The organism is Longirhabdus pacifica (assembly GCF_004115085.1).
Lineage (GTDB): Bacteria > Bacillota > Bacilli > Paenibacillales > DSM-105158 > Longirhabdus > Longirhabdus pacifica.
This window is the reverse complement of sequence record NZ_QXJP01000024.1, coordinates 1-57,147: the sequence shown is the minus strand read 5'-3', so window position 1 is coordinate 57,147 and position 57,147 is coordinate 1. Positions and strand designations below refer to the sequence as shown.

At 38.8% G+C, this 57,147-nt stretch carries 73 protein-coding genes and 2 other annotated features (1 of these 75 only partly in view); of the genes, 70 read left to right on the top strand and 3 right to left on the bottom strand.

The genetic code is table 11. The features are described 5' to 3' along the window. The 4 genes from clpC to pssA all read left to right on the top strand — a co-directional run. On the top strand, positions 1-1,157 hold the final stretch of the coding sequence (gene clpC / locus D1Z92_RS14860; RefSeq protein ID WP_128896464.1) for an ATP-dependent protease ATP-binding subunit ClpC. It extends 1,288 nt beyond the left edge of the window; the window shows 1,157 of its 2,445 coding nt (coding positions 1,289-2,445); the start codon falls outside the window, past its left edge; its stop codon occupies positions 1,155-1,157. Between the two features lie 245 nt (positions 1,158-1,402). Continuing rightward, entirely contained in the window at positions 1,403-2,710 is a 1,308-nt protein-coding gene (gene radA, locus D1Z92_RS14855; RefSeq protein ID WP_240666765.1) for a DNA repair protein RadA, read from the top strand. Positions 2,711-2,740: 30 nt separating this feature from the next. Next, positions 2,741-3,817: a DNA integrity scanning diadenylate cyclase DisA gene (gene disA / locus D1Z92_RS14850; protein WP_128896462.1), complete on the top strand. Its 1,077-nt coding sequence runs from the start codon at positions 2,741-2,743 to the stop codon at positions 3,815-3,817. A gap of 389 nt (positions 3,818-4,206) precedes the next feature. Further along, complete coding sequence (gene pssA / locus D1Z92_RS14840; protein WP_128896461.1) at positions 4,207-4,872, top strand: CDP-diacylglycerol--serine O-phosphatidyltransferase; 666 nt, start codon at positions 4,207-4,209, stop codon at positions 4,870-4,872. A 126-nt stretch (positions 4,873-4,998) separates the two neighbouring features. On the opposite strand, the gene D1Z92_RS14835 is transcribed toward pssA, so the two are convergent. After that, positions 4,999-5,394, bottom strand: coding sequence for a DUF1573 domain-containing protein (locus D1Z92_RS14835; RefSeq protein ID WP_128896460.1), 396 nt, complete (start codon positions 5,392-5,394; stop codon positions 4,999-5,001). 249 nt (positions 5,395-5,643) lie between these two features. On the opposite strand from D1Z92_RS14835, the gene D1Z92_RS14830 reads away from it, so the two are divergent. The 64 genes from D1Z92_RS14830 (at position 5,644) to salA (ending at position 53,870) form a co-directional block, all read left to right on the top strand. Continuing rightward, entirely contained in the window at positions 5,644-6,696 is a 1,053-nt protein-coding gene (locus D1Z92_RS14830; protein ID WP_240666763.1) for a PIN/TRAM domain-containing protein, read from the top strand. Positions 6,697-6,755: 59 nt separating this feature from the next. After that, positions 6,756-7,457, top strand: a complete 702-nt coding sequence (gene ispD / locus D1Z92_RS14825) for a 2-C-methyl-D-erythritol 4-phosphate cytidylyltransferase (RefSeq protein WP_128896459.1) — start codon at positions 6,756-6,758, stop codon at positions 7,455-7,457. After that, complete coding sequence (gene ispF, locus D1Z92_RS14820) at positions 7,454-7,936, top strand: 2-C-methyl-D-erythritol 2,4-cyclodiphosphate synthase (protein WP_128896458.1); 483 nt, start codon at positions 7,454-7,456, stop codon at positions 7,934-7,936. Before ispD ends, ispF begins: the two co-directional genes overlap by 4 nt. A 43-nt stretch (positions 7,937-7,979) precedes the next feature. Then, a complete protein-coding gene (gltX, locus tag D1Z92_RS14815; protein ID WP_128896457.1) occupies positions 7,980-9,440 on the top strand; it encodes a glutamate--tRNA ligase in 1,461 nt (486 codons plus the stop codon). Between the two features lie 68 nt (positions 9,441-9,508). Next, positions 9,509-9,757: a binding site (T-box leader), on the top strand. Positions 9,758-9,812: 55 nt separating this feature from the next. After that, positions 9,813-10,466: a serine O-acetyltransferase gene (gene cysE, locus D1Z92_RS14810; protein ID WP_128896456.1), complete on the top strand. Its 654-nt coding sequence runs from the start codon at positions 9,813-9,815 to the stop codon at positions 10,464-10,466. Between the two features lie 14 nt (positions 10,467-10,480). Then, the gene (gene cysS, locus D1Z92_RS14805; protein ID WP_128896455.1) at positions 10,481-11,890 is read left to right on the top strand and encodes a cysteine--tRNA ligase; all 1,410 of its coding nucleotides are present in this window, start codon (positions 10,481-10,483) and stop codon (positions 11,888-11,890) included. Beyond that, positions 11,887-12,309, top strand: a complete 423-nt coding sequence (locus D1Z92_RS14800) for a Mini-ribonuclease 3 (RefSeq protein WP_128896454.1) — start codon at positions 11,887-11,889, stop codon at positions 12,307-12,309. Before cysS ends, D1Z92_RS14800 begins: the two co-directional genes overlap by 4 nt. Continuing rightward, on the top strand, positions 12,306-13,049 hold the full coding sequence (rlmB, locus tag D1Z92_RS14795) for a 23S rRNA (guanosine(2251)-2'-O)-methyltransferase RlmB (RefSeq protein WP_128896453.1): 744 nt from the start codon (positions 12,306-12,308) through the stop codon (positions 13,047-13,049). Before D1Z92_RS14800 ends, rlmB begins: the two co-directional genes overlap by 4 nt. Continuing rightward, positions 13,050-13,574, top strand: a complete 525-nt coding sequence (locus tag D1Z92_RS14790) for an NYN domain-containing protein (RefSeq protein ID WP_128896452.1) — start codon at positions 13,050-13,052, stop codon at positions 13,572-13,574. Positions 13,575-13,726: 152 nt separating this feature from the next. Continuing rightward, positions 13,727-14,377 (top strand): RNA polymerase sporulation sigma factor SigH, encoded by a 651-nt coding sequence (gene sigH, locus D1Z92_RS14785; RefSeq protein WP_128896451.1) that lies wholly within the window; start codon positions 13,727-13,729, stop codon positions 14,375-14,377. A 304-nt stretch (positions 14,378-14,681) separates the two neighbouring features. Continuing rightward, on the top strand, positions 14,682-14,831 hold the full coding sequence (gene rpmG / locus D1Z92_RS14780; RefSeq protein ID WP_128896450.1) for a 50S ribosomal protein L33: 150 nt from the start codon (positions 14,682-14,684) through the stop codon (positions 14,829-14,831). A gap of 18 nt (positions 14,832-14,849) precedes the next feature. Further along, positions 14,850-15,059 carry a preprotein translocase subunit SecE gene (secE, locus tag D1Z92_RS14775; protein ID WP_128896449.1) on the top strand — a complete coding sequence of 70 codons (210 nt, stop codon included), beginning with the start codon at positions 14,850-14,852 and terminating at the stop codon, positions 15,057-15,059. 27 nt (positions 15,060-15,086) lie between these two features. After that, the gene (gene nusG / locus D1Z92_RS14770; RefSeq protein ID WP_128896448.1) at positions 15,087-15,620 is read left to right on the top strand and encodes a transcription termination/antitermination protein NusG; all 534 of its coding nucleotides are present in this window, start codon (positions 15,087-15,089) and stop codon (positions 15,618-15,620) included. Positions 15,621-15,721: 101 nt separating this feature from the next. After that, positions 15,722-16,147 (top strand): 50S ribosomal protein L11, encoded by a 426-nt coding sequence (gene rplK, locus D1Z92_RS14765; protein WP_128896447.1) that lies wholly within the window; start codon positions 15,722-15,724, stop codon positions 16,145-16,147. Positions 16,148-16,207: 60 nt separating this feature from the next. Next, on the top strand, positions 16,208-16,888 hold the full coding sequence (gene rplA / locus D1Z92_RS14760; protein ID WP_128896446.1) for a 50S ribosomal protein L1: 681 nt from the start codon (positions 16,208-16,210) through the stop codon (positions 16,886-16,888). A 59-nt stretch (positions 16,889-16,947) separates the two neighbouring features. Beyond that, positions 16,948-17,093: a sequence feature (ribosomal protein L10 leader region), on the top strand. 31 nt (positions 17,094-17,124) lie between these two features. Beyond that, positions 17,125-17,634: a 50S ribosomal protein L10 gene (gene rplJ, locus D1Z92_RS14755; protein ID WP_128896445.1), complete on the top strand. Its 510-nt coding sequence runs from the start codon at positions 17,125-17,127 to the stop codon at positions 17,632-17,634. A gap of 43 nt (positions 17,635-17,677) precedes the next feature. Further along, entirely contained in the window at positions 17,678-18,043 is a 366-nt protein-coding gene (gene rplL, locus D1Z92_RS14750) for a 50S ribosomal protein L7/L12 (RefSeq protein WP_128896444.1), read from the top strand. 83 nt (positions 18,044-18,126) lie between these two features. Next, on the top strand, positions 18,127-18,720 hold the full coding sequence (locus tag D1Z92_RS14745) for a class I SAM-dependent methyltransferase (protein ID WP_240666762.1): 594 nt from the start codon (positions 18,127-18,129) through the stop codon (positions 18,718-18,720). Between the two features lie 459 nt (positions 18,721-19,179). Continuing rightward, positions 19,180-22,755 (top strand): DNA-directed RNA polymerase subunit beta, encoded by a 3,576-nt coding sequence (gene rpoB, locus D1Z92_RS14740; RefSeq protein WP_128896442.1) that lies wholly within the window; start codon positions 19,180-19,182, stop codon positions 22,753-22,755. A 45-nt stretch (positions 22,756-22,800) separates the two neighbouring features. Beyond that, complete coding sequence (gene rpoC, locus D1Z92_RS14735) at positions 22,801-26,421, top strand: DNA-directed RNA polymerase subunit beta' (RefSeq protein WP_128896441.1); 3,621 nt, start codon at positions 22,801-22,803, stop codon at positions 26,419-26,421. Between the two features lie 168 nt (positions 26,422-26,589). Then, positions 26,590-26,838: a ribosomal L7Ae/L30e/S12e/Gadd45 family protein gene (locus D1Z92_RS14730; protein ID WP_128896440.1), complete on the top strand. Its 249-nt coding sequence runs from the start codon at positions 26,590-26,592 to the stop codon at positions 26,836-26,838. Between the two features lie 123 nt (positions 26,839-26,961). Then, on the top strand, positions 26,962-27,381 hold the full coding sequence (rpsL, locus tag D1Z92_RS14725; protein ID WP_128896439.1) for a 30S ribosomal protein S12: 420 nt from the start codon (positions 26,962-26,964) through the stop codon (positions 27,379-27,381). An 83-nt stretch (positions 27,382-27,464) separates the two neighbouring features. Continuing rightward, positions 27,465-27,935: a 30S ribosomal protein S7 gene (gene rpsG, locus D1Z92_RS14720; RefSeq protein WP_128896438.1), complete on the top strand. Its 471-nt coding sequence runs from the start codon at positions 27,465-27,467 to the stop codon at positions 27,933-27,935. A gap of 59 nt (positions 27,936-27,994) precedes the next feature. Next, positions 27,995-30,073 carry an elongation factor G gene (gene fusA, locus D1Z92_RS14715; RefSeq protein ID WP_128896437.1) on the top strand — a complete coding sequence of 693 codons (2,079 nt, stop codon included), beginning with the start codon at positions 27,995-27,997 and terminating at the stop codon, positions 30,071-30,073. 40 nt (positions 30,074-30,113) lie between these two features. Next, positions 30,114-31,304, top strand: a complete 1,191-nt coding sequence (gene tuf, locus D1Z92_RS14710; protein WP_128896436.1) for an elongation factor Tu — start codon at positions 30,114-30,116, stop codon at positions 31,302-31,304. A gap of 244 nt (positions 31,305-31,548) precedes the next feature. Then, a complete protein-coding gene (locus D1Z92_RS14705; RefSeq protein WP_128896435.1) occupies positions 31,549-31,752 on the top strand; it encodes a hypothetical protein in 204 nt (67 codons plus the stop codon). Positions 31,753-32,112: 360 nt separating this feature from the next. Continuing rightward, complete coding sequence (gene rpsJ / locus D1Z92_RS14700) at positions 32,113-32,421, top strand: 30S ribosomal protein S10 (protein ID WP_128896434.1); 309 nt, start codon at positions 32,113-32,115, stop codon at positions 32,419-32,421. A 28-nt stretch (positions 32,422-32,449) separates the two neighbouring features. After that, complete coding sequence (rplC, locus tag D1Z92_RS14695; protein WP_128896433.1) at positions 32,450-33,070, top strand: 50S ribosomal protein L3; 621 nt, start codon at positions 32,450-32,452, stop codon at positions 33,068-33,070. A 20-nt stretch (positions 33,071-33,090) separates the two neighbouring features. Beyond that, positions 33,091-33,714: a 50S ribosomal protein L4 gene (rplD, locus tag D1Z92_RS14690; RefSeq protein ID WP_128896432.1), complete on the top strand. Its 624-nt coding sequence runs from the start codon at positions 33,091-33,093 to the stop codon at positions 33,712-33,714. Next, a complete protein-coding gene (rplW, locus tag D1Z92_RS14685; protein ID WP_128896431.1) occupies positions 33,714-34,004 on the top strand; it encodes a 50S ribosomal protein L23 in 291 nt (96 codons plus the stop codon). The genes rplD and rplW overlap by 1 nt, the downstream gene beginning before the upstream one ends. Before the next feature lie 30 nt (positions 34,005-34,034). Next, positions 34,035-34,865, top strand: coding sequence for a 50S ribosomal protein L2 (gene rplB, locus D1Z92_RS14680; RefSeq protein ID WP_128896430.1), 831 nt, complete (start codon positions 34,035-34,037; stop codon positions 34,863-34,865). A 32-nt stretch (positions 34,866-34,897) separates the two neighbouring features. Continuing rightward, positions 34,898-35,173, top strand: coding sequence for a 30S ribosomal protein S19 (gene rpsS / locus D1Z92_RS14675; RefSeq protein WP_128896429.1), 276 nt, complete (start codon positions 34,898-34,900; stop codon positions 35,171-35,173). Positions 35,174-35,261: 88 nt separating this feature from the next. Beyond that, positions 35,262-35,642 (top strand): 50S ribosomal protein L22, encoded by a 381-nt coding sequence (gene rplV / locus D1Z92_RS14670; protein ID WP_128896469.1) that lies wholly within the window; start codon positions 35,262-35,264, stop codon positions 35,640-35,642. Between the two features lie 13 nt (positions 35,643-35,655). Beyond that, entirely contained in the window at positions 35,656-36,318 is a 663-nt protein-coding gene (gene rpsC / locus D1Z92_RS14665; protein ID WP_128896428.1) for a 30S ribosomal protein S3, read from the top strand. A gap of 3 nt (positions 36,319-36,321) precedes the next feature. Next, positions 36,322-36,759, top strand: coding sequence for a 50S ribosomal protein L16 (rplP, locus tag D1Z92_RS14660; RefSeq protein WP_128896427.1), 438 nt, complete (start codon positions 36,322-36,324; stop codon positions 36,757-36,759). Further along, a complete protein-coding gene (rpmC, locus tag D1Z92_RS14655) occupies positions 36,746-36,949 on the top strand; it encodes a 50S ribosomal protein L29 (RefSeq protein ID WP_128896426.1) in 204 nt (67 codons plus the stop codon). The genes rplP and rpmC overlap by 14 nt, the downstream gene beginning before the upstream one ends. Positions 36,950-36,995: 46 nt before the next feature. Further along, complete coding sequence (gene rpsQ / locus D1Z92_RS14650) at positions 36,996-37,259, top strand: 30S ribosomal protein S17 (protein WP_128896425.1); 264 nt, start codon at positions 36,996-36,998, stop codon at positions 37,257-37,259. A 36-nt stretch (positions 37,260-37,295) separates the two neighbouring features. Continuing rightward, on the top strand, positions 37,296-37,664 hold the full coding sequence (gene rplN, locus D1Z92_RS14645; RefSeq protein ID WP_128896424.1) for a 50S ribosomal protein L14: 369 nt from the start codon (positions 37,296-37,298) through the stop codon (positions 37,662-37,664). A gap of 42 nt (positions 37,665-37,706) precedes the next feature. Next, positions 37,707-38,057 (top strand): 50S ribosomal protein L24, encoded by a 351-nt coding sequence (rplX, locus tag D1Z92_RS14640; protein ID WP_128896423.1) that lies wholly within the window; start codon positions 37,707-37,709, stop codon positions 38,055-38,057. A 32-nt stretch (positions 38,058-38,089) separates the two neighbouring features. Then, positions 38,090-38,632, top strand: a complete 543-nt coding sequence (gene rplE / locus D1Z92_RS14635; protein WP_128896422.1) for a 50S ribosomal protein L5 — start codon at positions 38,090-38,092, stop codon at positions 38,630-38,632. A 20-nt stretch (positions 38,633-38,652) separates the two neighbouring features. Further along, a complete protein-coding gene (locus D1Z92_RS14630; protein ID WP_128896421.1) occupies positions 38,653-38,838 on the top strand; it encodes a type Z 30S ribosomal protein S14 in 186 nt (61 codons plus the stop codon). A 28-nt stretch (positions 38,839-38,866) separates the two neighbouring features. Further along, positions 38,867-39,265, top strand: coding sequence for a 30S ribosomal protein S8 (gene rpsH, locus D1Z92_RS14625; RefSeq protein WP_128896420.1), 399 nt, complete (start codon positions 38,867-38,869; stop codon positions 39,263-39,265). Positions 39,266-39,295: 30 nt separating this feature from the next. Then, positions 39,296-39,832 (top strand): 50S ribosomal protein L6, encoded by a 537-nt coding sequence (gene rplF, locus D1Z92_RS14620; protein WP_128896419.1) that lies wholly within the window; start codon positions 39,296-39,298, stop codon positions 39,830-39,832. Between the two features lie 43 nt (positions 39,833-39,875). Then, positions 39,876-40,241: a 50S ribosomal protein L18 gene (gene rplR, locus D1Z92_RS14615; protein WP_128896418.1), complete on the top strand. Its 366-nt coding sequence runs from the start codon at positions 39,876-39,878 to the stop codon at positions 40,239-40,241. A 27-nt stretch (positions 40,242-40,268) separates the two neighbouring features. Then, positions 40,269-40,766, top strand: a complete 498-nt coding sequence (gene rpsE / locus D1Z92_RS14610) for a 30S ribosomal protein S5 (protein ID WP_128896417.1) — start codon at positions 40,269-40,271, stop codon at positions 40,764-40,766. Between the two features lie 12 nt (positions 40,767-40,778). Beyond that, positions 40,779-40,961 carry a 50S ribosomal protein L30 gene (gene rpmD / locus D1Z92_RS14605; RefSeq protein WP_128896416.1) on the top strand — a complete coding sequence of 61 codons (183 nt, stop codon included), beginning with the start codon at positions 40,779-40,781 and terminating at the stop codon, positions 40,959-40,961. A gap of 57 nt (positions 40,962-41,018) precedes the next feature. Beyond that, on the top strand, positions 41,019-41,459 hold the full coding sequence (gene rplO, locus D1Z92_RS14600; RefSeq protein ID WP_128896415.1) for a 50S ribosomal protein L15: 441 nt from the start codon (positions 41,019-41,021) through the stop codon (positions 41,457-41,459). Next, complete coding sequence (gene secY / locus D1Z92_RS14595) at positions 41,459-42,763, top strand: preprotein translocase subunit SecY (protein WP_128896414.1); 1,305 nt, start codon at positions 41,459-41,461, stop codon at positions 42,761-42,763. Before rplO ends, secY begins: the two co-directional genes overlap by 1 nt. A gap of 96 nt (positions 42,764-42,859) precedes the next feature. Further along, positions 42,860-43,513 carry an adenylate kinase gene (locus D1Z92_RS14590; protein ID WP_128896413.1) on the top strand — a complete coding sequence of 218 codons (654 nt, stop codon included), beginning with the start codon at positions 42,860-42,862 and terminating at the stop codon, positions 43,511-43,513. After that, entirely contained in the window at positions 43,510-44,256 is a 747-nt protein-coding gene (map, locus tag D1Z92_RS14585; protein WP_128896412.1) for a type I methionyl aminopeptidase, read from the top strand. The genes D1Z92_RS14590 and map overlap by 4 nt, the downstream gene beginning before the upstream one ends. A gap of 18 nt (positions 44,257-44,274) precedes the next feature. Then, complete coding sequence (locus D1Z92_RS14580) at positions 44,275-44,580, top strand: KOW domain-containing RNA-binding protein (protein WP_128896411.1); 306 nt, start codon at positions 44,275-44,277, stop codon at positions 44,578-44,580. 2 nt (positions 44,581-44,582) lie between these two features. Beyond that, complete coding sequence (gene infA / locus D1Z92_RS14575; protein WP_128896410.1) at positions 44,583-44,798, top strand: translation initiation factor IF-1; 216 nt, start codon at positions 44,583-44,585, stop codon at positions 44,796-44,798. Between the two features lie 44 nt (positions 44,799-44,842). After that, on the top strand, positions 44,843-44,956 hold the full coding sequence (rpmJ, locus tag D1Z92_RS14570; protein WP_003333770.1) for a 50S ribosomal protein L36: 114 nt from the start codon (positions 44,843-44,845) through the stop codon (positions 44,954-44,956). A gap of 16 nt (positions 44,957-44,972) precedes the next feature. Further along, on the top strand, positions 44,973-45,341 hold the full coding sequence (gene rpsM, locus D1Z92_RS14565) for a 30S ribosomal protein S13 (RefSeq protein WP_128896409.1): 369 nt from the start codon (positions 44,973-44,975) through the stop codon (positions 45,339-45,341). Positions 45,342-45,360: 19 nt separating this feature from the next. Then, the gene (gene rpsK / locus D1Z92_RS14560) at positions 45,361-45,756 is read left to right on the top strand and encodes a 30S ribosomal protein S11 (RefSeq protein WP_128896408.1); all 396 of its coding nucleotides are present in this window, start codon (positions 45,361-45,363) and stop codon (positions 45,754-45,756) included. Between the two features lie 131 nt (positions 45,757-45,887). Continuing rightward, a complete protein-coding gene (locus D1Z92_RS14555; RefSeq protein ID WP_128896407.1) occupies positions 45,888-46,832 on the top strand; it encodes a DNA-directed RNA polymerase subunit alpha in 945 nt (314 codons plus the stop codon). Positions 46,833-46,870: 38 nt separating this feature from the next. Next, positions 46,871-47,239 (top strand): 50S ribosomal protein L17, encoded by a 369-nt coding sequence (rplQ, locus tag D1Z92_RS14550; protein WP_128896406.1) that lies wholly within the window; start codon positions 46,871-46,873, stop codon positions 47,237-47,239. A 95-nt stretch (positions 47,240-47,334) separates the two neighbouring features. After that, positions 47,335-48,159: a tRNA pseudouridine(38-40) synthase TruA gene (gene truA, locus D1Z92_RS14545; RefSeq protein ID WP_240666761.1), complete on the top strand. Its 825-nt coding sequence runs from the start codon at positions 47,335-47,337 to the stop codon at positions 48,157-48,159. 178 nt (positions 48,160-48,337) lie between these two features. Then, positions 48,338-48,775 (top strand): 50S ribosomal protein L13, encoded by a 438-nt coding sequence (rplM, locus tag D1Z92_RS14540; RefSeq protein WP_128896405.1) that lies wholly within the window; start codon positions 48,338-48,340, stop codon positions 48,773-48,775. A gap of 20 nt (positions 48,776-48,795) precedes the next feature. Further along, positions 48,796-49,194 (top strand): 30S ribosomal protein S9, encoded by a 399-nt coding sequence (gene rpsI, locus D1Z92_RS14535; RefSeq protein WP_128896404.1) that lies wholly within the window; start codon positions 48,796-48,798, stop codon positions 49,192-49,194. Positions 49,195-49,989: 795 nt separating this feature from the next. Next, the gene (locus D1Z92_RS14530) at positions 49,990-50,682 is read left to right on the top strand and encodes a phosphoadenylyl-sulfate reductase (RefSeq protein WP_128896403.1); all 693 of its coding nucleotides are present in this window, start codon (positions 49,990-49,992) and stop codon (positions 50,680-50,682) included. An 87-nt stretch (positions 50,683-50,769) separates the two neighbouring features. Continuing rightward, positions 50,770-51,933, top strand: coding sequence for a sulfate adenylyltransferase (gene sat, locus D1Z92_RS14525; RefSeq protein WP_206099763.1), 1,164 nt, complete (start codon positions 50,770-50,772; stop codon positions 51,931-51,933). A 72-nt stretch (positions 51,934-52,005) separates the two neighbouring features. Then, positions 52,006-52,752, top strand: coding sequence for an N-acetylmuramoyl-L-alanine amidase CwlD (cwlD, locus tag D1Z92_RS14520; protein ID WP_128896401.1), 747 nt, complete (start codon positions 52,006-52,008; stop codon positions 52,750-52,752). A gap of 47 nt (positions 52,753-52,799) precedes the next feature. Further along, a complete protein-coding gene (salA, locus tag D1Z92_RS14515; RefSeq protein ID WP_128896400.1) occupies positions 52,800-53,870 on the top strand; it encodes an iron-sulfur carrier protein/transcriptional regulator SalA in 1,071 nt (356 codons plus the stop codon). Positions 53,871-53,997: 127 nt separating this feature from the next. Here the strand turns inward: salA and gerD are convergent, their stop codons facing one another. Beyond that, complete coding sequence (gene gerD, locus D1Z92_RS14510; RefSeq protein WP_128896399.1) at positions 53,998-54,633, bottom strand: spore germination lipoprotein GerD; 636 nt, start codon at positions 54,631-54,633, stop codon at positions 53,998-54,000. 420 nt (positions 54,634-55,053) lie between these two features. Here gerD and D1Z92_RS14505 point away from each other — a divergent pair, with 420 nt between their 5' ends. Continuing rightward, positions 55,054-55,656, top strand: coding sequence for a KinB-signaling pathway activation protein (locus D1Z92_RS14505; protein WP_164931639.1), 603 nt, complete (start codon positions 55,054-55,056; stop codon positions 55,654-55,656). 191 nt (positions 55,657-55,847) lie between these two features. On the opposite strand, the gene pdaB is transcribed toward D1Z92_RS14505, so the two are convergent. Beyond that, positions 55,848-56,615: a polysaccharide deacetylase family sporulation protein PdaB gene (gene pdaB, locus D1Z92_RS14500; protein WP_128896397.1), complete on the bottom strand. Its 768-nt coding sequence runs from the start codon at positions 56,613-56,615 to the stop codon at positions 55,848-55,850. 158 nt (positions 56,616-56,773) lie between these two features. Here pdaB and D1Z92_RS14495 point away from each other — a divergent pair, with 158 nt between their 5' ends. After that, the gene (locus tag D1Z92_RS14495) at positions 56,774-56,995 is read left to right on the top strand and encodes a hypothetical protein (RefSeq protein WP_128896396.1); all 222 of its coding nucleotides are present in this window, start codon (positions 56,774-56,776) and stop codon (positions 56,993-56,995) included. The last annotated feature ends 152 nt before the right edge of the window (positions 56,996-57,147 follow it).

Genomic DNA, 57,147 nt, shown 5'->3' with positions numbered 1-57,147 from the left:
CCGTACAAAGTCAGGAATTTGAAAAAGCAGCTTCATTTCGAGATGACGAACAACGAATCAAAGAAGAAGTAGAGCAAACGAAGAAAAAATGGAAAGAGCAACAAGGAAGAGCAGATTCTGAAGTGACACCAGATGATATCGCAGATATCGTTTCTAACTGGACGGGAATACCAGTGAAGAAACTAGCAGAGGAAGAAACAGAAAGACTGCTGAAAATGGAATCTATCTTGCATGAGCGTGTCATTGGGCAAGATGAAGCAGTAACGGCGGTAAGTCGTGCTATACGTAGAGCTAGAGCAGGATTGAAAGATCCGAAGCGTCCAATTGGCTCCTTCATTTTCCTTGGACCAACTGGAGTGGGGAAAACGGAATTAGCTAGAGCGCTTGCAGAGTCCTTGTTCGGGGATGAAAATTCCGTGATTCGAATTGATATGTCAGAGTATATGGAAAAGCATGCAACATCTAGACTTGTGGGTGCTCCTCCAGGATACGTGGGATTTGATGAAGGAGGACAATTAACGGAAAAAGTTCGTAGAAAACCATACTCTGTTATCCTTTTAGACGAAATAGAGAAAGCACATCCTGAAGTATTCAATATCTTATTACAAGTACTGGAGGATGGAAGATTAACGGACTCCAAAGGAAGATTAGTTGATTTTAGAAATACTTTAATCGTGATGACGTCCAACGTGGGTGCAGATCTCATTCGCAAAAACTCAACGTTAGGATTCACAGCGAATAATGACGATCAAAGAGACTACAGCAACATGAAATCGAAAGTACTAGAAGAATTAAAGAAAAGCTTCAGACCAGAATTTTTGAATCGATTAGACGAAACGATCGTATTCCACTCCTTAAAAGAAGAAAATATTCAAGAAATCGTATCGTTAATGATCAATGAGCTTAAGAACCGATTGAAAGAATTAGAAGTAGAGTTTGAGCTAACGGATAGCGCATTAAAATATTTGGCTAAAGAAGGTTTTGATCCGACATACGGTGCGAGACCACTTCGCAGGGCGATACAAAAATTTGTCGAAGATCGTCTGAGTGAAGAATTGCTTAAAGGAGCAATAAAAAAAGGAGACAAATTGCTCATTGATGAAAAAGACGGCGAATTGTCCGTGGAGAAAAAAGATCTCGAAAAATCCACATCCTAATATCTCCTCCTTCTCCTTTTATAAATAACAGGTTAGATAAAATCACTCGGTAGGTAAAACTATCGAGTGATTTTAATTTATAAATATATCCATAGGCGTACATCTTTTCAATAAGATCGTTAAATGGTAAACTTTTATTATAAAAAATTATAAAAACATGGATAATGTTAGGATGAACCCATTTGAAATCAAAAGAAAAAACTAAATTTGTCTGTCAAGAATGCGGCTATGAAACACCGAAATGGATGGGGAAATGCCCAGGATGCCATGCATGGAACAGCATGGTCGAACAACGAACACAGAATAAAAAGAATGAAAGATCTAGCTTTTTGCCTTCTCAAAAGCAGGAAGATGTACAAGCTATTACCGATATAAAAAGTAGCGAAAAAGAGCGATTAAAAACAGATATTGGCGAATTTAATCGAGTATTGGGTGGCGGTATCGTTGCTGGATCGTTAGTGTTGGTTGGTGGTGATCCAGGTATAGGTAAGTCCACGCTATTACTGCAAATTTCACAATCTATCGCAAAACAGAACAAAAAAGTGTTGTATGTTTCGGGAGAAGAATCGGCACAGCAAATCAAATTGAGGGCAGACCGATTAAATGTACTTTCCGATCATCTTTATGTTTTGTGTGAGACAGATTTAGAATATATTGTAGAGAAGATAGAAAAATTAAATCCAGAATACTTTATTATCGACTCCATACAAACCGTCTATCACCCCGAAATCACTTCTGCACCGGGCAGCGTTTCTCAAGTGCGTGAATGTACAAGTATGTTAATGAAAATAGCAAAAACAAAGCAAATCGCAACCTTTATCGTTGGACATGTGACTAAAGAAGGTAATATAGCGGGTCCAAGAATGTTGGAGCATATGGTGGATAGCGTTCTATATTTTGAAGGGGATCGCCATCATGCATATCGGATGCTTAGAGCAGTGAAAAATCGTTACGGATCTACGAATGAAATGGGCATTTTTGAAATGAAAGACTTAGGTCTGAGAGAAGTGAGCAATCCATCTGAACTGTTTTTGTCTGAGCGTCCTAAAGGAGTAGCGGGGTCTATCGTCGTTGCCAGCATGGAAGGAAGCAGACCTGTGCTCGTGGAAATGCAATCGTTAGTATCTAGAACGCACTTTCCCTCGCCAAAGCGAATGGGGACAGGAATAGATCATCATAGACTTTCCTTAATTATTGCGGTTTTGGAGAAGAGGATGGGCATGGTGTTGCAAAGCCATGATGCCTTTGTCAATGTAGCGGGCGGTATTAAGTTAGAGGAGCCAGCGGTTGATTTGGCTATTGCGATTACGATCGCATCTAGTTTCCGAGATAAGCCAACAAGACACGATGATGTTGTATTCGGGGAAATTGGCTTGACGGGTGAAGTAAGAGCGGTATCCAGGGTAGAACAAAGGGTGTACGAAGCGAAAAAATTAGGCTTTAAACGAGTCATTTTACCATCGCATAGTTTAAGTGGTTGGAAACATCCTGCCGATATACAAATTATCGGAGTCAGCACGGTTTCAGAAGCGCTTGATGTGACGATGATATAGAGAATAGTGTAGCAACCAGGGGGTTGGAACATGATAGAGAAAACAAATAATGATATAATGAGTTCTTTACTAAAACTTGTAGCACCAGGAACGTTGTTTCGCCAAGGCTTGGATAATGTGCTTCGCGCCAAGACGGGTGGGCTAATCGTAGTAGGTTATAGCTCTGAAGTGATGGATATAGTAGATGGTGGTTTCTCCATTAACTGTGATTTTTCTTCAAACTACTTATATGAACTGGCTAAAATGGACGGAGCCATCATTTTAAGTGAAGATGTGAGTAGAATCTTATATGCCAATACGCAGTTAATACCGGATTCTTCTATATCTTCAACCGAAACGGGAATTAGACACCGGACAGCGGAAAGGGTTGCGAAACAAACAAATAAACTAGTTGTTTCCATTTCTCAGCGTAGAAATGTGATCACCCTGTATCAAGGGAATCTCAGATATTCGCTCAAAGATATTGGAGTCATATTAACGAAAGCCAATCAAGCCATTCAAACGCTGGAGAAATATAAAGTCGTTTCCGATCAAGCATTCATTAATTTAGGTGCCAGTGAATTCGAAGAGTTAGTGACATTGCATGAAGTTTGTCATGTCATACAGCGAGTGGAAATGGTACTTAGAATAAAGAAAGAAATTAAGAAATATGTGAATGAATTAGGTACAGAAGGCCGCCTTATTAGTATGCAAGTGGAAGAACTTACTTCTAAGATGGACCATGAAGCTGCTTGTTTACTTCAAGATTATTGTAAAGACCCGAGTGAAGAAAGTATAAAGGAAATCACGGGGAATTTAGCTCAGCTAAGTAACGATGAACTGTTAGACTCCCAAACTGTCGTAAGAATATTAGGATTTCCTAGCAACAATAGCACATTGGAAGAAGCAGTCTCTCCTCGTGGTTATCGAGTATTGTATAAGATCCCTAGATTACCATCTGTTATCGTACAAAATTTGATTGACTGTTTTGATTATTTACCACATATTAAAATGGCGACCATCGAAGAATTAGATGAAGTAGATGGAATAGGAGAAGTTCGAGCTCGTGCAATCAAAGAAGGGCTGAAGCGAATCCAAGAACAAGTGTTTATTGACAGACATATATAAATTACATACAATCATAAAATATGTATATATATAGGATGAACAACGAAAGTGACAGTATCCCCTATATGTTAACGCAGGATTAAACCTTAGAAACGAAGCGATTCGTCTCTTAACCGTAGGGACTACGGGGATAGCTTAATAAACAATTGGCGGTTACGCTGATGTTCTTAGGAATCCCCCACTTCAAGCAGCCCGAAAGGGTGATAAGTGGTGGGTCGTTCAAGATATTCGTATACTTTTATATTTGTTAATGTTAAGCTGAATCATATTAATTAAACATATTGTAGGTTTTTGTGACGGTGATAGACTGTATTTGGGGAGGAAGCATTCCCTCTACAGCGGGTTATTACTAGCAAAATTGCAATAGGGTAGTTATGAGGTGGAAGTATATGATTAATAAATCACTACCTAATCTTTTTACCATAGGAAATCTTTGTATGGGAATGCTGGCCATTCTTTTTATATTTAACAACAAACCAGAGCTGGCAGCATTTATGGTTATTTTAGCAATGATTACAGATGGACTAGATGGGAAAATAGCACGGGCATTGAATGTGCAAAGTGATTTCGGAAGAGAATTAGATTCATTATCCGATGTCATTTCATTTGGTGTAGCACCTGCATTTATTATGTATGTTGTTTTATTTCAAGATATACAACCTACTATAGTAGGATTGTTCGCAACTGCTATTTTTCCTATATGCGGAGCGGTAAGGTTAGCGAGGTTTAATGTCGTGGAATCACAACCAGGCTATTTCATCGGATTGCCTATCCCAGCAGCAGGTGCGATATTAAGCACAATTGCATTATTTGAAGCAGAATTTAAACCGATGGTGCTTGTTATCATTACTTTATTGTTATCGGTGTTAATGGTTAGCAACATTAAATATCCAAACTTTAAAAATATACACATTTCAAGAAAACATATTTGGCTCCTTCTTTTATGTATCGTTTTATTACTACTGTCCTTTTTATATTTTCCAGAACAATGTATTATGGTTATTTTAGCTGTGTTATGTTTTTACGCACTGTATGGCTTAAAGAAAAAGAAATAAAGGTATGGCAATAAAAACTGAATGGTGGTTTTAGTCAGTCTATATTGCTAACATGTTACAGCATAGGCAAAATAGAAAAACATGATACAGTACAAAGAAGCCCTGGCATATGCCAGGGCTTTAACATTAAGATAATTTAAACAAACCAAGTGTGTTGCATTTATTCGTTTCCTCGTCTATGACACCATTCAAATCAATTTCAAGCAGATTGCACAGTGAAGCCATATAAAATAAATTTTTCCCCAACGTTGTACTTACTGCGTCCAAACAATTCTCACAAAGTGTTCCTTTTAAATGTGAATGTAGACCTTCTTGAGCGTCTTCCATCCCTTTTTCCTCGCACCATGATTGTTTATTTGCATTGACTTCCAAACAACCACATTCCGTAATGGACTTAATGACGGAGCGATGTACGGATGAATTAGATTCATTAAATTTAGAAAGAACATCCAAAATACTTTTATGTCGCAGGAGTAACTCTGAAACTTGTTTTTGAAAAACATTCAAACCACTGCTATCCATCACATATCACCTCAATATTATTGCTGGAGAATTTAGGTATTGTATTTATTATAAGTTTGTTGATGAATTTTTTCAAAGGAAAAGATCATAATCTTAATCTATAGGATTAGCCCAATTTAATTTTGTTCATACTATAACTAAGTTGGACAAATGATGTTTCATATTTTAACACCATGTTGTCATAGTAAAAGGGGACAAATCAATTTGTATTCTAACTTAATTCTAAGCATGTATGTGGAGGTGATTGGATTGAAAAAATTATGGCATTGGTTATTTAGTTTTGCTAGCGCCTATTTTTTGCTACAGTGGTTTATTGCACCGATGTATGATTTTCATATTGTCGTGACAGCATGCATCGTATGTATCATGGCAACATTCATTTGGGGTGTAACGTTAAATCTATGGAATAAGGGAATGAAATTATGGGGTTCTGTGATTCAAAACATTGCTAATTTACCAGGAAGAGAGTTGATGGCTGGTGTTATTGGCTTAATTCTTGCCTTACTTATTTCTGTATTGTTCTTCCCGCCGTTAGCTAGACTAGGCAGCGTTGGAGTATGGGTTTCATTATGTATGAGTCTATGTTTAGGCGTGCTCGGTTATATTGTTGGCGTGAGGAAAGCAAGTGAAATCAGTCAGTGGATGCATAGATTTGAACGAGAGCCTGCAGAGGCAAAAGGCGGAAAGAGTTTGAAAGACCATAAAATATTGGATACTTCTGTTATTATTGATGGTCGAATATCTGATATTTGTAAAACAGAATTTGTAGAGGGAACCCTTGTTATTCCAGAATTCGTACTAGAAGAATTGCAGCATATCGCCGATTCTTCTGACTTGTTGAAACGTAATCGGGGTAGAAGAGGATTAGATATTTTAAATAAAATTCAAAAAGAACTAGATGTCAAAGTACTCATTTATGAAGGTGATTTTGAAGATCAATCTGAAGTAGACAGCAAATTAATTAAACTAGCTAAATTGCTGGATGCAAAAGTAATCACCAACGACTTTAATCTAAATAAAGTCTGTGAGCTGCAAGGTGTACCTGTACTAAACATTAATGATCTTGCCAACGCGGTAAAGCCGGTCGTATTGCCTGGTGAGGAAATTTTAGTACAAGTCATTAAAGATGGAAAAGAGCAGGGACAAGGGGTAGCATACTTAGACGATGGGACGATGATTGTAGTAGAAGGCGGAAGAGACTTTATCGGAACGATGATCGAAGTGATTGTAACGAGTGTGCTGCAAACTTCTGCAGGCAGAATGATTTTTGCAAAACCAAAATTAATGGAAAAAGCGCTATAAAAAGCGTATACTATTGCTGTTGAGTTTCGCAAGTTCCATTCATTGGAGGTTGAAGTACAATGCAGCAGCAAAACAACATAGCAACGGTGATTGTCGCAGCGGGTAAAGGAACACGAATGAAAACTACAGAGAGTAAGCAATATCTCATGCTACAGGACAAGCCAATCATCGTGCATACGATACAAGCGTTTCAGTTAGTAGAAGAAATAAAATATATAGTACTTGTCGTTGGAGAGCAAGATAAACGAAGAGTACAAGAGTGGGTAGAACAGTATGCATTGCATAAAGTAATCCACGTCGTTGCTGGTGGGGACAACAGACAGCAGTCCGTGTACAAAGGGTTGCAGCAATTGCCACATGATGTGAAATGGGTATTAGTGCATGATGGTGTAAGACCATTTGTAAAACCAGTACATATCTCGCATTGTATAGAGAAAGCAAAGCAACACGGGGCAGCTGTACTTGGAGTCCCTGTTAAAGATACGATTAAACAAGTAGATACGATGCAACGTATTTTGCACACTCCACCGCGAAGGAGCTTGTGGGCCGTCCAAACCCCACAAGCTTTTCGTGTTGCCGATTTAATAGAAGCACATCAAGGAGTGACAGCACAGGATGATAGCATTACCGATGATGCGATGCTGCTTGAAAAGTGTGGAAAAGAAGTGGTCATGGTAGAAGGGGATTACAGCAATATTAAAATTACAACGCCAGAAGATTTAGAACTGGCAAATGTCATGTTAGGAGGGGAGAAGACATGATCAGAGTGGGACAAGGATTCGATGTACACCAATTAGTAGAAGGAAGAAAATGCATCATTGGCGGTGTGGATATTCCTTATGAGAAAGGCTTACTAGGGCATTCCGATGCGGATGTACTGTTACATGCGATCACCGATGCGATACTAGGAGCGCTAGGAAAAGGGGACATTGGTACTCACTTTCCAGATACTGACGAAGCATTTAAAGATGCGGACAGTATGGTGTTATTGCAGCAAGTTTGGGAGATGTCTCGCAGTGAAGGATTTACGTTAAGCAATTTGGATGCAACCATCATCGCTCAAAAACCAAAGATGGCACCCTACATTCCGCAAATGGTGAAAAAGGTAGCAGAAACATTGGAAGTGGAGACTTCGCAAATCAATATAAAGGCAACGACAACAGAAAAACTCGGTTTTACAGGTCGAGGAGAAGGAATTGCAGCACAGTGTGTTGTTTGTCTTATGAAAGATATGCTATGATTTGGAGTAATCCAGTATATACATTTTGAGAGGAGAAAGTGTCATGGCAAGAGAAGTAAGAGTTCGTTATGCACCCAGCCCAACGGGACATTTACATATAGGTAATGCACGTACAGCGCTTTTTAACTATTTATTCGCACGTTCACAAAATGGAAAGTTGATTGTCCGTATTGAAGACACCGATTTGAAACGTAATGTAGAGGGCGGAGTTGAAAATCAGCTTGAATTTATGGAGTGGCTAGGTTTAGATTGGGATGAATCCGTGGATAAGCCAGGTGAATACGGCCCATACCGTCAAACGGAAAGAATAGCATTATATGAAAAATACACAAATGAGTTAATGGAAAAAGGACTTGCTTATAAATGCTACTGTACAGAAGAAGAACTGGAAGCAGAGCGGGAAGCACAAATTGCTCGTGGTGAAATGCCTCGCTATTCTGGTCAACATCGCAATTTAAGCCAAGAACAAATGGAACAATTTGAAGCCGAAGGTCGCAAGCCGAGTATTCGTTTTCGTGTTCCAGCAGATAAAGAATATGCATTTCAAGATATCGTAAAAGGGGAACTGTCTTTTAACTCTAATGACTTCGGTGACTTTGTCATTGTGAAAAAAGACGGTATTCCAACTTATAACTTTGCTGTCGTTATAGACGATTACACCATGAACATTTCTCATGTATTGAGAGGCGATGATCATGTTTCTAATACTCCGCGTCAATTAATGATATATGAAGCATTAGGTTTTGAAGCTCCTTTATTCGGACATATGACGCTCATCGTCAATGAACAGCGTAAAAAATTGAGTAAGCGAGATGAGTCTATCATCCAATTTATCGAGCAATATCGTGATCTAGGTTTTTTACCAGAAGCTTTGTTTAACTTCATTGCTTTTCTAGGATGGTCTCCAGAAGGGGAAGATGAAATATTTTCCAAAGAACAATTGGTGGACATCTTTGACGCCAATCGTCTATCTAAAAGTCCAGCGGTGTTCGATACAGATAAACTACACTGGTTGAACAATCACTATATTAAACATGCGGAGTTAGAGCGTATCGTGCACCTATGTATTCCACATATGCAAGAGGCAGGTTATTTGTTTGATGATATAGATGAGGATACTTATGATTGGGTAACCCAGCTCGTCTCTTTATATCAAGAGCAACTGCGTTATGCAGCTGAAATCGTTCCATTATCTGCACTATTCTTTCATCAGCATCTGGATTACGATAAAGAAGCAGAGGAAGTTTTACAGCAACCACATGTAGCGGAAGTACTTCAATCCTTCATTGAGCAGCTTTCATCTTTAGAAACTTTCGACCCCGCTTCTATTAAGCAATGTATTAAATCGGTACAAAAAGCAACGGGTCATAAAGGGAAAAATTTATTCATGCCTATACGTATTGCCGCTTCAGGGCAAACGCATGGTCCAGACTTAAACCAAACGTTGTATTTACTCGGAAAGAAAACCGTAATTTCTCGTTTGCAAACGTTAATAAACGCCTAACGATATAGTCATTCGCTTATTTATAACCGTATAGGTAGCGATAAGTGTTTGACTGTTGTATAATTTTCATAACAACATGGATCAGGAAAGTAGCGATGGATTGAAAGTTGATTTACAGAGAAAACAGTGTGCGCTGAGAGCTGTTAATCTACTCCTACGTGAATGCACCTGTAAGTTGCATGGCTGAAAGCACACCGTTGTCCTAAGCTATGTCGTCTTTCCGCGTTAAGGAATAAAAGTGGGATTCTTTGTCGTTTTTCGGTAATGGGGAGAGACAGGAATCCAAACAGAGTGGAACCACGTTAATCGTCTCTGTAGCGACTACTCGCTGCAGAGTTTTTTTATTTTATCATGGTGAGGGAGGAAATCATCGTGTTTAAAACATTAAAATCAGATATTCAGACGGTATTTGATAATGATCCAGCAGCAAGAAGTGTGTTTGAAATTATGCTAACGTATTCTGGTTTACATGCGCTGTGGGCATACCGAATAGCGCACTGGTTTTATAAGCGAAAATGGTTCACCATCGCCCGGATGATTTCCCAAATCAGTAGGTGGATGACAGGGATCGAAATACATCCGGGAGCAACCATCGGCGAACGCTTTTTCATTGATCATGGTATGGGCGTCGTTATTGGGGAAACGTGTATTATTGGTAACGATGTGGTCATATATCAAGGGGTAACGCTAGGCGGAACAGGAAAAGAAAAAGGGAAGCGTCACCCGACAATAGGAAACAACGTCGTTATTAGTTCTGGAGCGAAAGTATTAGGGTCTTTTCATGTGGGAGATTACGTTCGGATCGGAGCGAATGCCGTTGTATTGCGTGAAGTTTGTTCCCATAGCACCGTAGTAGGTATCCCAGGTAAAGTGGTAAAGCGAAATGGTGTCAGAGTTGGTAAGTTAGATCATGGTAACTTACCCGATCCGGTTATTGACATATGCGATAAGTTACAAGCGAGAATAGATGAATTAGAAACGAAAATAAAAGATCATGAAGCTGATCTGGAGCAAATAAACAAGTAAGGAGATAGATACAAATGAGTTTATATATTTATAATACACTCACACGTGAAAAAGAGCTTTTTAAGCCGATTCGTAGCGGAGAAGTTTCCATGTACGTATGTGGTCCGACCGTATACGATTACATTCATATCGGCAATGCGCTTCCCGTTGTCATTTTTGATGTCGTGCGTAATTATTTAACACAGTTAGGATACAACGTTCATTACGTATCCAATTTTACCGACGTAGATGATAAAATCATCAAGCGTGCCAACGAATCAGGAATAAATGCACAGGAGTTGTCTTCCAAGTACATTCAAGAATTTTTGCAAGATGAAACATCTTTACATGTTGATCCTGCGCCAGTACATCCGTTAGTCACGGACTTCATGCAAGATATCATTCAATTTATTCAAGGTTTAATGGATAAAGGGTTTGCGTATGAAAATGGCGGCGATGTCTTTTTTAGAACGACAGCATTTAAAGCTTACGGAAAGTTGTCAGGACAAAATTTAGAGGAATTACAGTACGGTATTCGTGTCGAAGTAGATAAGCGAAAAGAAAACCCGCAAGACTTTGTATTATGGAAACAGGCCAAAGAAGGTGAAGTCGCTTGGGACAGTCCGTGGGGATCTGGGAGACCAGGCTGGCACATTGAGTGCTCCGCATTAGCAAAAGCACATTTAGGTGAAACGATTGATATTCATGGTGCAGGGGCAGATTTGCAGTTTCCTCATCATGAATGCGAGAAGGCACAGTCCGAAGCCCTTCACGATAAGCCGTTTGCAAACTATTGGATGCATAACGGGTACCTCAATTTAAATAATGAAAAGATGTCTAAATCATTAGGGAATGTCGTCAATGTAAGGGATTTGATAAAAAAATATAACGCGGAAAGTATTAGAATGGCGTTATTATCTTCCCATTACCGCAGTCCACTAAACTTTAGTCATGACTTAATGGAACAGGCAAAAGCGGGTACGACGCGAATAAGTAATTGTCTTGCTAACATTCAACACCGACTAGCAACGACGAATGACGTGGAAAAAGATGCAGATGAAAACATGCAACAAGTGATAGAAAGTATAGCGCAGAAGTTTCATCAGAAAATGCAGGACGATTTCAATACACCGGATGCGATCACAGCATGCTTTGAACTCGTAACGGAAGCGAATCAGTACTGTGAACAGGATGAAGTACATCCAATCACCCTTCAGCAATGCTTACAGTTATTTGAGCAGATGAATGATGTATTAGGGATTGTACCCAAACCGGAAACCAATGAAATATTAGATGAAGAAGTGGAACAACTGCTACAAGATCGCATTGATGCAAGAAAGGCAAAGCAATGGGATAAAGCAGATGCCATTAGACAACAGCTAGAAGAGCAAGGTATTTTACTTGAAGATACGCCTCAAGGTACGCGCTGGAAGAGAAAGGGATGAAGACATTGGATTCAAATTTGTTTTTCTTTTCTTCAGATAAGCAAGCGGATCACCAACATCCGCTTGTTTTAGCTTATATTGGTGATGTGGTACACGAAATGTACGTGCGCCAATACGTTGTTTCTAACCATAATGCAAAAGTAAAAGCATTACATACAGAGACGACGAAACACGTATCGGCACGTGGACAAGTTGAAGCATTGAAAAAGTGGATGCCACATTTGACAGAAAAAGAAACGGAAGTCGTAAAGCGAGGAAGAAACAGTAAATCAGGGCAAGCTCCCAAATCAGCATCGGTAATGGATTATCGACATAGTACAGGATTTGAGTGCTTGGTTGGTTATTTATATTTAACAGAGCAATGGGACAGATTACAAGAGCTGTTCAACATGACGATAACGGAGGATGATAAAAAGTGAGTGAATACATCGGAGGTAAACATGCGGTAACAGAAGCGTTAAGAGCAAATCGAACGCTGCATAAATTATGGATATCTAAACAGGCACAGCCGTCCGTAGTGGAGAACATAGTCGATTTAGCGAAACAGAACGGTGTCGTCTATCAGACGGCAGATCGACGTAAATTAGATCAAATGCTTCCGGATGTTGCCCATCAAGGAGTCGTGGCGCAAGTTGCGGCAGTAGACTATGTCACAGTAGAAGATATTGTGGCGAGGGCACAGCGTAAAAATGAATCACCATTCTTATTAATTCTAGAAGAAATCGAAGATGCTCACAATCTTGGATCGATTTTGCGTACGGCCGATGCAGCAGGTGTTCACGGGGTCATCATTCCTAAAAGACGTGCGGTAGGACTAACTTCAACGGTAGCGAAAACATCTGCTGGTGCACTTGAATACGTACCGGTTGCCAGAGTGAGTAACTTGGGTCAGCAAGTAAAGCAGTTAAAAGAGCAAGGAATTTGGATTGTCGGTACAGCGGGGGAAGCGGAGCAAACATTATATGATATAGATATGACCTTGCCCATTGCGATTGTTATAGGTAATGAGCACAAAGGATTAAGTCGATTAATGAGAGAACGATGTGATTTTCTTGCTAAGCTCCCTATGTTTGGGCAAATACAATCTTTAAATGCATCGGTAGCAGCAGCGCTTTTTACATATGAGGCGGTTAGACAGAGAGGGAACGGATCTGTTTAGATGCGAAAAGAAATTGTTATCGTGGATGGCTATAATGTCATTGGCGCAGACGATAAGCTAAAAACGTTAGCCAAAGAAGATTTTGAGGGAGCGAGAGATGAGCTTATATCCATGTTAGCAGAATATCAAGCGTATAGTGGAAGAGAAGTCATTGTTGTTTTTGATGCGCATCGTGTGGTCGGAAAAGGCAGCCAACAACATATGTACAATATGGATATTCGCTATACAAAAGAAAAAGAAACTGCCGATGAATGTATTGAGAGGTTAGTTGTAGAATTAAGTAATGTCGCAACGAGAATTTATGTGGCTACATCCGACCGAGTCGAACAGCATGTGACATTTGGTAATGGGGGATTGCGAATTAGTGCGATGGAGTTAGTAAGAGAAATGAAGAAAGCCACACAATCCATTCGTCATAAAATAGCCAATCAACAACATCAACCTCATAAAAATTCGTTCGACAATCGATTGCCGGATGATCTGAAAGAAAAGTTTGAACAATGGAGAAGAGGAAACAAAAAATAAAATATACGAATAAGTAAACGTTATGAAATAATTGGTTGACGGCTTCCAAGCTATTCATGTATACTTATGCTAACTTTGACATAATAAACCTTGCTTCGTGAAGAAAAGTTGAAAGTGTCGTTAATGCCTTGAAGACCGGAGGGATACTAACTGTGAAAGTCGATCTCTATGATTCAACAATAACTGAGCATGAACTCAAAACAGATGAGGAGATTGTCAAAGCGGTTCAAGAAGGCAATGTAGAAGCGCTCGAATATTTGATCAACAAGTATAAAAACTTTGTTCGGTCTAAGGCAAGATCCTATTTTTTAATCGGTGCTGATAAAGAGGATATTGTACAAGAAGGTATGATTGGTTTGTACAAATCGATTCGAGACTTTCGCGGCGATAAGCTTTCTTCATTTAAAGCATTTGCAGAATTATGCATTACACGTCAAATTATTACGGCGATCAAAACAGCGACAAGACAAAAGCATATTCCACTTAATTCCTATGTTTCATTAGACAAGCCTATTTATGATGAAGAATCGGATAGAACCCTATTAGATGTCATCTGTGGCTCCAAAATTTCTAATCCCGAAGAGTTGATGATTAGTAAAGAAGAGTACAGCGGTCTGGAAGATAAGATGGAGGAATTGCTGAGTAGCTTGGAGCGAAAAGTATTAATGTTGTACTTGGAAGGCAGATCTTATCAAGAAATTGCGGTAGACTTGAAGCGACATGTGAAATCCATTGATAATGCCTTGCAAAGAGTGAAAAGGAAGTTAGAAAGATACATTGAGTTGCGTAGAGTGAATTTCTAATAGAAGTGACAGCCCGTGGGCACATCATCGGCTTGCTGGAAATGGTGCTAATACCAAAGCAGTATTTCCAGGAAATCAGTGAAGCCTATTTTTTTTGCCTATCTAATGTTTACGAATGTTGAAAGCGGAGAACAATGTAAACATGGTAGTATTTATGTTTACATCCCTACATATACTAGAAGCTTTTTCTTGACATCATAAAGCCCGTGTGATACATTTTTTTAGGTAGCCCTAAAACGCTCATAATGTCAATTCATAACGATAGAAGCTTTACCAATGAGGTTGTCTCAGGAGGTGTCACATCGTGCGAGTAGTCGTAACTTTAGCTTGTACAGATTGCAAGCAAAGAAACCATACAACAAATAAGAACAAGAGAACGAACCCAGATCGTATAGAGCTCAAAAAATATTGCAAGTTCTGTAACGCACATACCATTCATCGAGAAACAAGGTAGTGACTTGGGGGTGTAGTCATGGCAATTTTAGGAAAAGTAAAAAATAGTTTTGGATCCATGTTTTCATTTTTTGCAAATAGTTGGGCTGAATTGAAAAAAGTCCGCTGGCCGAAGCGAAAAGAATTAATTAGTTACACCATTGTCGTTTTAGTGACGGTTGCAATTGTTACAGTATACTTTACCATCGTGGATTTCGGACTAAATAATTTAATTGATGCATTGTTTTAGTAGGTCCTAATTAGAGGTGGTCTTTGTATGGAAAAAAGATGGTATGTTGTTCATACCTACGCAGGTTATGAGAACAAAGTAAAGGCGAATCTTGAAAAACGTGTTCAGTCTATGAATATGTTGGATAAGATCTTTCGTGTTCTTGTACCTATGGAAGAAGAAGTGGTAAACAAAGACGGTAAGAAAAAAACGGTCATGAAAAAAGTTTACCCAGGATATGTATTAGTTGAAATGGTGCAAACGGATGATTCTTGGTATGTTGTTCGTAATACTCCAGGTGTAACAGGGTTTGTAGGTTCATCAGGCCCAGGTTCTAAACCTACTGCATTACTGCCTGATGAAGTAGATTCTATTCTTAAACATATGGGAATGGAAGAAATCAGACCGTCTGTTGATTTGGAAGTGGACGACACCATACGTGTCAAAGAAGGTCCGTTTGCTGATTTTGTTGGAAAAGTAGAAGAAGTATTATTAGAAAAAAGTAAAGTGAAAGTTCATGTAAGTATGTTTGGAAGAGAAACGCCTCTTGAGCTAGACTTTGATGCTGTCGAAAAGGTGTAGGCGTCTCTTTCTAAAAAACTTCATTTATGAATGATTGCGAGCTGTTCAGTGGGAGGGCTAATATCCCGTTTCTACCACATTACTGCAAGGAGGTGTACACAGTGGCGAAAAAAGTAATTAAAGTTGTCAAATTACAAATTGCTGCGGGGAAAGCAAATCCGGCTCCTCCAGTTGGTCCTGCGCTAGGGCAAGCGGGAGTTAACATCATGCAATTTTGTAAAGAGTTTAATGCTCGTACTTCAGATCAAGCAGGTTTAATCATTCCTGTAGTATTGAGTGTATTCGAAGATCGTTCTTTCACATTCGAAACCAAAACTCCACCAGCAGCTGTATTGTTGAAAAAAGCTGTAGGAATTGAGAAAGCATCAGGTGAACCGAATGTAAACAAAGTAGCGACAATTAAACGCGATAAAGTAAAAGACATTGCGGAGCAAAAGATGCAAGACTTAAATGCTGCATCCGTAGAAGCTGCAATGCGTATGGTTGAAGGTACTGCGCGTAGCATGGGTATCGTAGTCGAAGACTAATACAACGTGCTATGAAGTGGGAGGGTCATCCGTTAATACCACATTGAGGAGGAAATAAGAATGGCAAAGCGTGGCAAAAAATACGCAGAGGCGTTGAAACAATATGATCAAGAAGCGATTTTTGAGCCTAGTGAAGCAGTTGGACTTGTGAAAAAAATGTCCACAGCGAAATTCGATGAGACCGTTGAAGTTGCAGTTCGCTTAGGTGTTGACCCTAAGAAACAAGACCAAGCGGTACGTGGAGTTGTTGTGCTTCCACATGGAACAGGTAAAACAAAACGCGTTCTTGTATTTGCAAAAGGTGAAAAAGCAAAAGAAGCGGAAAAAGCGGGTGCGGATTTTGTTGGCGATCAAGATATGATCAACAAAGTTCAACAAGGCTGGTTCGACTTTGATGTATGTGTGGCTACACCAGATATGATGAGCGAAGTTGGTAAGTTAGGGCGTCTGCTTGGGGGGAAAGGTTTAATGCCAAACCCGAAAGCAGGTACAGTAACATTTGATGTGGAGAAAGCTGTTCAAGAAATCAAAGCTGGTAAAATTGAATTCCGTTTGGACAAAGCGGGTCAAATTCATGCCCCTATCGGTAAAGTTTCTTTTGATCAAGATAAGCTAACGGAAAACTTGAATACATTAATGGAAGCTTTGCAAAGAGCAAAACCAGCTTCAGCTAAAGGTGTATACTTGAAAAACATTTCCGTATCTTCCACTATGGGACCTGGGGTTCGTACTCAATATTAATTGATACTTGACACATCTGATAATAGATGTTAACCTATTTAAGGTTTAAATAATCATAAGAAAATAACATTTGTTTACCGTAGACAGTAGGTGCTGCAAAGCTTAATTTCCTACCGAGGTGTGATATATAGTTTATTCATTTATAATGAAGAGACTAAAACACAAGCCTTCGTCATGTCTGCGGAGGCTTTTATTTTTTTGATGATCATTCTAAGAATGATGAGGAGGTGTGTACGTTGCCAAATGCAAGCGTTCTAGAACAGAAAAAAGAAATGGTATCTTCCATTGCTACAAAACTTCGGGAAAGTCAAAGTACTGTCGTTGTTGATTATCGTGGATTAGACGTTGCCGAAGTTACAGAATTACGTAAACAACTTCGTGAAGCGAATGTGGAACTAAAGGTTATTAAAAATAACTTAGTGAAGCGTGCCACACAAGAAACAGATTTCACTGAATTGGATGAGTTTTTAGTGGGTCCGACAGCTGTTGCTTTCTCAAAAGAAGATGCTCTTGCTGCTGCTAAAATATTGTCTGACTTTGCGAAAGGTCATGAGAACCTAGACATTAAAGTAGGTATTGTTGAAGGGAAAGTAGTTAGTCAAGAAGACCTTAAAGCGTTGGCTTCTCTTCCTTCAAGAGATGGTTTACTTTCTATGTTGCTTAGCGTTTTACAAGCACCTATTCGTAACATGGCACTTGCTGTTAAAGCAGTTGCTGATAAAGATGGAGAATCAACGGAAGGTTAATCCTGTCCTAAATAAAATAAATATAAATTGATGGAGGTTTATCATGAGTAAAGAACAAATTATTGAAGCAATAAAAGAAATGTCCGTTCTTGATTTAAATGATCTTGTTAAAGCAATTGAAGAAGAGTTTGGTGTAACTGCTGCTGCACCTGTAGCTGTTGTTGGTGGAGCTGCTGGCGGAGAAGCTGCTGCTGAGCAAACTGAATTTGATGTTATCTTGACAAGTGCTGGAAGCTCAAAAATCAACGTAATCAAGGCAGTTCGTGAAATCACTGGTCTTGGTTTGAAAGAAGCGAAAGCATTAGTTGATGGTGCTCCAGCTCCAATCAAAGAAAAAGCTTCTAAAGAAGATGCTGAAACAATGAAAGAAAAATTAGAAGGTGCAGGCGCATCTGTAGAAGTGAAGTAATTTTAATATACTTCATATGGATATCAACATCCCCTCGGTTAATCAAGGGGATGTTTCCATCATCATGATAGAGGAGAATTGTTGTGGATCACTATTATAGTAAAAATCCTAACGCCAACCATCAGCCTCACACCATTACACAAAACATAAAGGGAACTACATTTCAGTTTCATACGGATGCAGGTGTGTTTTCAAAACGAAGTGTTGATTTTGGCAGTGTATTACTTATGGAAGAAATAGTGTTGCATAATGTCTCCCGTATATGTGATGTTGGATGCGGGTACGGACCTATCGGACTTTTCATTGCAAAACATGCTGAAAAAAGTCATGTGTATATGGTGGACATTAATGAACGTGCAGTTGGCTTAGCCAAACAAAATGCAACATTAAATCATATACATAATGTCACCATTACGCAGAGTGACAAGTTCCAACATATAGAGGAAACAGATTTCGATCTCGTTGTAAGCAATCCACCGGTGCGAGCTGGAAAAGAGACAGTACATTCCATTTTCTCGCAAGCGCATGAAAGATTAAAACCACTTGGACAATTATGGATTGTTATTCAGAAAAAGCAAGGTGCTGCATCGGCGAAAAAGAAATTGGATTCATTATTTTCAAATGTGGAATTAATGAAGAGAAGTAGAGGGTATCACATCTATAAAGCAACGAAATAGAGTGGACGGATATGTTGACGCGCTCTATGCGCTATGATATTATTGTATACTGTCAGCATAAACGTGTCTGAATTTATTTAGTTTGCTGAAATGTTATACATTCAATACAAATGTAAGTCATGTGATTTTTGTATTATCTTATGTATATTGTTTATACATTTGGGAATGATGCATAATATGGTAGAATTTATGTTCTGTTATGCTCATCTATTCATATCAGTCAAATGCATTTGTTCTTCTTAATTGCTGCCTGCTAATCTTACGTGTACAAAACACAATGAGTGAAGAAAGTAGGGGCTTTGTTTTATTTTGATTTATTTTGGTTTTAAAAAGTTACAGTTTTTATTTAACTATTATATATTGCAATTGTAACATGTTTTTTATGCATAGAACATATTCTTATGCATATAATTTATTTTCAACGATATGCATCATTACGTCAATGTAAAAATGTTTAGCATGTCTATTGGCATAAGGGGTGAATGGAAGTTGGCAGGTCAACTTGTTCAATTTGGTCGTCGCGAACGAAGAAGTTATGCGCGTATCAATGAAGTATTAGAAATACCCAACCTCATCGAAATTCAAAAGAAATCTTATGAGGAATTCCTGGATAGAGGATTACGGGAAATGTTTCGTGATATTTCACCGATACAAGATTTTACTGGAAATTTGGCATTAGAATTTATCGATTACGTGCTTGGAGAACCCAAATATTCGGTAGATGAAAGCAAGGAGCGAGATGTTACATATGCTGCTCCGCTAAGAGTGAAGGTTCGTCTTTATAATAAAGAGACTGGTGAAGTAAAGGATCAAGAAGTATTTATGGGAGACTTCCCGCTTATGACCGAAACCGGGACCTTTATTATAAATGGGGCTGAACGAGTTATTGTCAGCCAGCTTGTTCGCTCTCCTAGTGTTTATTTCAACGATAAAGTAGATAAAAACGGTAAAAAAGCTTATACCGCTACTGTTATTCCTAATCGTGGAGCTTGGCTCGAGTTAGAAACAGACGCTAAAGATATTGTCTACGTTAGAATTGATCGTACAAGAAAGATTCCTGTTACGGTTTTACTTAGAGTACTAGGTTTCAGTACAGATCAAGATATCATCGATTTGCTTGGCGAAGATGAATACATCCGTAATACATTAGAAAAAGACAACACAGAGTCTACAGAAAAAGCTTTAATTGAAATATATGAAAGACTTCGCCCAGGAGAACCTCCTACGATAGAAAATGCAAAAAGTCTTCTCATTGCTCGTTTCTTTGATCCAAAACGTTATGATCTAGCGAATGTCGGAAGGTACAAAATTAATAAAAAGCTGCATATCAAGAATCGATTGTTCAATCAGCGCTTAGCTGAAACATTAGTGAATCCTGAAACAGGCGAAATTATCGCTGAAGCTGGACAATTAGTGGATCGTAGATTGCTTGATGAGCTCCTCCCTTATTTAGAGGAAGGTATTAATTTAAAAGAACAGCAAGTGACCGAAGGTGTCCTTGATGAAAATACCATTCCACTACAAGTGATCGATGTGTTCTCACCTGCTGAAGATGGGAAAATCGTCAAAGTTATTTCTAACGGCAAAATTGATATGGATATGAAACATATCACTCCAGCTGATATTATTTCCTCTATCAACTATTTTATTAACTTGTTAAAAGATATTGGAGATACGGATGATATAGATCATTTGGGTAACAGAAGATTACGTTCCGTTGGGGAATTGCTGCAAAATCAATTCCGTATTGGACTTTCCCGTATGGAAAGAGTAGTTAGAGAAAGAATGTCTATTCAAGATGCAAATGTGATTACGCCACAAGCATTGATTAACATTCGACCTGTTATCGCATCAATTAAAGAGTTTTTTGGTAGTTCACAGCTATCTCAGTTTATGGATCAAACGAATCCACTAGCTGAACTTACACACAAACGTCGTTTATCCGCACTTGGTCCTGGAGGATTGACTAGAGACCGTGCTGGATTTGAAGTTCGTGACGTTCATCACTCTCACTATGGTAGAATGTGTCCAATTGAAACGCCTGAGGGGCCTAACATCGGTCTCATTAACTCCTTGTCTACGTTTGCAAGAGTGAATGAGTACGGTTTTATTGAAGCACCTTATCGTTGGGTTGATCCTAAAACCAACTTAGTGACAGAGAAAATAGATTACTTGACTGCGGACGAAGAAGACAACTATGTTATCGCGCAGGCAAATAGTAAGTTGAATGAAGATGGTAGTTTTGTCGATGACAATATTATCAGTCGTTATAACAAGAAATCGGAAGATATATTAACGATGTCCAGAGATCGTATCGACTATGTTGACGTATCTCCTAAACAGGTTGTATCTGTTGCAACCGCGTTAATTCCGTTTTTAGAGAATGATGACTCCAACCGTGCGTTGATGGGATCTAACATGCAACGTCAGGCTGTACCGCTTCTCATTCCTAGGTCTCCATTAGTTGGAACGGGGATGGAGCATAAAGCTGCAAAAGATTCAGGGGTTTGTGTGGTAGCGAAGTACGACGGAATTATCGAACGTTCCTCCGCAGAACAAATTGTGTTAAGACGACAAGAAGTTGTCGACGGAACACTTGTGAGTGGAGATGCCATAAAGTACAAGCTGCATAAGTTTATTCGTTCTAATCAAGGAACTGCCGTGAATCAACGTCCACTTGTGAAAATAGGAGACGTAGTCAAGGCTGGAGATATTCTTGCTGACGGGCCTTCTACGGAACAAGGAGAATTAGCATTAGGGCAAAACGTGGTCGTAGCCTTCATGACTTGGGAAGGATATAACTACGAGGATGCTATTTTGTTAAGTGAAAACTTAGTGAAAGAAGACGTATACACTTCTATTCATATTGAAGAATATGAGTCTGAGGCGAGAGACACGAAGTTAGGACCAGAGGAAATCACACGTGATATTCCTAATGTCGGTGAAGATGCACTCAAAAATCTCGATGAGCGAGGCATTATTCGAGTTGGTGCTGAGATCGTATCTGGTGACATCTTAGTAGGGAAAGTGACACCAAAAGGTGTGACAGAGCTTACTGCAGAAGAACGCTTATTGCATGCTATCTTCGGCGAAAAAGCAAGAGAAGTTAGAGATACTTCCTTACGTGTGCCACATGGTACGGACGGTATTGTGGTAGATGTTAAAGTATTCACAAGAGAAAATGGAGACGAATTACCTCCAGGTGTAAACCAACTTGTTCGAGTATACATCGCACAAAAACGTAAAATATCAGAAGGGGACAAAATGGCTGGTCGTCACGGTAACAAAGGGGTTATCGCGAGAATACTACCAGAAGAAGATATGCCATTCCTTCCTGATGGAACACCTGTTGACGTTGTTCTTAATCCACTTGGTGTACCTTCACGTATGAACCTTGGTCAGGTGCTTGAAGTTCATATTGGTATGGCTGCCAAGCGTTTAGGCATTCATGTTGCAACTCCAGTATTTGATGGTGCTCGTGAAACCGATGTGTTTGATACGATGGAAGAAGCAGGGATGCAGCGTAACGGTAAAACTGTCTTATATGATGGAAGAACCGGAGAACCATTTGAAAGAGAAGTTACGGTGGGTGTCATGTATATGATTAAACTGGCACACATGGTTGATGATAAAATTCATGCACGTTCAACAGGTCCATACTCACTCGTTACACAGCAGCCACTTGGTGGTAAAGCACAATTTGGTGGACAGCGTTTTGGTGAGATGGAAGTTTGGGCTTTGGAAGCATACGGTGCTTCTTATACATTGCAAGAAATTTTAACAGTCAAGTCAGATGACGTTGTGGGAAGGGTAAAAACATACGAATCTATCGTTAAAGGTGAGAATGTCCCTGAACCTGGCATACCTGAATCATTTAAAGTTCTTATTAAAGAGCTTCAAAGTTTAGGAATGGATGTTAAGATACTGACCGAAAATGAAGAAGAAATAGTAATGAAAGAGATTGACGAAGAAGAAGATTCTTCTGAAGATAGACTTAGTCTCAATCTTGAAGGCGCAGAAACAGGTAGCGATTAAAGAGTAAAGTTTCAATATCAATTCATTCTTGAGGAGGGTTGCTCCTTGATGGACGTCAACAATTTCGAATTTATGAAAATCGGATTAGCATCACCCGATAAAATACGTTCGTGGTCTCGTGGAGAAGTAAAAAAACCAGAAACAATTAACTACAGAACTTTAAAACCTGAAAAAGAAGGTTTGTTCTGTGAAAAGATTTTTGGTCCAACTAAGGATTGGGAATGTCACTGTGGTAAGTATAAGCGCGTACGATACAAAGGTGTCGTCTGTGATCGTTGTGGAGTTGAAGTAACACGTGCAAAAGTTAGACGGGAGCGACTTGGCCATATCGAATTGGCCGCTCCTGTTACTCATATTTGGTACTTTAAAGGTATTCCAAGTCGTATGGGTTTAGCCTTGGATATGTCTCCAAGATCATTGGAAGAAATCATATACTTTGCTTCTCATGTTGTGACGGATCCTGGTGATACACCTTTGGAGAAGAAACAACTATTATCGGAAAAAGAGTACCGTAGTTATCGTGAAAAGTATGGCTATGCTTTTCAGGCTGGTATGGGTGCAGAGGCGATTAAAAAGCTATTAGCCGATATCGATGTAGAACGCGAAGTAGAAGTATTGAAAGAAGATTTGAAAACAGCACAAGGACAAAGAAGAAGTAGAGCAATCAAACGTCTAGAAGTCATGGAAGCATTGCGTAATTCACGCAATAATCCAGAGTGGATGGTACTCGATGTATTACCTGTTATTCCACCAGAGCTTCGTCCCATGGTTCAGCTAGATGGGGGTAGATTTGCAACTTCCGATTTGAATGACTTGTATCGTAGAGTTATAAATCGTAACAATAGATTGAAGCGTCTTCTTGATCTTGGCGCACCGGACATTATCGTACAAAATGAAAAAAGAATGCTGCAGGAAGCAGTAGATTCACTTATCGATAATGGTCGTCGCGGAAGACCTGTTACAGGTCCTGGTAACAGACCGTTAAAATCTTTAAGTCATATGTTAAAAGGGAAGCAAGGACGTTTCCGCCAAAACTTACTTGGTAAACGTGTTGACTATTCAGGTCGTTCTGTTATCGTCGTTGGACCGAATTTGAAAATGTATCAGTGTGGACTTCCAAAAGGAATGGCACTAGAATTGTTCAAGCCTTTTGTAATGAAAGAACTTGTAAGCAAAGGGTTAGCACACAATATCAAAAGTGCGAAACGTAAAGTAGAAAAAATCAGCCCTGAAGTGTGGGATGTTCTCGAAGAAGTGATTAAAGAACACCCAGTACTACTAAACCGTGCACCAACATTGCACAGACTTGGTATCCAGGCATTCGAGCCAACATTAGTGGAAGGAAAAGCGATTCGCTTGCACCCACTCGTGTGTACTGCATATAATGCCGATTTCGACGGAGACCAAATGGCTGTTCACGTACCGTTGTCTGCGGAAGCACAAGCAGAAGCAAGAATTATTATGTTAGCTTCAGGTAACATTTTGAATCCGAAAGACGGTAAGCCGGTTGTTACTCCTTCACAGGATATGGTTTTAGGAAGTTATTATCTAACGATGGATAACCCTGAAGCGAAGGGTACTGGAGCTATATTTAAAGATAGAAACGAAGCGATTACAGCTTATCAAGCAGGCAACTACTCTTTACATGCTCGTGTAGCGGTGCCAGTAGCTTCATTAGGGAAAAAATGCTTTACTGAAAAGCAACAATCAGCAATGTTGATTACGACGATCGGAAAACTTATATTTAATGAAATATTCCCAGATACATTGCACTATATTAATGAACCTACAAACGACAACTTACTGAACGGACTTCCTGAAAAATATTTTGTGTACACAAAAGGTGCCGATTTGAAGGCGAAAATCATGGAAGCTCCATTCAATAAAGGAATCGGTAAAGATTATTTAGGTGCGATTATTGCGGAATGTTTCCGAATATATGAAACAACGCAAACGTCCGTTATACTTGATAAAATTAAGCAGCTAGGGTACACGTATTCTACAAAAGCTGGTATATCTATTGCCGTATCTGATGTTGTCGTACCAGACGAAAAGATAACCATAATGAAAGATTCCGAAGAAAAAATTCAAGTGGTTACGAATCAATATCGTCGTGGTTTGATTACGCAAGATGAGCGTTATGACAGAATCATTGAAATATGGGGTAAAACGAAAGACGCTATTACGGGTATTTTGATGGACTCCTTAGATGCATACAACTCCATCAGCTTGATGGTGGATTCCAAAGCGCGTGGTAACAAGTCACAGATCACTCAGCTTGGTGGAATGCGTGGGTTGATGGCGACTCCATCTGGTCGTATATTCGAGGTTCCGGTAAAATCGAACTTCCGTGAAGGTCTAACGGTATTGGAATACTTCGTTTCTACGCATGGTGCTCGTAAAGGTTTGGCTGATACGGCACTGAGAACGGCGGACTCTGGTTACTTAACAAGAAGATTGGTTGATGTAGCGCAAGATGTTATCGTTCGTGAAGATGATTGCGGAACAGATAAAGGATTTGTCGTTACACCAATTCAAGACGGTAAAGAAGTCATAGAAAACTTATATGATCGTATCGAAGGTAGATATGCTTTCGAGACGATTCGTGATAGTAAAACGGGTGAAGTTATTGTTCAACGTAATGAACTCCTCGAAGCAGATAAAGCGAAGAAAATTATTGAGGCTGGAATTGAGAAAGTCTTAATCAGATCTGTATTAAGCTGTAGAACAAAGCATGGTGTTTGTAAGAAATGTTACGGACGAAATCTTGCTACTGGTAAATTCGTTGAAATTGGAGAAGCAGTAGGTGTTATCGCTGCACAATCCATCGGTGAGCCTGGAACACAGCTTACGATGCGTACATTCCATACAGGTGGAGTTGCGGGAGACGACATTACACAGGGTCTACCTCGTATCCAAGAGTTGTTTGAAGCGCGTAATCCGAAAGGGCAAGCACCAATTTCCGAAATCGAGGGTGTCGTTAAAGATATCCGTGATGCGAAAGATCGCCGAGAAATAGATATTCAAGGCGAAACCGAAGAAAAAACATATAGTGTTTCATTCGGTTCAAGGTTACGTGTTGCTGTTGGACAAAAATTAGAAGCCGGAGATGAATTAACAGATGGGTCCATTGATCCTAAAGAGATGTTAAGAATTAAAGGTATTCGCGGAGTTCAGCAATACATCTTACAAGAAGTTCAGCGTGTTTATCGAAACCAAGGGGTAGAAATTAACGATAAACATATTGAAGTCATGATCCGTCAGATGCTTAGAAAAATGCGTATCCTAGATGCAGGAGATACCAACTTATTACCTGGATCATTTGCCGAACTTCATGAGTATGAAGAAGAAAACAAAGCAGTTATTTTTGCAGGTCAAGAACCAGCGGTTGCGAAACCTGTGTTGTTAGGTATTACGAAAGCTTCTCTAGAGACAGAATCTTTCTTGTCTGCTGCTTCATTCCAAGAAACAACAAGAGTGTTAACGGATGCTGCTATCAAAGGCAAAGTCGATAAACTACTTGGATTGAAAGAGAATGTCATTATCGGTAAATTGATTCCTGCTGGTACAGGGATTAACTTATACCGTGATATAGATCTTGTTGATAACACTTTACCTCTAGAGGAAGCATCAGAAGAAGAGGAAGAAGTGCTCGTAGCAGAATAATACAGTATCAATGAACCTTCTCTATCACTTTATATCAAGATCTCTCAAGGGGATCTTGATATAAAAATAGAAAGGTAAAATCAAATAAGGATACACGCTTGACACTTTACTTTATAAGTGTTATTATCTTTGAGTGTGCCAAATTCCTGACTTTGGGAGGATGAAATCGTGTCTATTGAAAAGCCAATTCAGGATGGGGAATTTGTTGTTGGTACGAAGCAAACTTTGAAAACGATTGAGCAGGGACATGCGAAAGAAGTTTACATTGCTGCTGATGCCGATAATAAATTAAAAAAGAAATTGCAAGAAGTATGCAAGTTGAATGGCGTTCAAATAAAACAAGTTCAAACGATGAAAGAATTAGGGAAAACATTTGGCATAGATGTTGGCTCTGCAAGTGCTGCAATCTTAAAATAACTTATTCAACATAGGTTTTATTCATAATTTATTATGAATAAGACATTTCGTTTGCCAATAAATGAATCACCTGGATCTGTGGACTTGAAAACACAATATGACCTTTGGAAGGAGGTGCATCGAATGCCAACGATTAATCAGCTCGTACGTAAAGGACGTAAAGCAAAAACGACGAAATCCACATCACCTGCATTGCAGCGTGGATTTAACGCGATGAAAAGATCGGAAACGAACTTAAGCTCACCGCAAAAAAGAGGGGTTTGTACACGTGTCGGTACTATGACACCGAAAAAACCTAACTCCGCACTTCGTAAATATGCTCGTGTTCGCTTAACTAACCGTATTGAAGTTACTGCTTATATTCCAGGAATCGGACATAACTTGCAAGAACATAGTGTTGTCTTGATTCGCGGTGGTAGGGTAAAAGATTTACCAGGGGTTCGTTATCACATCGTTCGCGGTGCTTTAGACACTGCTGGTGTGAATGACCGTCAGCAAGGTCGTTCTAAATATGGAACGAAAAAACCAAAAGCAAAATCATAAAAATGAAAACTAGAAACATATTTTCAATAAATATTACTGGTCTCATCTTTATGACATTTATTTAGAAAGAAAGGGGGATTACCATGCCACGTAAAGGTCCTGTAACTCGTAGAGACGTATTGCCAGATCCTATACACAATTCAAAGCTAGTGACTCGCTTAATTAACCGTATTATGCTTGACGGTAAGAGAGGAACAGCACAAAAGACTCTTTATGGAGCTTTTGATCTTATTCAAGAACGTACAGGAAAAGAAGCTATGGAAGTGTTTGAACAAGCAATTAAAAACATCATGCCGGTGCTTGAAGTTAAAGCACGTCGTGTAGGTGGTTCTAACTACCAAGTTCCTGTAGAAGTAAGACCAGAAAGACGCACAACTTTAGGTTTGCGTTGGTTAGTAAATTATGCTCGTCTTCGTGGGGAGCACACAATGCAAGAGCGTTTAGCAAACGAGATTATCGATGCTAGCAACAACACTGGTGCTGCTGTGAAAAAACGCGAAGATACACACAAAATGGCTGAGGCTAACAAAGCGTTTGCACATTATCGCTGGTAAGTATAAAATAAGTCTTGTATATTAAATGTCGTAAAGACATGAAGGGAGATATTACAGCTATGTCTAGAGAATTCTCCTTAAAAGATACACGAAATATCGGTATCATGGCGCATATTGATGCGGGTAAAACAACCACAACTGAACGTATATTGTTCTACACTGGACGTACTCACAAAATCGGTGAGGTTCATGAAGGTGCAGCAACAATGGACTGGATGGAGCAAGAGCAAGAGCGCGGAATTACAATCACTTCCGCCGCAACGACTGCTCAATGGGATGGACACCGTATCAATATCATTGATACTCCGGGTCACGTGGACTTTACTGTAGAAGTAGAGCGTTCACTTCGTGTACTTGATGGGGCAGTTGGTGTGTTTTGTGCGAAAGGTGGCGTAGAGCCGCAATCAGAAACAGTTTGGCGTCAAGCAGATACTTATGGTGTACCTAGAATCGCTTACGTAAACAAAATGGATATTATTGGTGCTGATTTTGATGGTGCTATTAGTCAAATGCGTGAAAGATTGCACGCTAATGCAGTAGCTATTCAATATCCAATAGGGAAAGAAAACGACTTTACTGGAATCATTGATCTAATTGAAAATTGTGCATACATTTATCAAGATGATCTCGGTCAAAAAGTGGAAAAGGCAGAAATTCCTGCTGACTACGCTGATAAAGCGGAAGAGCTTCGCACTGAGATGATGGAGAAAATTGCAGAATTAGATGAAGAATTAATGATGAAGTACTTAGAAGGAGAAGAGATTTCTCTTGCAGAACTTAAATCCGCTTTGCGGAAAGGTGTTTGTGAAGTGAAAATCACTCCTGTTCTTTGTGGGTCATCTTACAAAAATAAAGGTGTTCAGATGATGCTTGACGCAGTTGTAGACTACTTGCCATCACCTCTTGATGTTCCAGCTATTACTGGTACATTAGAAGATGGTACAGAAGTGACTCGTCAATCTTCAGATGAAGAGCCGTTCTCTGCACTAGCATTTAAAATTATGACAGACCCATACGTAGGTAAATTGACATTCTTCCGTGCGTATTCTGGAACATTAGATTCAGGTTCTTATGTTCTTAATACGACAAAAGGAAAAAGGGAACGTGTTGGTCGTATCCTTATGATGCATGCAAACAGTCGTGAAGAAGTTTCAAGAGTTTACGCTGGTGATATTGCTGCAGCAGTAGGATTGAAAGATACAACAACTGGAGACACACTTTGTGATGAAAAGAACCCAGTTATCCTTGAGTCAATGGAATTCCCTGATCCAGTTATCGATGTAGCTATTGAGCCTAAATCGAAAGCGGATCAAGATAAAATGGGTGCTGCTCTTGCTAAACTAGCAGAGGAAGATCCAACATTTAAAGCAAAAACAGACGAAGAAACAGGTCAAACGATTATTTCTGGTATGGGAGAGCTTCATCTTGAAATTATCGTTGATCGTTTGATGCGCGAATTTAAAGTAGATGCGAACGTTGGTAAACCACAAGTTGCTTATCGTGAAACATTCAAACAAGCAGCTAAAGTGGAAGGTAAATTCGTTCGACAATCTGGTGGTCGCGGTCAATACGGTCATGTTTGGATCGAGTTCGAGCCGAGAGAAGCTGGAACAGGTTTCGAGTTTGTTAACAAAATCGTCGGTGGGGTTGTTCCAAGAGAATACATTCCTGCTGTACAAAATGGTATTCAAGAATCCATGCAAAACGGTGTTATCGCAGGTTATCCTGTAGTAGACATTAAAGCTACTATCGTTGATGGATCATACCATGATGTTGACTCCAGTGAAATGGCGTTTAAAGTTGCAGGTTCATTAGCGTTGAAAGCTGCTAAAGGAAAATGTAACCCAGTTATTTTGGAGCCAATTATGAAAGTTGAAGTTACTGTACCTGAAGAGTACATGGGTGATGTAATGGGAGACCTAAACTCACGTCGTGGACGTATTCAAGGTATGGATGCGAAAGCTGGAGCACAATTCATCAATGCGAATGTGCCACTTTCCGAAATGTTTGGTTACTCTACGACATTGCGTTCTCGTACACAAGGTCGCGGTAACTACTCTATGGAAATCTCTCACTACGAAGAAGTACCTAAATCTATCGCAGACGAAATTGCTGCTAAAAATGCAGGTACTGAATAATAAAAAATATCTTTTCACTGTTTAAGGAGGAAATTTTAAAATGGCTAAAGCTAAATTCGAACGTAATAAACCGCATTTGAATATCGGTACAATCGGTCACGTTGACCATGGTAAAACTACTTTGACAGCTGCTATCACTACTGTATTGTCTGCAAAATACGGCGGTGACGCTCAAGCTTTCGATCAAATCGATAACGCTCCAGAGGAGAAAGAGCGTGGTATTACAATCGCGACTTCTCACGTTGAGTACGAAACTGAAAACCGTCACTATGCACACGTAGACTGCCCAGGTCACGCTGACTATGTTAAAAACATGATCACTGGTGCTGCACAAATGGACGGAGCAATTCTTGTTGTTTCCGCTGCAGACGGTCCTATGCCACAAACTCGTGAGCACATTCTTTTGTCTCGCCAAGTAGGCGTACCTTACATCGTTGTATTCTTAAACAAATGCGACATGGTAGAAGACGAAGAGTTGCTTGAATTAGTAGAAATGGAAGTTCGTGATCTTCTTAACGAATACGAATTCCCAGGAGATGACACTCCAATCGTTCAAGGTTCTGCTCGTGAAGCACTTGAAAACCCAACAGGTGAGTGGGCTGAAAAAATCATCGAACTTTTCACTATGATCGATGAGTACATTCCTGAGCCAGAGCGTGCAACGGATAAGCCTTTCTTGATGCCAGTTGAGGATGTATTCTCTATCACTGGTCGTGGTACAGTTGCTACTGGTCGTGTTGAGCGTGGTACAGTTACTGTTGGTGACGAAATCGAAATCGTGGGTATCCATGAAGAGTCTTCTAAAACTACAGTTACAGGTGTAGAGATGTTCAGAAAGCTTCTTGACTCTGCACAAGCTGGTGACAACATCGGAGCATTGCTTCGTGGTGTAGACCGCAGTGACATCGAGCGTGGTCAAGTTCTAGTTAAGCCTGGAACAATCACACCTCATACTAAATTTACTGCACAAGTTTACGTTTTGACTTCTGATGAAGGTGGACGTCATAAGCCATTCTTCACTGGTTACCGTCCTCAGTTCTACTTCCGTACAACGGACGTTACTGGAATCATCGAACTTCCAGAAGGTACTGAAATGGTTATGCCTGGAGACAACGTAGAAGTTACAGTTGAATTGATCGCTCCAATCGCGATCGAAGAAGGAACTCGTTTCGCTATTCGTGAAGGTGGCCGCACAGTTGGTGCTGGTGCTGTTTCTAAAATCACGAAGTAATATATCAAAACATTTGTTTTGCAAAATAGCTCCCGTCATGAGACGGGGGTTATTTTTTGATGATTAATTGATGTCATTTTTTTGGTGATGCTTCATTTATAAAAATTCATATTAAAAAGATATGACATTATTTTATATTGGTATTTTATTAAAGTTAGTACATATGCGATAGGTCTACATGTACAGTCCATTATATTTTTCTTTCATATAATAAATGACATACAGTGAGGGGAGGAAGAAATGATTGCATAAAAGACATCGAAGAAAAAAATATAAAAAAAAGTATGTTGATTACAGAGGCAGAACGATCAATAAGGAATGTGAAGCAGAGATTGAAGGGAAAAGAAATCTTTTAGTCAACGTCTGCAACAGTGAGAATGTCATCGTCATTATAGGAAAAAGAAAAAGAAGATATAAAATAAAAAAGAAATGGGCGATGACTTCTTAAAATTTAAATAATGCGTAGCTCATGTTATGAAAGACGTCTAAGCAACCTTGAGACGTCTTTTTAAGTATGTTTTAACATTGTGTTTATGAACATAGTTTATATTCAACGAATTGCATCTTTACATATATGAAATTCAATATGCATCAACGCTATAATTGTAAAATCACTTTTTTGTCACTTAAAATATATTTTTTCTTGCATTCTCCGCTAATGTTGTATATAATAAGGAACGTTGGTCTGTGACGTTGCTATGATGCGAAAGGTTGCCGACACACCCGGCTCCTTTGCCATTGTCGGGGTGTAGGGTTATTTTCGCGGAGTATGTCCAACAAAATTTGGGCGATAGAAGGAGGGAATGAAATGGCAAAGCAAAAAATTCGTATTCGTTTAAAAGCTTTTGATCATCGAGTATTAGATCAATCTGCTACGAAAATTGTAGAAACAGCAAAGCGTTCTGGTGCTAGTGTATCTGGACCGATACCACTTCCAACAGAAAAGCAAATTATTACGATTTTACGTGCGGTGCATAAATACAAAGATTCGAGAGAGCAGTTTGAAATGCGTACGCATAAGCGTTTGATTGACATATTGAATCCAACGCCACAAACTGTTGACTCATTAATGCGATTAGACTTGCCGTCCGGTGTGGACATTGAAATAAAATTATAAGTAGTTCTCAATGAAAAGAGGTGTGAACATGACTAAAGGTATCTTAGGTAGAAAGTTAGGAATGACTCAAGTTTTTACTCCTGAAGGAGTTGTAATTCCTGTAACAGTAATTGAAGCAGGTCCTTGTGTTGTTTTGCAAAAGAAAGAAAAAGAAATCGACGGATATGATGCAGTTCAACTTGGATATAGTGATAAGAAAGAAATTCGCTCTATCAAAGCTGAAATTGGACACGCAAAGAAAGCGGAGTCCACGCCTAAGCGCTACATTAAGGAATTCCGTGATGCGGAAGGACTTGAATTAGGTCAAGAGGTGAAAGCAGATATCTTCGCACCAGGAGATTTTGTAGACGTTTCTGGTACTTCTAAAGGTAAAGGTTTCCAAGGTAGTATCAAGAGACACAATCAATCTCGCGGACCAATGACTCACGGTTCTCATTATCATCGTGGTCCTGGTTCTATGGGTTCTATTGCAGCTAACCGCGTATTTAAAGGTAAGAAATTGCCTGGACATATGGGTTCTCAAACAAAAACGATACAAAATCTTGAAATTATCAAAGTGGATGCTGAACGCAACTTGCTATTAGTAAAAGGATCTATTCCTGGTCCTAAAAAAAGCTATGTTTCTGTTCAATCATCTGTAAAAAAGTAAGGTAGAAAGGAGGATTTATTATGCCAAAAGTAGCTTTATATAATAAGACTGGAGCAGAAGTTGGAGAGGTTGCTTTAAACGATGCTGTATTTGGTATTGAGCCGAACGAAAGTGTGCTTTACGATGCAATCGTGATGCAGCAGGCTTCTTTACGTCAAGGTACACATAAAGTTAAAGGTCGTTCTGAAGTACGTGGTGGTGGCCGTAAACCTTGGAAACAAAAAGGAACTGGTCGTGCTCGTCAAGGAAGTATTCGTTCCCCGCAATGGGTTGGTGGAGGAGTAGTATTTGGACCAACACCTAGAAGTTATGCATATAAACTTCCTAAAAAAGTTCGTCGTTTAGCAATAAAATCTGCACTTTCTAACAAAACTGTGGATAACAAAGTTATTGTCTTGGACGAATTGTTGATGAGTCAACCAAAAACAAAAGAATTCTCTGCGATTCTTAACAGCTTAAAAGTAGAGCGCAAAGCTTTAGTTGTAGCTGCTAAATATGATGAGAATGTTGATCGATCCGTGCGTAATATTCCTGGGGTGAAATTTATTTCAGTTGAGGGATTAAACGTTCTTGATGTTGTGGCACATGATCAGCTTATCATGACGAAAGAAGCGGCAGAGAAGGCAGGGGAGGTGCTTGCGTAATGAAAGATCCTCGTGATATTATCAAGCGTCCGATAATTACTGAAGCTAGTAGTGATTTGATGGAAAATCTAAAGTACACTTTTGAAGTTGATGTTAATGCAACGAAAATTGACATTAAACATGCTGTACAAGAGATCTTCAAAGTGAAAGTGAAGAAAGTCAACACACTTAATATGCCGAAAAAACCGAAAAGATACGGTCGTCACTCTGGATACACTTCTGAGTGGAAAAAAGCTTATGTAACATTGACTGATGATAGTAAGCCGCTAGATTTCTTTGAAACGGTATAACGTTAATTTTAAAAGTAAGGAGGGAAAACAATGCCTATCAGAACTTATAAACCGACATCTCCTAGTAGACGTCAAATGACTTCATTGACTTACTCTGAAATTACAGCTACAGAGCCGGAAAAAACATTATTGGCTCCATTGTATAAAAAAGCTGGTAGAAACAATCAAGGTAAAATAACAATGCGCCACAATGGTGGAGGGCATAAACGTAAATATAGAATCATCGATTTTAAACGTGTTAAAGATGGCATTCCAGGCAAAGTTGCCACTATAGAATACGATCCTAACCGTTCAGCTAACATTGCTCTTATTCATTATGTAGATGGAGTGAAAGCTTACATTTTAGCTGCTAAAGGAATGAAAGTTGGGGATCAAGTTATCAGTGGACCTGACGCTGACATTAAAGTTGGTAATGCTCTTCCACTAGCAAACATCCCTGTAGGTACTGTTATTCATAATATCGAACTAAAGCCTGGTAAAGGTGGACAAATGGTTCGTGCAGCAGGAACGGAAGCACAGTTACTTGGTAAAGAAGAAAAATATGTCGTTATTCGTTTGGCATCTGGTGAAATGCGCAAAGTACTTAAAGAGTGCCGTGCTACAATTGGATCCGTAGGAAACGAAGATTACGAACTTGTTAACATCGGTAAAGCTGGTCGTACTCGTTGGTTGGGTAAGCGCCCTACTGTTCGTGGATCAGTAATGAACCCGAATGACCATCCACACGGTGGTGGTGAAGGTCGTTCACCAATCGGACGTAAGTCACCAATGTCACCATGGGGTAAACCAACGCTTGGTTACAAAACTCGTAAGAAAAATAAAGCTTCAGATAAATACATTGTGCGTCGTCGCACGAAGTAATTTAAATCTGGCATTGAAGGGAGGAGCTCGATTTGGGTCGCAGCTTAAAAAAAGGTCCTTTTGTTGATGATTATTTAATGAAGAAAGTTGAAAATAGTGATGAAAACAAAAGACAAGTAATCAAAACTTGGTCTCGTCGTTCCACTATATTTCCACAGTTCGTTGGACACACATTCGCAGTATATGATGGACGTAAACATGTACCGGTATACGTAACGGAAGATATGGTTGGACATAAACTTGGAGAATTTGCTCCTACACGTACGTACAAAGGTCATACGGATGATGATCGTAAAACGAAAAGGTAATGAACGAAATTGATTGCTAGCATTGAGAGGAGGTACTGAATTGACTGACGTTAATGTGAAAGAACGCAATACAGTGAGAAGAAGAAGATTGAAAGAAGAGAAAAAAGTAAATGAAGCTAACCTTGCGAAAGCTCATGCAAAGTTTGTTCGCATTTCGCCTCGTAAAGTGCAACTTGTTATCGACTTGATTCGAGGTAAAGAAGTAGGAGAAGCTTTTTCAATTCTTCGTCATACGCCAAGAGCTGCATCTCCAATTTTAGAGAAATTGTTGAACTCAGCTGTAGCGAATGCAGAAGTGAAATCAAATGAAAATGAAAATTCTACAATGGACATTAACAACTTGATTATCAAAGAAATCTACGTTAATCCAGGTCCAACGATGAAAAGATTCCGTCCTCGTGCGATGGGAAGAGCGAGTAGAATTAACAAGAGAACGAGTCACATCACACTTGTAGTATCTGAAAAATAAGGAGGGTTGACAGATGGGTCAAAAAGTAAACCCAGTCGGATTTCGTATCGGTGTTATTCGTGACTGGGAATCAAAATGGTATGCAGATAAAGAATACGGAGACTTCTTACTAGAAGATGTAAATATTCGTGAGTATATTAAAAACAAACTAAAAGATTGTGCAATTTCTCATATCGAGATTGAACGTGCAGCGAATCGTGTCAATGTAACGATTCATACGGCTAAGCCTGGTATGGTTATTGGTAAAGGTGGATCCGAAGTTGAAGTGCTTCGCAACCAACTATCCAAAATCTCCGGTAAAAAAGTTCATATTAACATTGCAGAAATCAAAAAACCTGAATGGGATGCGATCTTAGTTGCAGAAAATATTGCACAACAATTAGAGCGTCGCGTATCGTTCCGTAGAGCTTTAAAGCAAGCAATGCAAAGATCTATGCGCTCTGGTGTTAAAGGTATTAAAACACAAGTAAGCGGATGTCTTGGCGGCGCTGAAATCGCTAGAAGTGAAGGGTATAGTGAAGGTACAGTTCCACTTCATACGTTACGTGCTGATATCGATTATGGTACTGCAGAAGCGCACACGACAGCAGGACGTATCGGTGTTAAAGTATGGATCTATCGTGGAGAAGTCCTTCCAACTTCGAAGAATAAGGAAGACGGGAAAGGAGGCAAATAAGTCATGTTGATGCCAAAACGGACAAAACATCGCAAAGAACATCGCGGTAGTATGAAAGGCCGTGCAAAAGGCGGTGCAGAAGTTGCATTCGGTGAATACGGTTTACAGGCTTTGGAGCCTTCTTGGGTAACAAACCGTCAAATCGAAGCTGCTCGTATTGCAATGACTCGTTACATGAAGCGTGGAGGAAAAGTTTGGATTAAAATTTTCCCTTCTAAGCCGATTACACAAAAACCTCTTGAAGTTCGTATGGGTAGTGGTAAAGGTAACGTAGAGAAATGGGTAGCAGTAGTAAAGCCAGGTAAAATTTTATTTGAAATCGCTGGTGTTAGTGAAGAAGTTGCTCGCGAAGCGTTAAGACTTGCATCTCATAAGCTTCCGATCAAAACTAAGTTTGTTAAAAGAGAAAATGTAGGTGGTGAAGTCAATGAAAGCAAATGAATTTCGTAACTTATCCACTGCTGAAATTGAACAAAAAATTACTTCTTTCAAAGAAGAATTGTTCAACTTACGTTTTCAATTGGCTACAGGTCAGTTAGATAACCCCACTCGCATTCGTGATCTTCGTAAATCTATTGCTCGTGCAAAAACAGTTATTCATGAGCGTGAATTAGGCATTACAGTTTCCTAATTTGCTTAAAATAGAGCTTAAAACGATGTAGGAAGGAGGACCTTCAGTGAGTGAACGTAACGAACGTAGAGTTCTAATCGGCAAAGTGGTAAGTGATAAAATGGACAAAACAATTGTAGTAGCTGTTGAATCTTACAAAAAGCACGGTTTGTATCATAAAAGAATGAAATCTACGACAAAATTTAAAGCGCATGATGAGAATAATGAGGCTAAAATCGGAGATACAGTTAAAGTGATGGAAACTCGTCCTTTATCAAAAGATAAAAGATGGAGACTTGTCGAGATTGTTGAAAAAGCAGTCATTATTTAATAGATATCAGGGCTTAAACTGAAAGGAGGGTATACCGTGATTCAATCATTTTCAAGATTGAAAGGTGCAGATAATTCTGGAGCTAAAGAATTAATGTGTATTCGAGTATTGGGTGGTACAGGACGTAAAACAGCTGGAATCGGTGATGTTATTGTTTGTTCAGTGAAACAAGCAACACCAGGAGGCGTTGTCAAAAAGGGTGATGTCGTAAGAGCTGTTATCGTTCGTACGAAAAGAGCTAGTCGCCGTAATGATGGTTCTTACATCTCTTTCGATGAGAATGCAGCGGTAATCGTAAAAGAAGATAAAAGTCCACGTGGTACTCGTATTTTTGGACCGGTTGCTCGTGAACTACGTGAAAAAGATTTTATGAAAATTGTTTCACTTGCACCAGAAGTAATCTAGTCAAGTGAACACTGATGAACGCCATACAGGAGGTGTAAATCGATGGCAAAGCCTAAGAAATTGGAATCTCACAACAATAAACTACATGTGAAAAAAGATGATTCAGTTATCGTTATAGCTGGTAAAGATAAAGGGAAAAAAGGTCGTATCATTGCGGCATACCCTCGTAAAAACAGCGTGTTGGTTGAAGGTGTTAACATGGTGAAAAAGCATACTAAACCTTCTCAAATGAATCAACAAGGCGGAATTATTGAACAAGAAGCTCCAATTCATGTGTCTAATGTAATGATTGCCGATCCTAAATCTGGCAAACCAACTCGTATCGGATACGAAATATTAGACAATGGTAAAAAAGTTCGGATTGCTAGACGATCTGGAGCTAAAATCGATTAATTGTTTTAATGCAGAAGGGAGGTTAACTATTCATGTCAGCAAGACTTAAAGACCGCTTTTTAAATGAAATTACACCTGCTTTAATGGAAAAGTTTGATTACAGTACCGTGATGCAGGTTCCTAAAATAGAAAAGATCGTAATTAACATGGGATTAGGAGAAGCAGTATCTAACTCTAAAATCTTAGATCAAGCAGTAACGGATTTAGCGACGATTTCTGGTCAAAAGCCAGTAATTACAAAAGCGAAAAAATCTATCGCAGGCTTCAAACTTCGTGAAGGCATGCCGATAGGAGCTAAAGTTACACTTCGCGGTGAGCGCATGTATCAGTTTTTAGACAAATTGATTAACGTTTCACTTCCTCGCGTAAGAGACTTTAGAGGAGTTTCAAAAAAAGCTTTTGATGGTCGTGGTAACTATACATTAGGATTGAAAGAACAATTGATATTCCCTGAGATCGAATATGATAAAATCGATAAAATACGCGGGATGGATGTCGTTATTGTAACGACAGCTAACACGGACGAAGAAGCGCGTGAATTACTGTTACAGATGGGAATGCCATTTGCCAAATAATTTTGGAGGTGTAATCAAACGTGGCTAAAACTGCAATGAAAGTAAAGCAGAAACGTAAACCAAAGTATGCTGTTCGTGCTTATACACGTTGTGAGCGTTGTGGACGCCCACATTCAGTATTACGTAAATTTAAAGTTTGCCGTATCTGTTTCAGAGAATTGGCGTATAAAGGTCAAATTCCTGGCGTAAAGAAAGCAAGTTGGTAAAACCTAACACAGGAAGGAGGTTATTTGCATGGTAATGTCTGATCCAATCGCTGATATGCTTACACGTATTCGTAATGCGAATACTGTTCGTCATGAAATCGTCGAGATTCCCTCTTCAAAAATTAAGAGAGAAGTCGCTGAAATTTTGAAACGCGAAGGTTTCATTCGTGATGCAGAATATATTGAAGACAATAATCAAGGAATCATCCGTGTTTTCCTAAAATACGGTTCAAATAATGAGCGTGTTATCACAGGCTTGAAAAGAATTAGTAAACCTGGTTTGCGTGTTTATACTAAATATACTGAAATACCAAAAGTTCTTGGTGGATTAGGTATTGCAGTTCTTTCAACATCAAAAGGTTTATTAACAGACAAAGAAGCTCGTCAAGCAAAAACAGGTGGAGAAGTACTTTGTTACATTTGGTAATAAAATGTCAGTTTGATAGGAGGTGCTACAATGTCTCGAATTGGTCGTAAACCGATTACGATACCATCAGGTGTTGAAGTTAAAATAACAGATAAGCATGTTAGCGTCAAAGGACCGAAAGGTACTCTAGAGCGCGATATTCATAAAGAAATGAACGTGACGATGACAGATAATGAAATTACTGTTGAGCGTCCTTCTGATAATAAAACACATCGTTCACTTCATGGTACAACTCGCAGTATTATTGCGAACATGATTATTGGAGTTAGCGAAGGGTATACCAAAACACTTGAGCTTGTCGGTGTAGGTTACCGTGTAAACAAGACAGGTCAAAAAATTGTGCTTAACGTAGGTTATTCTCATCCCGTTGAGGTTGAGCCAGAAGCAAACATCGAATTTGATGTTCCTACACAAACACAAATTATTGTTAAGGGAATTGACAAAGAGAGAGTGGGAGCAGTTGCTGCTAACATTCGTTCTGTTCGTTTACCAGAGCCTTACAAAGGTAAAGGGATTAAATATGCTGGAGAGCGTATTATCCGTAAAGAAGGTAAGTCTGGTAAGTAATTATAGATTCTGAAAAATATTATGAAAGGAGCGACGTCATAACGTGATTACAAAAGGCGATAAAAACAAAGCACGCTTAAAAAGACACCTTCGTGTTCGTAAGAAGCTTTCCGGAACAACAGAACGCCCACGTCTTAATGTTTTTCGTTCATCAAAGCATATGTATGCACAATTGGTTGATGACACGAAAGGTATTACTATCGTTGCAGCTTCAACGGTAGATAAAGAATTAACAGATGTGAAAAATGGTGGAGATGTTGCTGCCGCTGAAAAAGTTGGTACATTAATTGCAAAACGTGCGATTGAAAAAGGTATCACTGACGTTGTATTTGATCGTAGCGGATATATTTATCACGGCAGAGTAAAAGCATTGGCTGATGCTGCACGTGAAACAGGCTTGAATTTCTGATATGCTGTTATAAGGAGGTTAGTTATTTTGCGTATAGATCCGAACACTTTAGACTTGCAAGAAAAAGTAGTTAATATTAATCGTGTTGCTAAAGTAGTTAAAGGTGGTCGTCGATTCAGCTTTAGTGCTCTTGTCGTTGTTGGTGATGGCAATGGCTGGGTTGGCGCTGGTATAGGTAAGGCGTCTGAAGTTCCTGATGCGATTCGTAAGGGAATTGAAGATGCGAAGAAAAACTTAGTTCATGTACCAACGGTAGGAACAACAATTCCTCACCAAACGTTAGGTCGTTTCGGTGCTGGAAGAGTAATGTTAAAACCTGCATCTGAAGGTACAGGAGTTATCGCAGGTGGCCCAGTACGTGCTGTATTGGAACTATCTGGCGTAGGTGATATTTTAACAAAATCACTCGGTTCTGCTAATCCTATCAACGTCGTAAATGCTACATTGGAAGGCTTGAAAAGCTTGAAAAGAGCAGAAGACGTTGCAAAATTGCGTGGCAAATCGATAGAAGACATTTTAGGTTAGGAGGGGAATATATTGGCTAAACAATTAGAAATTACCCTCAAGCGCAGTTTAATAGGGCGTCCTAAAAATCAAAGAATTACAGTAAAGACATTAGGTCTTCGTAAATTACACCAAACTGTAGTTCATCATGATAACCCATCCATCCGTGGAATGGTTAATCAAGTTAGTCATTTAGTTGAAGTAAAAGAAGTTTAATCATGTTAAATATGAAATGTAACGAACAATAGGTAAAAAATCGAAGGAGGTGCACAGATGAAACTTCATGAGCTTAAGCCATCACCAGGCTCCAGAAGAGAGAGAAAGCGTCTAGGTCGCGGATCTGCTTCTGGAACTGGTAAAACGTCTGGTAAAGGTCACAAAGGTCAAAACGCACGTTCTGGTGGAGGAGTACGCCCAGGTTTTGAGGGTGGTCAGAATCCTCTATACAGACGTTTGCCAAGACGTGGGTTTACAAACATCCATCGCACGGAATACGCTATCGTTAATTTGACTGATTTAAATCGTTTCGCAGAAGGAACAGAAGTCACACCTGAATCGCTTCGTGAATGTGGTTTAGTTAAAGATGCTAAAGACGGAATCAAAATTTTAGGTAACGGGGAATTGAACGTGAAACTAACCGTTAAAGCCAATAAGTTCTCTCAAACAGCGGTGCAAAAAATTGAGGCTGTCGGCGGTAAAACCGAGGTGATTTAATGTTTAATGCGATATCAAACATGATGAGAGTTGCCGATATAAGAAATAAAATATTATTTACTTTATTCGTACTATTAATATTTCGTATCGGTTCTTTCATTCCAGTTCCTAACATTAATATTGAGTTTCTAAGAAACAATGATAGCCAAGAAGGTATTCTTAATTTGTTGAACACCTTCACTGGTGGAGCACTAAGTAACTTTTCTATATTCGCAATGGGGATTTTTCCTTACATCACGGCTTCCATTATCGTTCAGCTATTAACAATGGATGTGATTCCAAAGTTTGCTGAATGGGCAAGAGAAGGTGATGCAGGGAAGAAGAAACTTGCACAAGTAACGAGATATGGAACGATCGTACTTGCTTTTATTCAAGCATACGGTATGTCTATCGGATTTAACAATTTGTATTCTTTACAAATGGTAGCTGATCCAGGATTCACGACGTATACCATTATTGCGATTGTTCTGACTGCTGGTACTGCTTTCTTGATGTGGCTTGGTGAACAAGTTACGGAAAAAGGAATTGGTAATGGTATCTCCATTATCATCTTTGCGGGTATCGTTGCAGGTATTCCGATGATGATCAACCAGGTTTACGAAACATTTTTCGTAGGTGACGATGCTGCTAATTTGTTATTCCTTAACATCATTAAGGTAATAGCTATTATCATTGGTTTGCTCGTTATCACTGTAGGCGTTATTCTCGTACAACAAGGAATTAGAAAAATTCCTGTACAATACACAAAGCGCGTAGTAGGACGTAAGATGTACGGTGGTCAATCCACACACATTCCTTTAAAAGTGAATGCTGCTGGAGTTATCCCGGTCATTTTCGCTATTGCTTTACTTCAGTTTCCTGTGATATTGTCTTCTTTCTGGCAAGATCAAGTATGGGCACAATGGATTAACACCAACTTAGCAGTGGACGCTGCACTTGGTATGGTACTTTACGTAGTCCTTATCATTGCGTTTACTTTCTTCTACACGTTCGTTCAGATTAATCCTGAGCAAATGGCAGAGAACATGAAAAAGAATGGTGGATTCATCCCTGGTATTCGTCCAGGTAAAGCAACAAGCGTCTACTTAACAAGAATACTCACTCGTATTACGTTAAGTGGTGCGATATTCCTTGCATTGATTTCTATCATACCAATCATTGGTATCGCGCTTGCTGGGTTGCCTAGCACACTAAACATCGGTGGAACTTCGATTCTTATCGTAGTTGGTGTGGCGTTAGAAACAATGAAACAAATCGAAAGTCAATTAATCAAGCGTCATTACAAAGGCTTTATCAATAAATAAGTACAACGGTGGGATACGATTGCTTTGTCATAAAGATAATCGCCCCTCCAACGTTGTATTGTCATGGTAAGCCCGAACTCTGGGAGGGTATAAATTTTGAATATTATTCTCATGGGACCACCAGGGGCTGGTAAAGGTACACAAGCAGAATATATCGTTCAACAATTTCAGATTCCTCATATTTCGACTGGTGACGCTTTTCGACTGGCGATGAAAGAGAAAACAGATCTTGGTTTGAAAGCCCAAGAATTTGTAAACAAAGGACTTTACGTCCCGGATGAAATTACAAACGGTATAGTGAAAGAGAGATTACAACAACCAGACTGTGCAAATGGATTTTTATTAGATGGGTTTCCAAGAACGATTTCACAAGCAGATGCATTAACTGCGATGCTTGATGAAATGGATAAGAAGTTGGAACTTGCACTTAATATTAAAGTAGATCGTGCTTTATTATTAGCACGACTTACGGGTCGAAGAATATGTAAAGAGTGCGGTGCCACTTATCATGTTATCTTTAACCCTCCTGCACAAGAAGGAACTTGTGATAAATGTGCTGGCGAACTTTATCAGCGTTCTGATGATACAGAAGAAAAAGTAGGCACAAGATTAGACGAATATATTAGTAAAACAACACCACTTCTTCAATACTATCAAGATGCAGGCATACTAAAAGAAGTAGATGGTGAACGAGATATTGACAAAGTCAAATTAGATATTTATGAATTGATTAGAGGTCAATCTATATGATCATTCGCAAATCTGAGCTTGAAATAAATATCATGAAAGAAGCAGGTCGAATTGTTGCAAGCACGCATCAATTGATGAAGCAAAACATTGCACCAGGTGTGACAACAAAACAACTGGACAAAATTGCTGAAGACTACATTCTTTCACAAGGTGCAACCCCTTCTTTTAAGGGTTACAACGGTTTTCCTGCAAGCATATGTGCATCTGTAAATGAGCAACTTGTACACGGTTTTCCGAACGATACCAAGCTTCAAGAAGGCGATATCGTCAGCATTGATATCGGTGCGAAATACAAAGGATACCACGGCGATTCCGCTTGGACCTATCCTGTTGGTTCCGTATCAGATGAAGTGAGTAAACTGTTAAAAGTAACGGAAGACTCCCTTTACGCTGGTATTGCTGAAATAAAGCCGGATGTACGTTTATATACACTTTCGCATGCCATTCAACAATGTATTGAGGAAAATGGACTTTCGGTTGTACGTGAATATGTCGGGCATGGTATTGGAGCAGACTTACATGAAGAACCACAAATTCCTAATTACGGTTTACCTGACCGCGGTCCTCGCTTAAAACCAGGTATGGTTTTAGCTATCGAACCGATGGTTGTACAAGGTCAACGATTTGTTAAAACATTAAGTGATAACTGGACTGTTGTTAGTGTGGATGGCTCCATGTGTGCTCACTTCGAGCATACAGTTGCTATTACCGATGACGGTTATGATATTTTAACTAAATTGTAAAGTGATAGGTGAACGTATATGGAGGACATGGACACTCCACAAATTGGTCGGATAGTGAAGATCTTGAGTGGAAGAGATACAGGTAAGTTTGCAATTATCGTGCAAGTGATTGACGATCGATATGTGCATATCGCTGATGGCGATAAGCGTAAATTCGATCAACCGAAGAAGAAAAACATTTTGCATCTGCAAATGCAGCATGATGTCAGTCAAGAAGTTGTGAACAGCATGAATGAAACGGGACGCGTCACAAATGGTAAACTAAGGTTTGCTTTGAATCGTTTTATAAATGATATACTAGGTGCACAGCAGAAAGGAGAATGACCTTGTCAAAAGAGGATGTAATTGAAGTAGAAGGAACGGTCATTGAGCCGCTTCCAAACGCAATGTTCAAAGTTGAATTGGAGAATGGACATGAGATTTTAGCTCACGTCTCTGGGAAATTAAGAATGCATTTTATTCGTATTTTAACTGGTGACAAAGTGGTCGTCCAACTCTCTCCATACGATCTGTCTAGAGGACGTATTACTTATCGTAAATAGGAAAGCTTATTGCGAAACCACCATCTAAATAGGAGGTTTTTACAATGAAGGTAAGACCATCGGTCAAGCCAATCTGTGAAAAATGTAAAGTTATTCGTCGCAAAGGAAACGTAATGGTTATTTGCGAAAATCCGAAGCATAAACAAAAACAAGGTTAGGAGGTGCTCGACTAACATGGCTCGTATATCTGGAGTTGATTTACCCCGTGATAAGCGCGTTGAAGTGGCTTTAACATACATCTATGGTATTGGTCACTCTACTGCGGTTAAAATTATTGAAACAACTGGTATTAATCCTGACACTCGTGTACGTGATTTAACGGAAGAAGAAGCAAGTAAATTGCGTGATGCGATTGACGGAACAATCAAAGTTGAAGGTGACTTACGTCGTGAAGTAGCACTAAACATTAAGCGATTAATGGAAATTGGTTGCTATCGTGGTATTCGTCATCGTCGTGGTTTACCGGTTCGTGGTCAACGTACGAAAACAAACGCTCGTACTCGTAAAGGTCCTCGTAGAACTGTAGCAAACAAAAAGAAATAAGGAAGGAGGATATAATTAAATGGCTAAAGCTAAAAAAGCAGCTCGTCCTAAACGCCGTGAACGTAAAAATATTCAATCTGGTGTAGCACATATCCGTTCTACATTTAACAATACGATTGTAACGATTACTGATACGCACGGAAATGCTTTATCATGGGCAAGCTCAGGAAATCTTGGATTTAAAGGATCTAAAAAAAGCTCTCCGTTTGCGGCTCAAATGGCTGCAGAGTCCGCTGCTAAACAAGCAATGGAACACGGAATGAAAACAGTGGAAGTAATGGTTAAAGGTCCTGGATCTGGCCGTGAAGCAGCGATCCGTTCTTTACAAGCAGCTGGTTTGGAAATTAGTCTAATTAAAGATGTTACTCCAATCCCGCATAACGGCTGCCGTCCACCAAAACGTCGTCGTGTGTAATGACCGTTTTTTTAAGAGTAGTATAATTATTTTCCACTTGTGAATAATGAATGTCATAGAGTGGAATACTACGTCTTTTTGTAAAATAAAATAGATACGAAAATGCGACGTTTTGAAGGAGGGTATTATCAATGATTGAAATTGAAAAACCAAAAATTGAGACCGTAGATACTAATGAAGAAGGCAGCTATGGGAAGTTTGTTGTTGAGCCATTGGAAAGAGGTTATGGTACTACTTTGGGTAATTCTCTTCGTCGAATTTTGCTTTCTTCACTGCCTGGGGCTGCGGTAACCTCCGTTCAAATTGATGGCGTGTTGCATGAATTCTCGACCGTCCCTGGTGTTTTAGAAGATGTTACTGAGATTATTCTTAATCTGAAAAAGCTTTCTTTGAAAATTCATTCCGATCAACCTAAAATCTTAGAGATTGATATTGAGGGTGAAGGTCAAGTTAAAGCAGGTGACATTCGTGCGGATAGCGATGTTGAGATTTTAAATCCAGATTTGCACATTGCGACTTTATCACCAGAGGCAAGATTGCATATGCGTATTTTTGCTTCAAGAGGTCGTGGTTATGTACCAGCGGAGCGAAACAAGCATGAAGATCAGCCAATAGGTGTCATTCCTATTGATTCTATCTACACGCCTATTGAACGCGTTAATTACGTGATTGAAAATACACGTGTTGGACAAGTGACAAACTACGATAAATTAACATTAGAAGTATGGTCTGATGGCAGCTTGAAACCAGAGGAAGCTGTGAGTTTCGGCGCAAAAATTATGAATGAGCACCTTAGCCTTTTTGTTAATCTTACGAACCAAGCTCAAGAAGCTGAGATTATGGTGGAAAAAGAAGAAGACAAAAAAGAAAAAGTGCTTGAAATGACGATAGAAGAGTTAGATCTCTCTGTACGTTCATATAATTGCTTGAAACGCGCAGGCATCAACACGGTGCAAGAGCTGATTACGAAAACAGAAGACGATATGATGAAAGTGCGTAATTTAGGTAGAAAATCACTTGAGGAAGTACAGGAAAAGCTAAAAGATTTAAACTTAAATTTACGCAAAGAAGACTAAGTCATCTTATAGAAAATTGACTGGAAGGAGGGTAACAAATGGCTTACAGAAAATTAGGTCGCAATTCCAGTGCACGGAAAGCGTTATTTAGAGATCTTGTAACAGATCTTTTCATAAATGAGCGTATCGAAACGACAGAAGCGAAAGCAAAAGCAGTTCGTCCCATCGCTGAAAAGTTAATTACATTAGCTAAGCGTGGTGATCTTCATGCTCGTCGTCAAGTCGCTTCCTACGTTCGTCGTGAACAAGTGACAGAGGATCAAGAAGTATTGGAAAAATTGTTCTCTGAGTTAGCTACTCGTTATACGGAACGTCCTGGTGGCTATACTCGTATTTTAAAATTAGGACCTCGTCGCGGTGATTCAGCCCCTATGGTTTATTTAGAGTTGGTTGATGGTGAAGCATAAGTAAAAAACAAGAGGGGGTGATCAGAATCTATTGATTCTGATAAAACCCTTTTTTTGTTTTTATGATCTCAGGCGTGCTGGCCGTTTAGGAGAGGATGACGAAAAACTGCTATCGTCTAGCCGCTTACGTATGTAAGTTAGTAGCAGCCGTTGTCATGCGAAATATAAAAATGGTAGTGAGCTATGATGGTACGATGTACAGTGGTTTTCAAAGACAACCGCAGGAGCGTACTGTTCAGGGCGAAATAGAAACAGTACTGAATAAACTCACTGGACGACACATCGATATTATTTCAGCTGGAAGAACAGATAGTGGTGTGCATGCTAGAGGACAAGTTTTTAATTTTTTCACTCATTCTTCCATTAAGCTGTCTAATTGGGGAAGAGCAATGAATGCGCTACTTCCTATGGATATACGTATTCTTGAAGTGGACGAAACTCCGCTTACTTTTCATGCAAGGAAAACAGCTCATCGTAAAACGTATTGTTACACGGTGAACACAGGTAGAGTTTCTGATGTTTTTCAACATAAATTTCAGCATCATTATCCTCGCAAGTTAGACGTAGACAAGATGAAATTAGCACTGGATGTACTAATAGGCAAACATGACTTCACTTCATTTTGCTCGGCTAAATCGACTAAATCATGTCATGAACGTACGATATATGATATTCGTATCGCTTTAGAGCAGACAGCCTTCGCAGAGCAAGGGGATACCCCTTTAATGCGAATTTGGATTACTGGAAATGGTTTTCTTTACAATATGGTTCGCATTATTGTGGGAACGGTATTGAAGATCGGGGAACACAAATGGGATGTTTCCAGTATGAAAAATATTTTAGAGGCAAAAGATCGGAATTTGGCTGGTCCTACTGCTCCGGCAAAAGGTTTGGTATTGTGGGATATAAAATATGACTGAAATGAAAACATTTTTTACTTGAAAACAAAGGCTTATTGTTGTATCATATTTATTGGTGTTTCTTAGCTGGCTATCCCACGGCCCCACAGACTAAGATGCCATATTACCTAAGATGATACAATAATGAAACTTTTTTAAAATAAAATGAAATAAACAAAGTAATGAAGGAGGATCAACTATGCGTACTACATTTATGGCAAAACAAGAAGAAGTAGAACGTAAATGGTACGTTGTCGACGCTGCTGGCAAAACGCTTGGACGTTTAGCTAGTGAAGTTGCAGCTATCATTAGAGGAAAACATAAACCTCAGTTCACACCACACGTTGATGGTGGAGATTTTGTTATCGTGCTTAACGCGAGTCAAATCGAACTTACAGGTAAAAAATTAACGGATAAGAAATACTACCGTCACTCTCAGCATCCAGGTGGTTTGAAAGTAACTACAGCGGGCGATATGTTGGAGAAAAAACCTGAAAGAATGATCGAACTTGCTGTTCATGGTATGCTTCCAAAAACTCGTTTAGGAAGTCGTATGAAGCTTAGAGTGAAAGTATACGCTGGTAGCGAGCATCCACATGAAGCTCAAAAGCCTGAAGTATTAGAACTTAAAGGTTAATAATAAAGGAGGGTATAGATATGGCAGCACAAGTACAATATTACGGAACAGGACGTCGTAAGCATTCCGTAGCTCGTGTTCGTTTAGTACCGGGTGATGGAAATATCATGATCAATCGTGTTACGCTTGATCAATATTTCGGCGGTCTTGAAACATTAAAACTTATCGTTAAGCAGCCATTGGCTTTAACAGATACATTAGGAAAATATGATGTTCTTGTTAATACGCACGGTGGTGGATTCACTGGTCAAGCTGGTGCAATTCGTCATGGTATTGCAAGAGCTTTATTGAAAGCTGATCCTGAACTTCGCTCCTCTTTGAAAAAAGCAGGATTCCTAACTCGTGATCCTCGTATGAAAGAGCGTAAGAAGTACGGTTTGAAAGCAGCACGTCGTGCTCCTCAGTTCTCAAAGCGTTAATATTGCATTTTCATGTATTATATTCAAACCCCTTTTTGGTATATTCCAAAGAGGGGTTTTTGCTTTATATTAAGCATTTTGTATTACCCACACCTTTTTTCCACATTCATATTCTGCTGTTACTATCTCCTCAACATGTATCATATCCTTAACTTTTATATTCTCAACGTTTGTTCGCAATAACTACAGCATCTTAAGCAACATAACAGCAAAAACAATTAATATCGAATCTCATTAAATTCGTAAAAAAATATAAGATAATAACGTTTTCAATTCATGTAATCTGATTTAAAAACTTTTTAAAATCTCTATTGATTCTTCCACTTAGATCTTCATGCAATCCTCAACATCGCAATGTAATTTGTGCAGTGATAAAAAATGATGGAATACAAGTTTACATCTCAGCAGTCAGAGACGCAGAGGGTATGATGATTTTTCCCATCTTATGCATAGGGGTAATAAGTTGTATTAAACAAGTTAAGTGCACTTACAAATATGACAAACCTATGCACTTGTACAAATTTTGCACTATAGTTATTGCAATTGAATATTCATATAATACATCTCGGTATGCATATAGAGATGTATTGCTGAAATATTTGAGTCATCATGACGTATCGCATACATGATGAACTTAAGTTTATATATGTTATTGCTATCGTTTTGTGTACGAAATTGTGTAGCAATCATGAAAAAAAGTTTGACAACTCATAATAAAATCTTATAATAGAAATTAATATAAACAATTCCAATCGTTTTAGTATGAATTGTGTTTCCATGGGAGGGGAACTAGAAATGAACTTAATTGAGAAAGAAAAATGGATTCATAAGAGTGCGGATGAATATGAAAATAAGCAACCTGAGGAACTAATAGAGTGGGCCGTCAAGACATTTCCTAATATCACGTTAGCGTGTAGTTTTGGTGCGGAAGATGTTGTTTTGGTGGATATGTTGCATAAAATAAGTCCTTCATCAGATATTTTTTATTTAGACACGGATTTTCACTTTGCAGAAACATATGAAACGCGAGATCGTATCGCTAAAAAATATAACATTAATTTTATTCAAGCCAAATCAGATCTAACACCAGAAGAACAAGCGGAGCAATATGGAGATAAATTGTGGGAAAGGGAACCAAATGCTTGTTGTAATCTTCGGAAAGTAGAACCGTTAGTAAAAACGTTATCCCAATACGATGCATGGATAACAGGAGTTCGAAGAGATCAAGCGCCTACAAGAGCAAATACAAAAAAAGTAGAATATGATGTGAAATTCGGCTTAGTTAAATTTAATCCGCTAGCTTCATGGACTTGGGATGATGTTTGGAACTATATTCGTAAGCATGACCTTATCTATAATCCACTACATGATCAAAATTACCCAAGTATCGGCTGTTCATATTGCACTAGACAGGTAAAACCAGGTGAGGATCCTAGGGCTGGAAGATGGTCTAATAATGATAAAACGGAGTGTGGATTACACAAATAATTTACTGCCATCATCATAAAAAAAAGCAGATTAACCATCGTGACATATAACCGTTTTGGAAACAAGGGGAATGAGAGGAGAATGACTATGTCTACAATCGAAGCACACGGAGGAAAATTAATTAACCGTATTGCTGGGGCAGAGGAGAAGCGTGCTTTTTTAGAACGTAAAGCAACACTACCTACAATTACATTAAACAACTGGGCTCTATCCGATCTAGAGTTAATAGCAATAGGTGCGTTTTCTCCATTAGAGGGCTTCATGAACGAAAGGGACTATCAACATGTACTACAACATATGAGATTATCAAATCAGACCGTTTGGAGCATTCCTATTACGTTAGATATTGATGATACCACAGCATCATCATTAAACATAAACAACGAAGTAGCTTTAAAAGGGGCAGATGGAAACCTCTATGGTTGGATGAAAATAGAGAGTATATATACCGTAGATCATGAAGAAGAAGCACGCAAAGTATATGGCACCGCCGATAAAGCTCATCCCGGTGTGCAGAAGTTGTTCAGTAAAAATAAAACGTATATCGGTGGTCCAATTAAGCTTATCGAAAGAACGCAGCGTGATAAGTTTCAACAATACTATCATGATCCGCAAGAGACAAGACACATATTTGAATCGCGCGGGTGGAAAACCGTAGTCGGATTCCAAACCAGAAATCCAATCCATAGAGCTCATGAATACATCCAAAAGAGTGCAATGGAAATCGTGGATGGGTTATTCTTAAACCCCCTCGTCGGAGAAACGAAATCAGACGATATAGCAGCAGATGTCCGAATGAAAAGCTATGAGGTATTGATGCAAAACTACTATCCTCAAGATCGTGTGTTTTTGGGTGTATTTCCTGCTGCCATGCGATATGCAGGACCAAGGGAAGCGATTTTCCATGCGATTGTCCGAAAAAATTACGGATGTACTCATTTTATCGTAGGTAGGGATCATGCTGGTGTAGGTGATTATTACGGAACATATGACGCTCAGCTTATTTTTGAGCAATTTAAAAAAGAAGAGTTAGGAATTGAAATTTTAAAATTTGAACATAGTTTTTACTGTAAAAAATGTGGCAACATGGCTTCAAGTAAAACGTGCCCACATGACAAGGCAGAACACCTTCACTTATCCGGAACGAAAGTAAGAGCGATGCTGAGAGAAGGGAAATGCCCTCCTCCTGAGTTTTCAAGGCATGAAGTCGCACAAATACTCATCGATGGCATGAAACAGGAAGCAAATTAATCAAAATAAGCATAATGATACACCCTGTCCCATATAGATGAATGTATGTATTGGAATGGGGTGTATTTGCTGATGGCTAGTGTGAAAAAAAGAAGAGTATTTTGGATCTATTATCCTAAAAAGCGTAGAATGATCATACCATTATTGGCGATATTCGTTATTGTTGGTTTACTCAGCTACGATAATACAACCACAACATGGACACAATGGACACTGCCTTTATCTGGTCAAGTTATTGTTATTGATCCAGGTCATGGAGGACCAGATGGAGGAGCGGTCAGTAAAAATGGGCTGCTCGAAAAAGATATCAATCTGGATATTTCGTTATATTTAAGAGACTACCTGCAACAAGCAGGAGCTATCGTATACATGACGAGAGAAGGAGATTATGATTTAGCTGAAGAAGGAAAACAGATTAGAAGAAAGCGTCAAGATATATTACGCCGAGCAGAAATCATACAAGAGAAGCAAGCGCAACTTTTTATTAGTATTCACATGAATAGCATTCCTTCTAGTAGGTGGTCTGGTGCCCAGACATTTTATCATTCATCTGGTGACCCTGATAGTAAGAAGCTGGCCTTTTTTATCCAAGACGAAATTAAATCTAGCTTAAATAATACAGATAGAGAGATCTTGCCTGCTGACTCCATATATTTATTAAAAACATTAGAAATACCAGGAGCGTTGGTAGAAGCGGGCTTTTTATCTAATGCAACCGAATCAAGCTTACTAGGAGAAGCAGCATATCAGCAGAAAATTGCTTTAGCAATATATCAAGGGGTGTTACGTTACAGCTCAGGTGAAGAATTTACTGACTAATCATGATATAATGGCATTATATTCTAATATAACGAGGTGGCTTATTCGTGATAACAAGGGACCAGCTATTAGAAGCGTTACATCCAATTCAAGAACCTGCACTCCATCATAGCTTAGTAGAACTTGATCTCATTCGTGATATCATGATAAAAGATCAATTTATTTCTATGACTATCATCGTCGCTGAGAATAAAGATGAAATAAAGCAGCGCATTCAGCTTCAAATCGAAAATTATTTATCTCATCTCCAACCACCAGAAGTACATATTCGTTTTCGTACCATTTCACCCTATGAAAAGTCACAAATAGAATCAAAATTGCAAACCCTTACACCTGAAAAAGAGACGAAAAAAGATATTCTTTCCCCAGACTCTGGGATAGAGTTTATTGCTATTGCCAGCGGCAAAGGTGGTGTTGGTAAATCTACTGTTACCGTGAACTTAGCTGTATCACTTGCTAGATTAGGTAAAAAAGTAGCGATTGTAGATGCTGACATATACGGTTTTAGTATTCCAGACATGATGGGAATAGAAGAGAGACCCAAGATCGTAAATGAACAAGTTATTCCTGTGGAAAGGTTTGGCGTCAAAGTCATTTCTATGGGCTTTTTTGTTGAAGATAATTCCCCAGTCATTTGGCGTGGGCCGATGTTAGGTAAGATGCTTCGTAACTTCTTTGCAGAAGTACAATGGGGTGACCTAGATTATGTATTACTAGATCTACCTCCTGGAACAGGGGATGTCGCATTAGATGTGCATCAGATGATACCGCAATGCAAAGAGGTATTAGTGACGACACCGCATGGAACTGCTGCTTATGTTGCGGCAAGAGCGGGAGCTATGGCATTGCAAACGAAGCATGAACTACTAGGTGTCATTGAAAATATGGCTTTTTATGAATGCTCCAAATGTGGTGATAGAGATTATATTTATGGAAAAGGTGGAGGAGCGAAGCTAGCAGAAGAGTTGAATACTCATTTATTAGCTCAAATTCCGCTCGCTGCTACGGAAAATCACATAGCAGAAGCTAATTTCTCACCGTCTGTTTACAAAGAGGATCATACTATCGGGAAAATTTATTTAGAAACAGCTGAAAAAATATTGAACCATATGAAGTAAACGATAAGTAGGGAGATGGTTCATACGTGCAGCTTCATCACTGTGAAAGTGATAACGTATGACAGATCTCCCTATATTTTAATACACAACATATTGAATATTAATGTCATTACACATTGCTCTTTTCCTACTGTTGTTGATCTTCGCTTTTTTGTTCTGATTCCCCACCATCTTCTTTCTGCTGGCTTTTTGGCTCACTTTCCTCTTTCATCACTGCTTTCATGATCTCCATTAATTGCAATCTGAACAATGGACTTTGCAGTGACTCCTCCATAATGGTCATCGTTTGTTGGCGATATTGTTTTCCTTTCATAACATCGATTAGCAATTTTTCGTATTCTTGGTCTTGCATGACGGTGAGCATCAGTTTTTGGTAATCAGGATCTTTTAGCAGCTCTTTTTGTATATCTTTATTTTCATTTTTTATGGCTTTGGCAAACTCCCCAATAAATTTTGGTTCCTTTATTAAGGATTGTAGCGTTTTTTGATATGAATCACTTGTCAGTACTTCATTAACAGCAAATTGAATTTGTTGTCCATTTTCAGAAGTGAGCATTTTCATGATCTGCCCATCTTTTTTACCATTCTCCATTTCTTTCGTCACTTCTTCAATTGCCTTTTTCCCATCTTCTGTTTTTAATATGTCAACAACTAATGATTTCATCTCTTTATAACTGGACATGCTCTGGTTTTCGTTGTTATTACATCCTGACAACATAAGTATGAATAAACAAGAAAGTAAAGTCACATGAATTATTCTCATTGTCCAACGTCTTCCTTTCCTCAATTCCTTTTTTTATTATGTAAAATAGTTAAATACCTTATCCTTAAATTGATGAAGATCCTGTTACTAATATTTAGGATGTATGAATAAATGATGATGTGAAAGAAAAGAAACGTTCTATATGCAGGGCGTATCACGATGAAGAGTCTTTATGTGGGAATAAAGAAATTTGTATATATAAGTTGAATGAACTTGTTGAACCAACTTATTACCACTATGCATAAGATGGAGAAATCTCAATATCATACTCTTTACGCCTGGCTACTGAGGCGTAAATTTGTATCTCATTATTTCTTCATTTTATATAATATTCACAAAACGTATTAGCAATTCATATTTAACGTTGGTACAATAATGATAATGTGAATGTCACTTTCACACGAGAGGAGAAAGAAAGAAGTGAATTTGAAAAAGTGGTTTTTCTTATTTTGGACAACAATAGTAGTTGGTATTGTTGGTCAATGTGTTGTACAAATTATTTGGTTTGCACAAGGGGATAGTAATCTTAGCAGCATTAACCTCGGTTCTATTATCGCTATTATTACGGTTGGAAGTACGTTTAGTGTGTTTAGTCAGATGGGATTTTTCGCATATTTAACATTGAATTACATAGGAAGAGGTTTTTTTAAGACGCAGTTGAGTTGGCAGATTGTACAATGGTTTTTAATCGTTGTGGTGTTTGTAGATCTCATTATTATTCCTCAGTTAGTATTTCAGCCTGAATCATTGCCTTACATTAGATATGCATTTTTTCCTATCATCTTATTTATCATTAGTATGATAGCTGCGGTGATAAAGAGTAGGCTGACGAAATGGACAGCATTTACACCAGCACTATTTTTCCTTTTTGTTGGAACTTCACTAGAGGTTGTTCCTGCTCTTCGATTAGATGATTTCAATCAGCTGATATATATGGCAGTTCCTATTTTGTTTTGTAATGTATATCAAATTTTGATTTTGCACAAATTGTTGAATAACGAAAGTAATGCGGTTAGCAGTTAGGTTAGGGTGGATAACGTTTCGTAGGCACGTTTAAATGAAAAAAAGATAAATACAAAAACATGGTGATGTTGGGATGATGCAGTCCAATAAGTCACCATGTTTATTTTTTTAGAAGCAATAATTAATTTAACTCATTTCAGTGTTTTTGCAGTATAAATTTAAATGTTGCTTACGCGTGATTCAATAGCATTTTATTTTACTTCCAATCTATTTAAATCAGCTTGATTAATTAATTGAGATACATTGACGAATTTATATCCTTTTTTACGCAATTCATCAATGATGGTAGGTAAAGCAAGATGCGTTTGTTCACAGCTATCACTTGCATGCATAAGAATAATATCTCCAGGGTGGGCTCGTGTGAGAACGCGGTTGATAATATTATCGACACCGATATTTTTCCAATCTAGTGAATCTGTATCCCATTGAATAACTTGATGATTTAATTCGTTAGCAATTCTAAGTACACGTTTATCGAAATCACCGTTAGGTAAACGAATTAAGTTAGTATCTCTTCCTGTAGTTTCTCTAAGTATTTGATGAGCAGTTTTTATTTGCTTTCTTATCTCTTCGTCACTTAATTCACTATAGTTAACATGTTTATGTCCATGACTTGCAATTTCATATCCGCCGTCCACTATTTTTTTTACAATCTCAGGATGGTCTCTACTCCATGGTGAGGATAAGAAAAATGTAACATTCTGCACGTCTTTCTCTTTTAAAATATCTAGTATAGGTTCAGCTCTTTTGTTGCCCCAGCTAATATCAAATGTTAGTGCAACTACTTTTTCATCTGTGTCTATTCGGTATATAGCGGATGGTTCGGTATTTGCCGTGCTATAGAATACGGTAATATTATCTCTTTCTACATAGACAACGGCAATGGCAAATATCATAGCAATACTCAAAAAAATGAACTTCTTTATTTTTTTTCCGTTCATCACTAGAAAAAAATTCAATGCAAGCAGCCTCCTTATAGCCTCTTATATTGGGATAGTAATACAAGCCTTTGTACAAAAATATGCTCGTACAATATATTTCATTCATAAAATGCAAATAATTTGTGCATAACAATAAGACTAAGTGGAATTGAAAATAGCAATCAGAGGTGAATGCGTTGTTAGGAATGTTACTAAATGAACGTGAGTGTAAAGAATTTGATTACTTACTACGTAGAGAGATGGATGAAATCTTATTAGACATGAATGATCGACGTATTGATAAAGCAGTGAAAATAAATATGATTGAAAGATATAAAGTGATCTTTCGTATGTATGCACGTTTAGCCCCAGCAAAAGAAGTATCAAAGTATACTTTGAATTATAAAGAGAGACCTTAGCTTATGTCGGCTTTTATGTTACATACAATAGGTAAACAACGCTTTTTGAAAAATTAATAAGAACAAATAAAATAAAAATGAAAAAAGGTATTGCATAGAAGTAAGAACCTGTGATATATTAGATCTCGCCGCTTCACCAGAAGCTTTTACGA

What these genes read in the sequence shown, in the direction of transcription:
- rpsK (WP_128896408.1), top strand. Translation starts at nt 45,361, where the DNA reads ATGGCTAAAGCTAAAAAAGCAGCTCGTCCTAAACGCCGTGAACGTAAA.
- secE (WP_128896449.1), top strand. Translation starts at nt 14,850, where the DNA reads ATGGCAATTTTAGGAAAAGTAAAAAATAGTTTTGGATCCATGTTTTCA.
- rplO (WP_128896415.1), top strand. Translation starts at nt 41,019, where the DNA reads ATGAAACTTCATGAGCTTAAGCCATCACCAGGCTCCAGAAGAGAGAGA.
- gerD (WP_128896399.1), bottom strand. Translation starts at nt 54,633, where the DNA reads ATGAGAATAATTCATGTGACTTTACTTTCTTGTTTATTCATACTTATG.
- cwlD (WP_128896401.1), top strand. Translation starts at nt 52,006, where the DNA reads ATGGCTAGTGTGAAAAAAAGAAGAGTATTTTGGATCTATTATCCTAAA.
- nusG (WP_128896448.1), top strand. Translation starts at nt 15,087, where the DNA reads ATGGAAAAAAGATGGTATGTTGTTCATACCTACGCAGGTTATGAGAAC.
- map (WP_128896412.1), top strand. Translation starts at nt 43,510, where the DNA reads ATGATCATTCGCAAATCTGAGCTTGAAATAAATATCATGAAAGAAGCA.
- rpsL (WP_128896439.1), top strand. Translation starts at nt 26,962, where the DNA reads ATGCCAACGATTAATCAGCTCGTACGTAAAGGACGTAAAGCAAAAACG.
- D1Z92_RS14790 (WP_128896452.1), top strand. Translation starts at nt 13,050, where the DNA reads ATGCGAAAAGAAATTGTTATCGTGGATGGCTATAATGTCATTGGCGCA.
- D1Z92_RS14835 (WP_128896460.1), bottom strand. Translation starts at nt 5,394, where the DNA reads ATGGATAGCAGTGGTTTGAATGTTTTTCAAAAACAAGTTTCAGAGTTA.
- pssA (WP_128896461.1), top strand. Translation starts at nt 4,207, where the DNA reads ATGATTAATAAATCACTACCTAATCTTTTTACCATAGGAAATCTTTGT.
- rplD (WP_128896432.1), top strand. Translation starts at nt 33,091, where the DNA reads ATGCCAAAAGTAGCTTTATATAATAAGACTGGAGCAGAAGTTGGAGAG.
- rplM (WP_128896405.1), top strand. Translation starts at nt 48,338, where the DNA reads ATGCGTACTACATTTATGGCAAAACAAGAAGAAGTAGAACGTAAATGG.
- D1Z92_RS14800 (WP_128896454.1), top strand. Translation starts at nt 11,887, where the DNA reads ATGAAGACATTGGATTCAAATTTGTTTTTCTTTTCTTCAGATAAGCAA.
- gltX (WP_128896457.1), top strand. Translation starts at nt 7,980, where the DNA reads ATGGCAAGAGAAGTAAGAGTTCGTTATGCACCCAGCCCAACGGGACAT.
- rpmC (WP_128896426.1), top strand. Translation starts at nt 36,746, where the DNA reads ATGAAAGCAAATGAATTTCGTAACTTATCCACTGCTGAAATTGAACAA.
- rplP (WP_128896427.1), top strand. Translation starts at nt 36,322, where the DNA reads ATGTTGATGCCAAAACGGACAAAACATCGCAAAGAACATCGCGGTAGT.
- rplQ (WP_128896406.1), top strand. Translation starts at nt 46,871, where the DNA reads ATGGCTTACAGAAAATTAGGTCGCAATTCCAGTGCACGGAAAGCGTTA.
- ispF (WP_128896458.1), top strand. Translation starts at nt 7,454, where the DNA reads ATGATCAGAGTGGGACAAGGATTCGATGTACACCAATTAGTAGAAGGA.
- D1Z92_RS14555 (WP_128896407.1), top strand. Translation starts at nt 45,888, where the DNA reads ATGATTGAAATTGAAAAACCAAAAATTGAGACCGTAGATACTAATGAA.
- rplF (WP_128896419.1), top strand. Translation starts at nt 39,296, where the DNA reads ATGTCTCGAATTGGTCGTAAACCGATTACGATACCATCAGGTGTTGAA.
- rpsG (WP_128896438.1), top strand. Translation starts at nt 27,465, where the DNA reads ATGCCACGTAAAGGTCCTGTAACTCGTAGAGACGTATTGCCAGATCCT.
- rpsC (WP_128896428.1), top strand. Translation starts at nt 35,656, where the DNA reads ATGGGTCAAAAAGTAAACCCAGTCGGATTTCGTATCGGTGTTATTCGT.
- rpmJ (WP_003333770.1), top strand. Translation starts at nt 44,843, where the DNA reads ATGAAGGTAAGACCATCGGTCAAGCCAATCTGTGAAAAATGTAAAGTT.
- rplC (WP_128896433.1), top strand. Translation starts at nt 32,450, where the DNA reads ATGACTAAAGGTATCTTAGGTAGAAAGTTAGGAATGACTCAAGTTTTT.
- fusA (WP_128896437.1), top strand. Translation starts at nt 27,995, where the DNA reads ATGTCTAGAGAATTCTCCTTAAAAGATACACGAAATATCGGTATCATG.
- rpsH (WP_128896420.1), top strand. Translation starts at nt 38,867, where the DNA reads ATGGTAATGTCTGATCCAATCGCTGATATGCTTACACGTATTCGTAAT.
- truA (WP_240666761.1), top strand. Translation starts at nt 47,335, where the DNA reads ATGACGAAAAACTGCTATCGTCTAGCCGCTTACGTATGTAAGTTAGTA.
- ispD (WP_128896459.1), top strand. Translation starts at nt 6,756, where the DNA reads ATGCAGCAGCAAAACAACATAGCAACGGTGATTGTCGCAGCGGGTAAA.
- rplA (WP_128896446.1), top strand. Translation starts at nt 16,208, where the DNA reads ATGGCAAAGCGTGGCAAAAAATACGCAGAGGCGTTGAAACAATATGAT.
- rplB (WP_128896430.1), top strand. Translation starts at nt 34,035, where the DNA reads ATGCCTATCAGAACTTATAAACCGACATCTCCTAGTAGACGTCAAATG.
- rplL (WP_128896444.1), top strand. Translation starts at nt 17,678, where the DNA reads ATGAGTAAAGAACAAATTATTGAAGCAATAAAAGAAATGTCCGTTCTT.
- rplX (WP_128896423.1), top strand. Translation starts at nt 37,707, where the DNA reads ATGGCAAAGCCTAAGAAATTGGAATCTCACAACAATAAACTACATGTG.
- D1Z92_RS14580 (WP_128896411.1), top strand. Translation starts at nt 44,275, where the DNA reads ATGGAGGACATGGACACTCCACAAATTGGTCGGATAGTGAAGATCTTG.
- radA (WP_240666765.1), top strand. Translation starts at nt 1,403, where the DNA reads ATGGGGAAATGCCCAGGATGCCATGCATGGAACAGCATGGTCGAACAA.
- rpsI (WP_128896404.1), top strand. Translation starts at nt 48,796, where the DNA reads ATGGCAGCACAAGTACAATATTACGGAACAGGACGTCGTAAGCATTCC.
- tuf (WP_128896436.1), top strand. Translation starts at nt 30,114, where the DNA reads ATGGCTAAAGCTAAATTCGAACGTAATAAACCGCATTTGAATATCGGT.
- rpsJ (WP_128896434.1), top strand. Translation starts at nt 32,113, where the DNA reads ATGGCAAAGCAAAAAATTCGTATTCGTTTAAAAGCTTTTGATCATCGA.
- rplW (WP_128896431.1), top strand. Translation starts at nt 33,714, where the DNA reads ATGAAAGATCCTCGTGATATTATCAAGCGTCCGATAATTACTGAAGCT.
- rpoB (WP_128896442.1), top strand. Translation starts at nt 19,180, where the DNA reads ATGTCTATTGGCATAAGGGGTGAATGGAAGTTGGCAGGTCAACTTGTT.
- rpsM (WP_128896409.1), top strand. Translation starts at nt 44,973, where the DNA reads ATGGCTCGTATATCTGGAGTTGATTTACCCCGTGATAAGCGCGTTGAA.
- rplE (WP_128896422.1), top strand. Translation starts at nt 38,090, where the DNA reads ATGTCAGCAAGACTTAAAGACCGCTTTTTAAATGAAATTACACCTGCT.
- cysS (WP_128896455.1), top strand. Translation starts at nt 10,481, where the DNA reads ATGAGTTTATATATTTATAATACACTCACACGTGAAAAAGAGCTTTTT.
- disA (WP_128896462.1), top strand. Translation starts at nt 2,741, where the DNA reads ATGATAGAGAAAACAAATAATGATATAATGAGTTCTTTACTAAAACTT.
- D1Z92_RS14530 (WP_128896403.1), top strand. Translation starts at nt 49,990, where the DNA reads ATGAACTTAATTGAGAAAGAAAAATGGATTCATAAGAGTGCGGATGAA.
- secY (WP_128896414.1), top strand. Translation starts at nt 41,459, where the DNA reads ATGTTTAATGCGATATCAAACATGATGAGAGTTGCCGATATAAGAAAT.
- sat (WP_206099763.1), top strand. Translation starts at nt 50,770, where the DNA reads ATGTCTACAATCGAAGCACACGGAGGAAAATTAATTAACCGTATTGCT.